Below are 56438 nucleotides of genomic sequence, written 5' to 3'. Positions count from 1 at the left end.
CGGTCCTTCGGACCACCTTCTCCCCGCTGGGGAGAAGAGGGAGCGCGCCGCTGCCTCGAGTACCTCTTCTCCCCAGCGGGGAGAAGGTGGCGCGAATGCGCCGGATGAGGGGGGCGCCACACGGCACAACAACTCCGTCAACATCTGCTGCGTCGGCGACGACGACCAGGCGATCTATGGCTGGCGCGGCGCCGATGTCGACAACATCCTCCGCTTCGAGAAGGACTTTCCCGGCGCCACCGTCATCCGCCTCGAGCGCAACTACCGCTCCACCGGCCATATCCTCGGCGCCTCCGGCCACCTGATCGCCCACAATGAAGGTCGGCTCGGCAAGACGCTCTACACCGACGACCACGATCCCGAGCATGAAAAGGTCATGGTGCACGCCGCCTGGGATTCTGAAGAGGAAGCCCGCGCGGTCGGCGAGACGATTGAGCAGCTGCAGCGCCAGAAGCACTTGCTCAACGATATCGCAATCCTCGTCCGCGCCTCCTTCCAGATGCGCGAATTCGAAGACCGCTTCGTCACGCTCGGCCTCAACTACCGCGTCATCGGCGGCCCGCGCTTCTACGAGCGGCTCGAAATCCGCGACGCCATGGCCTATTTCAGGCTCGTCTGCCAGCCGGCCGACGACCTCGCCTTCGAGCGCATCGTCAACACGCCGAAGCGCGGCCTGGGCGACACCACGATCCGCTTCCTGCACGACTATGCCCGCAAGCGCGACATCCCGATCCTGCAGGCCTCGTCCGAGATCGTTGAGACCGAGGAGCTCAAGCCGAAGCCGCGCAAGGCGCTGTTCGACGTGGTGCAAAACTTCAAGCGCTGGAGCCAATTGCTTGAATCGACTCCTCATACCGAGCTCGCTGAGACGATCCTTGAAGAATCCGGCTATACCGACATGTGGAAGGCCGACAAGACGGCCGAAGCGCCCGGCCGCCTCGAAAACCTCAAGGAACTGATCCGCTCGATGGACAGCTTCGAGTCGATGCGCGGCTTCCTCGAACATGTCTCTCTGGTCATGGATGCCGAGCAGAACGAGACGCTCGACGCCGTCTCGATCATGACGCTGCACTCCGCCAAGGGCCTCGAATTCGATACGGTCATCCTGCCCGGCTGGGAGGAAGGCCTGTTTCCGCATCAGCGCTCGCTCGACGAAGGCGGCCGATCAGGCCTGGAGGAAGAACGCCGCCTCGCCTATGTCGGCATCACGCGGGCGAAAAAACGCCTCCACATCTGGTTCGTCTCCAACCGGCGCATCCACGGCCTCTGGCAATCGACCATCCCGTCACGCTTCCTCGACGAACTGCCCGAAGCCCATGTCGAGGTCGCCGAGACCGAGCAGAACTACGGCGGCTACGGCCGCAACCCCTACGGCCAATCCCGCTTCGACCGCCAGGAACCCTTCTCCTCCGGCTACACCTCCCCGGGCTGGCAGCGCGCCCAGGCCAACAAGACCGACGCCACCCGCAACAACTGGGGAAACCGCTCCGGCTACCAGGTCGAACGCATCGGCTATGGCGAGGCGGGGCCGCAGGGCAAGGTGATCGCGGGGGAACTGGTGGCCAAGTCGAAGGTGGACACGCCGAGCGCGTTTTCGGTGGGCGACCGGGTGTTCCACATCAAGTTCGGGAATGGCAATGTGGCGGGCATCGAGGGGAATAAGCTGACGATCGATTTTGATCGGGCGGGGCAGAAGCGGGTGTTGGATGGGTTTGTGGAAAGGGTGAGCTAATCAAACGGAAAAGCTGTTCGATTAACTCATTTTCGTAAGTTTGATCAGTGCGTCTTAACGCGCTAAATACAGTTCAAATATTACGATTATTTTTCTTAACGGTGACGCCGCGCAGATCGTGATCATCGATTACGTACGGACCTCTGCGATTATCATCGCGCTCTAGCACATGCTCGACGGCATCTTCCATAATCGCCGTCAGCTGCATCTGTCGTGAATAGCTCGCAAGCTCAACTCGCTTTACAGTTTGCGTTTGCATAACCCTTCCCTCCAAGGATGTTTCCGACTCGCAAGATACCGCCAATTTCTGCTATCGAATAATAATCATTTGTGAAGCTTACTGTTCCCTTAAAGGCGGCATCAAATTGGCGAAATCGACCACCGTTGATAATCCCGAATTGGTCATTGGTCTGGTAGGTCCTATTGGAGTGAACCTTGACGCAGTCATTACCGATTTGCAAAGCGCGCTTGAGGATGTCCACTACGATTATCGCGTAATACATCTGACCACGATAATGCGGGATCTCATTCCATCTCTTCATGTAGATGAGACCACGTATGAAAGTCGATACCGATCACTCATTGCCAATGCGGACACCGTCCGAAGAGAAGCGCAAAATGGAGCAGCGCTTGCGTGCATCGCAATCAGCGAAATACGGCGATTAAGGCAGGTGCATCACAAAAAGTTTACACCCAAGAAGGCTCGAGACAATCCGATCCTGCAAACAGCCTACATCATTCGGCAGTTTAAGCGCGAAGAAGAGATCCAACTTCTACGCGAAGTTTATGGACGAAAATTCATTCAAATTTCTGTCTATTCGGACAAGGACGAACGTCGTCGACAATTGATCAACAAAATCAAGAATTATGGCCCTGCTATCGTTGAGGACGACGAAGCGGAAAAGCAAGCAATCGATTTGATTTCAATCGATAATAATGAGGTCGAAGATGATTTCGGCCAGCGAGTATCCGATGTCTTTCACTTGGGCGATGTTTTCGTGCCTGGAGATGGAAGCAGGCATGCTGCGGAGACGGTAGTACGTTTCATCAAGGCACTCTTCGGACACAATGGAATGTCGCCTACGAAGGCCGAATACGGTATGTATGCTGCGGCTGGAGCTTCGCTTCGATCGCTTGATCTTTCGCGGCAAGTAGGTGCGGCAATTTTCTCAAAACGCGGAGAGATTATTTCGTTGGGATGCAACGAGGTGCCTAAAGCTTTCGGAGGAACTTATTGGTGTGATGAAGGCGATCAATTCCGAGATTTCGAACTTGGAATCGATGGAAATCACAGCAGAAAGCTTCGGATGGTTCACGACTTAATCGAGCGGATGGGAACGCTTGGCTATCTTTCAGACAAACTAGTGGAAGCTGGGTCATCTGTTGAACAGATGCGTCATTTAATGTCCGAGAAGCTCATCGCAGAATCTCGCGTTATGGATATCATTGAGTTTGGCAGGATTATTCACGCTGAGATGTCGGCGATAACGGATGCTGCTCGCCTCGGCAGGCCCCTTATGGATTCGGTGCTCTATTGCACAACATTTCCCTGCCACATGTGCGCAAAACACATCGTCTCCTCAGGCGTTCGCAAGGTAATCTTCCTTGAACCTTATCCTAAGAGCCATGCGAAAGATCTTCATGGCGACTCGATCACCTATTCGCCTGCAGAAGAGGAAGGGAAGGTTCTTTTTGAACCATTCATAGGGATATCGCCTCGGAGATACCGTGATATTTTCGAAAAGAAGAAACGGAAAGACGCAGAGGGAAAAGCAAAAGATTGGTATCGCAATAAGCCGGTGCCAAGCATCGAGGATCGCGGAAGCTCGTATATCGAAAACGAGGAGCCAGCGATCGCCCTCATCACAGCTCGCATAATTGCTTTTGCCAAATCGTCGGCAGAAGCAGGCCCAACCAAGTCACGACTCAAGAGACCGCCCCGAAAGAAGAGGCCGGACATCCAGATCCAATAAGCTCAGGTTATCTGGGCGTTTACTCCGCTACGCATTCGCCCCGAGCGCCGCCTCCAGATCCGCAATCAAATCCGAGGGCGTCTCGATCCCCACCGACAACCTGAGCAAGTCTGTGGGACACGGCGTCCCCGGCCCCTCGATCGACGCCCGGTGCTCGATCAGCGACTCCACCCCACCCAGCGACGTCGCCCGCTTCCAGAGCTTCACATTCGCCGCCGTCCGGATCGCCGCCTCTTCACCCGCCCGCACCCGGATCGACAGCATGCCGCCGAAGCCGCCGGTCATCTGCCTGGCCGCGACCGCATGGCCGGCATTGCTGGGCAGGCCGGGATAGAGCACCTCCAGCACCCGCGGGTCAGCCGCGAAATGCTCGGCCACCGTCATCGCCGCGGCACTCATCGCCCGGACGCGGAGGTCGAGCGTGCGCAACCCGCGCAGCAGCAGGAAGGCCTCGAACGGCCCGAGGATCTGGCCGAGCATGGCGCGCACGCGCTTGATCCGCGCCCAGAATTCATCCTCGCGCGCCGTGCAGAGCGCGCCGGCCAGCACATCGGAATGGCCGTTGAGATATTTCGTCGCCGAATGCATCACGATATCGGCGCCGAGCGCCAGCGGCTGAGTAAGGATCGGCGTCGGCACGGTGGAATCGACAGCTAGCCGGGCGCCCGCCGCATGGGCGATCTCGGCCACACCAGCAATGTCGGTCACCGACCACATCGGATTGGCCGGCGTCTCGATCCAGACGAGCTTGGTCGCGCCCTTCTTCACCGCACCCCGCACCGCGTCGAGATCGGTCGTGTCGACGAAATCGACGCTCAGCCCCCATTCGGTGGCGTCATTCTTCAGCCAGTTGCGCAGTGCCCAATACATCACCGTGGGCGCCACGACATGGTCGCCCGGCTTGAGCGCCAGGAACACCGCCGTCGCGGCCGACATGCCCGAGCCGAGCACGATCGAAGCCGCCGCGCCTTCGAGCATGGTCAGCACGCTCTCGACCTCGCGCACCGTCTCATTGTCCGGCCGGCCGTAGATATTGCCGGAGCGATACTGGTTGTCGGGATCGCGGATGAAGGTCGAGCTGACATGGATCGGCGGCGTCACCGCGCGGCTCGCCTCGTCGATCTTGCCCATCGCCTGTGCCAGCAGGCTCGCCTTCGACCACTCCATCCCGTCTCTCCTTTTGGACGGGATCTCAGTAGAGTAGCGGCGCTAAGGTGTCAAAGCGTGGAGCGGGCGGTGCCATCGTTCCCGCTTCTCCCCTTGGGGAGAAGATGCCCGAAGGGCAGATGAGGGGTTTTCAGCAGCGTACTCGGCGTAGATGGGAACCCCTCATCCGGCCCTGCGGGCCACCTTCTCCCCAAGGGGAGAAGCGGGGGTGCCAAACCTAAGCCAGCCAAACATCCGCCCCCTCGTTCCGTCCCCGGAGCATCAGCCCCTGGTGAAACCGCATCTTGCGCCGAAAGCTCTCGCGGAGCGAAATATCGGCCACCGCCTCCACCGCCGGCTGGCTGACGATGGTGACGCAGTCGAGGATGCGCGTCGCCGCCTCCAGCCGCGAGGCGACGTTGACGGTATCGCCGAGCATCGCGAATTCCATCCGCCGCGCATTGCCGATATCGCCCATGATGACAGGCCCGTAATGCACGCCGACGGAGAGCCGGATCGTCTCCAGTCCCTTCTCCGCCCGGTCGGCATTCAGCCGGCCGATGCTCGCCTGCATCTCGAAGGCCGCCGCGATCGCGTTCGCGGCATCATGAGCCGAAGCACTCGGTGTGCCGAAACTCGCCATCAGCCCGTCACCCATATATTTGTCGAGCGTGCCGCCATGTGAGAACACCACCTCCTCGAGCGCCGCATGAAAGCTGCGCAGCAAGGCAATGACCTCATCAGGCGTGTGGCTCTCGGCATAGCGGGTGAAGCCGACAATATCGGCAAACAGCACCGCCACCTCTTGCGAGCGCACGCCGCCCATCGGCTCGTTGCGATGCGCGAGCTCATCCACCATCGAGGGCGGCAGATAGCGCGAGAGATTGGCGCGTTCGGCCGCGATCTCCGCCTGGCGCATCAGCAACTGGCTCGCCCGCCGCGACTTCACCCCGAGTATCACGGCGACGATGATGAAAACCGTGACTTCCTGCACCCGGTTGGTGAATTGGATGCTGTTGGGGTCCAGCATCTCGAAGACGCGCTCATAGCCGACCAGCGCCTCGCGCATCTTCACGGAAAGCTCCGGATAGGTGGTGCCGAGCAGATAGACCCCGCCGACGCCGAGCAGCCACACGACAGCAACCCAGACGCCGATGCCCTGCACGGTCCGCCAGCTATAGGCGAGTGTCGCCGCCGCGAGGAAAATGAAGAAATACTGGAAGCCTCCGAACCGGAGCTGGATGGCGGTCGGCCAGGGGTCCGTCGCCAGCGGATTGGGTACGGTCAGCGTCAGGGTCAGCAGCACGAGATCGGCGAATATCAGCAGCAGTTCGAGATAGGATTGCCCGACCCGCGCCGCTCGCAATTGCGCTATGCCGATGATGACGAACAGCAGGAGCAGCGCCTGATAATAGATCATCTCCCAGCGCGGGTTGAGGTAGATCAGCAGGATGCCCACAACAGCCATGGCGGCGGCGCGGCTCCAGGTCGCGATCCGCTGGCCTTCCATCTTCTCGACTTCCAGCGCGCGGGCCAGATGCGGGTTGCGCTGTGCCAGACGCTCCTCCGCAAGCCGGGTTGACCATGGTGGATCGCCCAGCCCGAACAGCCAGCGCGTTCCCGTCCTGCGCCCTTCGCCCGGTCCTTGTTCAGCAACATCCAGTCCCACGACCCGATCCTCCATTGTGAGACCGGTTCTAGCATCCGCGCCGGGTCGCGTCACCGTGCGGCAGCCTGATTGGCCGTCGGCCGACTGCCCCGACAAGAAATCTCACCGGATCAGAAATGGGCACGCACCGGCGACAAGGGAAGGCCTGCATTCACGACCGCGTGAATAAATATGTTCTTGCGTCTTAAGGTTAAAACCGGGCTCTGTTTGACAATACATATATGCCTCGTAGTAGCATTCGGCTTACACAACCGCATCGGGGCGACTATGGCGGACAATTTCAATATTGCAGCGGGATTTATCCGTTCCACGACCAAGCATGCCGACCAGTTGTTCTACTCGGACGCCGGTCGTGACGCGACTTATCGCGAGATGGGCAATACGGTTGGACGTTTGGCCGCTCTCCTGTCCCGCCATGGCCGGCCGCGCCGCGTCGGCATTCTGGCAACGCGCAGTTACGAGGCCTATGCCGGCATGCTCGCCTCCGGTCTCGCCGGCGCCGCCTATGTCCCGATCAGCCTCAAGTCGCCCGAGAGCCGCATTCTGGCTCTCCTCGAATTCCTCGAACTGGATGCGCTTGTCGTCGATGCCAATGGCGCCCGCCTGCTGACGCCGGCCGTGTTGAACGCCGCGCCGGAGCTGATCGTCCTGTCGGACGAAGCCGATCCGGTCGATGCGCCGGCGAAGCCGAAGATCATACGTCTCGGCGACATCGAAGACGCGCCCCTCGCCGTTCCGGCCCCGGTTACGGCGGAGGATCTCGCTTATATCGTCTTCACGTCGGGCACGACGGGCATGCCGAAGGGCGTGATGATTTCCGCCGGGTCGCTCAGAAACTATCTCGAAGAGACGCGGCCCTGGACGAATCTGACGCCGCAAGACCGGGTCGCGGAGACCCACGACATCACCTTCGATCTGTCGGTGCACAATCTCTTCCTGACTGCGGAAGCCGGTGCCTCGCTGCACGTCCTCTCGGCCCTGGAGATGATGGCGCCGGGCCGCTTCGTCCGCGCCAGAGAAATCACGGCCTGGATGTCGGTCCCCACCCTCGCGGCCATGATGCGCCGGACCGGCGCGCTGAAGCCGGGCGTGTTTCCAAGCCTCCGACTGTCGATTTTCTGTGGCGAGCCGCTGCCGGTCGCCGCAGCCCAGGCGTGGGCGGCAGCAGCGCCCAACAGCGTGGTCGAGAACGCCTACGGCCCGGCCGAGGCGACCGTGATCTGCCTGCGCCAGACATTGACCGATCCGCCGCGCGTGACGGCGGACCGCGGCATCGTCGCGATCGGCAAGCCCTATGACACCATGCAAGTGGCGATCCTCGACGCCGACCGCCGTCCCGTTGCAGACGGCAAGCCCGGGGAAATCGCACTTGCCGGGCCGCAGCTGGCCGTCAACTATTTCAAGGCAACTGACGACCAGGCCCGGCGCTTCCGCGAGATCGACGGCCGGCGCTGGTACATGACGGGCGACCTCGGCATGCGGGATGCCGATGGCGTCTTCCACCATCTCGGCCGCACCGACAATCAGGTCAAGGTCAAGGGCAACCGTATCGAACTCGAGGAAATCGAGGCCCACCTGCGCCACGCCGCGGCGAGCGAAGCCGTAGCCGTTGTGGCCTGGCCGGTTCTGGATGGTTCCGCCCAGGGCCTCGTCGGCTTTTGCTCCAGCCCCCTCTCGGCCGACGTGATCACGACCGCGATGCTCGAGACGCTGCCGCGCTACATGGTGCCGAGCGCGATCCACATCCTGGACAGCCTGCCGGTCAATACCAGCGGCAAGATCGACCGGGCTGCGCTTCTTGCCCGTCTCGAAGCGGCGGCTCACGCCAGAGCCGTGCAGGCTGCGCCACCTGAAGAAATTCTAGCGAACAGGACAAAACGTCATGCATGATTTCGCAAGCGCGCGGATCCGGAAGGCCATTCTCGCCAATCTCGCCGAACGCGGCCTGGCCGCAGTCGGCGACCATGAAAGCCTGTTCTCATCCGGGCTGCTCGATTCCCTCGGCGCGACCGAGGTCCTGATCACGCTCGAAACCGCCTATGGCATCGACCTTGCCGACGAGGATTTCGATATTCTTGAAATCGATACGCTTGCCGGCATCGAGCGGCTGGTCCTTGCGCGTAGGCCTGTCGCGATGACCGCCGCACCGCAGTCGTGACGGAACATCCTACCCTGCACAATCGCGGCAGTATTTGAGAGAGCGAGCCTGAACCGATGAAACTCCGTCCGATCATGAGAACCGACCTGCATGTGGCGGTGTCCCTACTCAGTGAGGGTTTTCGGCTCCATTCGAGGGAATTCTGGAACGCCAGCGTCGTAGAATTGCTGTCCTATACGGAGAAGCGCTGGGACGGCATCATCGGACACATTGCGTCCGCGAACGGACAGGAAATTGGCATTTGCCTGTCAATTCCCGGCATGCGCACGGCCTACGAGGCTGTTCCGCACAAGGTCATCAATCTCGCCGCACTCTATATGCGCCCCGGCAACGAATGGTTGACCACGCTCTTCATGCGCCGGCTGATGAAAGATCCGGACGTGGAATATCTCGACGTCACGGCTTCCGAAACCATGCGCAACGTCTTGAGACAGCTCGGCTTCGCCGATCGCGCGACGGGCATGGTCATCGTCCCGACGGCTGTCGCGGCAATGCACCCGGGAAGGACGACCCGCATACTGCCAAGGGCACACCTAACCCCGGACATGATGTCGCCCGGCCATCTTGACCTGCTCGACCAGCATGCTCGCCGTCAGGCCATATCGCTCGGCGTCGACGTCGACGGCAAGGTCCATCCGCTCATCCTTGTCCCAACGTCCCGAAAGCGGCTTGCAGGCGGCCGCATCATTCTGGCGCGCGATCGCGAACTGATCCGCTCGTCCAGTGGCGCCCTCGCCCGCCATCTCCTGAAGCTCGGCCTATTCTTTTTCGAGTTCGACAGCCCGTCGCCAGTCCCGATCCTTGGTTCGCGCTTCGTAAGAAAGGGCGCACCGGTACAGACGACATGGCCGATCGAGGTCTCCTCTATCGACCACACATATTCCGAGCTGCTGTTCATTCCGGCATTGCAGCGTCAACCTCTGTTCGCGTTGCGGCGGCAGGGTGGGAATCCCAAAGTGCCGCTCATTCCGGGTCTGCTGGATGCCAGCATCACAGCAGCACCCTCGACAACTCTCGCTCTCAGCCTCGTCGAGATGTTGCCGGTTTAGCCGCCGAAGGGCGCGGGATCCTCGCGCCCTCAATCCAGGTCACGCTGCCTGCCGCGCAGCAAGCACTCCAGCCAGCACACCGTCCTGCTTGGCCACGAAGGCGAGCAGCCGGTCGGCATAGTCAGCCACGACCGCCGCCTTCACGCTGTCACGCCCGGCCAGCGCCTTGCGCCACGCGACCAGTTTCGGCTTGCCCGCAAACGTGCCGAGATCGACCCGTTGCTCGAACACCTCGAAATAGCGGAACACCGGCGCGAAGACCGCGTCAACCAGGCTGAACCGGGCGCCGGCGAAGAACGGCCCCTCGCCGAGCTGATCCTCGATGCGGGCGAACTTCTCGGACACTGCCGTTACCGCGTGATCGAAAGCCGAACGGTCCTCGGCCGTCTCGATCGTCCAGATATTCGCAAGGATCGATGAGCCGAACTCCATCCAGGCGCGATGACGCGCGCGGGTGAGCGCATCGCTCGGATGCAGCTTCGGCTCGACCGTCTCGTCGAGATATTCGACGATGACGGCGCTCTCGAACAACACCTCTTCGCCAACCATTAGAAGCGGTACCTTGCCCAACGGCGAGATCTTGCGGAACCAGTCCGGCTTGTCGGCGAGATCGACATTGATCCGCTCGAAGGGGACATTCTTCTCGGCAAGCGCGATCGAGGCGCGTTGCACATAGGGGCAAAGATCGAAGGATATGAGTTTCAGGGTCTTTGACATTGCATGCTCCATATTAATGCATTTGCATCTATATGAATGCATACGCATCTTTTGTCAAGCTTGATGCATCTGCATGAATATGGATAATGGAGCCATGACCGCAAAGAAAATGCCCTCCGACGCCACCACTGATGCCTGGATCGCCCTCGTACGTGCCCATCAGAGGGCGATGACCTCGATTGAGGCCGACCTCAAAGCCGCGGGCTTCCCGCCGCTCGCTTGGTACGACGTGCTGCTGGAACTCCGCCGCGCCGCGCCCGACGGGCTCCGCCCCATGGAGTTCGAGGATCGCCTGCTGCTCGCCCAGCACAATGTCTCACGCCTGCTCGACCGTCTGGAAAAGGCGGGACATGTCAGCCGCGAGGCCCACGAGAGCGACGGCCGCGGCCAGCGCATTCACGCCACCGAATCTGGCCTCGATCTCCAGAAACGCATGTGGCCGGTCTATGGCGCCGCGATCGAGCGGCATCTCGGCACAAAACTCGCCGGTGACCACGAGACGGAAAGATTGGCGCAATTGTTGCGGAAGGTGGCCCAACGCTGATCGGCGGCCAGTCACAGTCCCCGGCCCGCGACTGCTTCCTCCAAACGATACCGGAACGAGGCACTTCGCAGGTCTCGTTCGGCAGTCGCATCAAGTCGACCAGACCGCCAACATCGTGCTTGGGCGCGCTTGGGGGGGTATGAAGGCTACAAAAAATTCTGCGCATTATTCAATTATCCCAATAAATTACCACCATTTTTCTCCGCCCCCTCCAGCCATGCGATAATCACTCCCGTCCCGCATCGGCTACCACGCATGGCGATGCGTCGAGGCGGGACCGGTGCCTGGTGTGGGGAGACGACGCAAAGCTCCATGCCAGGGCCCGTGCAGAAAATGGTCCTCCTCAGGCCTGAAAAAGGGCCTGGCGTGCCTGTGAGGCATAGGAGGCATTCGAATGCCAGCCGGGGGTGATGGACCGGCACTTCCGGACTGCCAGCGATGGAGGACGGAGGAACATCGTGGGCGTGGAGGCCAAGGCTAACTCGGCTTCCGCCACCCCGGGGCATTCGATGACGCAGAGGGACCGGAGTTGCGCGGGAAAAACCACCGAACGGGGCACGGAAACGGGCCTTATCGACTGCCGCGAGGCAGTCATACCTAACGTGGCACGGTTTCGTGCCCCGGCCGACATCCTATGCGAAAGCGGGGAATCGGGAGACGTGCATGGTCAAACCACGGGGCGGAACCGCCCGCGTGAACGAGGAGGTGTGACCACTTGTCGAGGACTGACGAATGAAGCGACTGGGCAGCCGGCTCCGCGGCATCCTTGAGCAGGACGAACGCGAACCCGGGTTTCCTGAGCGCGACACTACCCTCGGCGACACCCTGGCCCGCGGCATAGCCGGGCTGATTGATGTGGGCGAAGGTCACGTCGCCGTCCCGCGCGCCGGCAACGCGCCGTTCGGTCGTCCGCCTGCTGATTGCATGGCCGCGACACACTTTACCACTGGTTAATCATGTTCATTCACTAATGTCTGATCAAGCATTTCCGGAAATAGCTATGCTCCACGCCGTTGAGACAGCAGTGCCCGCCGACGCCACGCTCCAACCCACCTCGGGGCCGGATTTGAGCGTGATCATCCGCACGCTCGCGCATGAAGCGGCCTCGCTCGGTGTCGATCTTGTTGATATTTCGGGCGCGATCTCCGATGTCGCCGCCGTCTCCAGCCGTCACGAGACCGTCTTCGCTGACATCGTCAAGAGCGCCAGCGCGATCGCATCCGGCACCGGCGACGTTGCCGGGACGCTTGGCCGCACGGATGCCAGCGCCGTCGAGGCACGGGCCGTGCTCAGCCGTTCCTCGACCGAACTCTCGCAATCGATCGCCGACATCAAGCTGCTGGCCCAGACCAGCGGCACTATGTCCAGCGAGATCGAAACGTTTTCGGGCGCGCTCTCCGATGTCGACAAGCTCGCCGCCGAGATTGCCCAGATCGCCCGACAGACCAACCTTCTCGCACTCAACGCCGCGATCGAAGCTGCCCGCGCCGGCGAGGCCGGCAAGGGTTTTGCCGTCGTCGCCAGCGAAATCCGCGCCCTCTCGCTCCAGACGTCCCAGACGACGGCGAGCATCCAGGGCGTGCTGAATGGCCTGAAGGCGAAGATCCTCTCGCTCAACGAAGCCGGCGCCCGCGCGATGAAATCCGCGGCAAGCGTCGAACGCTCGTCGGGTTCCGTGAACGAGAGTTTTGGTGCCCTCGAAGGCGCCATGCATGGCATTCTCGATTCCTCGCATTCGGTCGCCGAGATCGCGAGCCGCATCGACAAGCAGTGCGAAACCTTCGTCGCAACCCTGTCCGAAGTGTCCAGCGACATCGTCAAGTCAGGTGCTGTTCTGCAGGGTGCCGCGGGCCGCACGGGCAAGGTCGTCTCCCTTTCGGAGCGCCTCATCCAGTTGACGGCGAGCGCCGGCGTCGAAACCGAAGACACGCCCTGGATTGTCGAGGCCCAGAGCGTGGCAAACGCCATTTCGGATGCCTTCGAACACGCTGTTTCGGGCGGCCGCATCCGCCTCGACGACCTCTTCGATCGAAAATACAAGCCGATCCCCGGCACCGATCCCGTCCAGCACATGGCGCGCTTCACCGAACTCACGGACGCGATCCTGCCCGGCCTCCAGGAGCCCGCTCTCAAACTCTCCGACCGGGTCGCCTTCTGCGTCGCCATTGACGACCAGGGCTATCTGCCGACCCACAATGCAAAATTCGCCCAGCCGCAGCGTCCCGCAGACAATGTCTGGAACACCGCGAACTGCCGCAACCGCCGCATTTTCAACGATCGTGTCGGGCTCGCCGCCGGCCGTTCCACCGAGCCATTCCTCGTCCAGACCTACCGCCGCGATATGGGCGGCGGCAATTTCGTGATGATGAAGGACATTTCTGCGCCGATCACCGTCCGCGGTCGCCACTGGGGCGGATTACGGCTGGCGATCAAGATCTGACCCGCATCACGCCGTCCGGGCTTGGCGGCGTCGCCGAAGCACACTACATCTCGGGTCGCAAATGATCCGGAGTTCGCCGCCTTGCCCTTTTCCAATTCCCTGCCGACCCCTCCCCGCGCCGCCCAGAAGCCAGTTTCAGACACTCGTCACGGCATCACGCGGACGGACGAATATGCCTGGCTGAGGGCCGACAACTGGCAGGCGATGTTCAAGGACCCGTCGATCCTCGATCCCGAGATCCGCGCCCATCTCGAAGCCGAGAACGCCTATGAGAAGGCGGCAATGGCCGATACCGAGGACCTGCAGAAGGAACTCTTCAAGGAAATGCGGGCCCGCATCAAGGAAGACGATTCCTCCGTGCCGATGAAGGACGGCCCTTATGCCTATGGCACGCTTTACGTCACCGGCGGCGAGCAGGCGCACTATTTTCGCACCCCGCGCGAAAGCGACGGCCTCAAGGAAGTGCTGCTCAACGGCGACCGCGAAGCCGAAGGCAAGGACTATTGCCGCATTTCCGGCCTCGACCATGCCCCGCAGCATGACAAGGGCCTCTGGGGCTACGACGACAAGGGTTCCGAATATTTCACGCTCAAGATCCGTGATTTCGCGACGGGCCGCGATCTCGATGATGTTGTCGAGAACACCGGCGGTGGCGGCGTCTGGGCACCCGACGGCAAGAGCTTCTTCTATTCGATGCTCGACGAGAACCACCGCCCGTCAAAAATCTTCCATCATATACTCGGCACGCCGCAATCGGCCGACCGTTTGGTCTTCGAGGAAGAAGATGCCGGCTTTTTCATGGGCGTCGGCGGCTCGCTGCTCGATGATTACATCTTCATCGACATCCATGACCACGAAACGTCGGAAAACTGGATCATTCCGGCCAATGACCCGGCGGCCGAGCCGAAACTGGTTGCCGAACGAAAGGAAGGCATCGAATACGAGCTGACCTCGGGCGGCGACGTCTTCTACATCCTCACCAATGACGGCGACGCCAAGGATTTCAAGATCATGCAGGCGCCGGTTTCCGCGCCGGGCAAGGAGAACTGGACCGAGGTCGTGCCGCATCGTCCGGGCACTCTCATCCTGTCGCATGGCGCTTTCAAGGGCCATCTCATCTGGATGGAACGGCACGAGGGCCTGCCGCGGATCATGATCCGTGACCGGATCAGCGGCGAGGACCACGCCATCGCCTTCGACGAGGAAGCCTATTCGCTCGGCCTCGGCGGTTCGCTCGAATATGATACCGACTGGATCCGCTTCACCTATTCGTCGATGACCACGCCGTCGCAGCTCTACGACTACAACATGCGGACGCGTGAGCGCGTACTGCTCAAGACGCAGGAAGTTCCCTCCGGCCATACGATCGAGGATTATGTCACCCGCCGCATCTTCGCCCCCGCACCAGATGGCGAACTGGTGCCGGTCACCCTGCTCTATCGCACGAATACCGCGCTCGACGGCTCCGCGCCCTGCCTGCTTTATGGCTATGGCGCCTATGGCATCTCGATCCCGGCCTCGTTCTCGACCAATGCGCTGTCGCTGGTCAATCGCGGCTTCGTCTACGCCGTCGCCCATATCCGCGGCGGCAAGGACAAGGGCTTCGCCTGGTACGAGAACGGCAAGATGAAGCAAAAGACCAACACCTTCAGAGACTTCATCGCCGCGGCCGACCATCTGGTGAAGGAGAACTTCACTTCTTACGACCGCATCGTCGCCGAAGGCGGTTCGGCCGGCGGCATGCTGATGGGCGCGATCGCCAATATGGCGCCGGAAAAATTCGGCGGCGTGATTGCCGCGGTGCCCTTCGTCGACGTGCTCAATACGATGCTGGATGATACGCTGCCGCTCACCCCGCCCGAATGGCCCGAATGGGGCAATCCGATCGAATCCCAGGAGGCCTACCGCAACATCGCTTCCTATTCGCCCTACGACAATGTCGGCGCCAAGCCCTATCCGCCGATCCTGGTGCTCTCGGGCCTCACCGATCCGCGCGTCACCTATTGGGAACCGACGAAATGGGTTGCACGGCTTCGCGACCATTCGACGAGCGACAATCCGATCCTGCTCAAGACCAATATGGGCGCCGGCCACGGCGGTGCGTCGGGCCGTTTTCAGCGACTCGAGGAGATTGCTCACGAATATGCTTTCGCGCTGAAAGTAACGGGACGAACACAATGAGACATGTGCGTCCCAAATGGAAGCAAGGCGACTGTTCTCGCCTGTATTATAATATTACTTTTTGAGAATTGTCAGTTTCCGATAAGCTGTCATTAACCTTCATACCTGTGAGGTTCGGCAAACCTGCACAAAAAACGGCCATTTCGTCGGCTTCGGCCGTTTGGTTTACTCCCCCTTAGCGTTTGCGGTGGTTAATTACCTCATCATAACGAGGAAGCCAGCCATGATCGCTAGCGCCGCCCGTCTTAGGACTAGACTAAAGAATACTTGCCGCCGGTTCATGACGGACCGCGCCGGCAATCTCGCCATGTCCTTCGCCATCATCAGCATACCCCTGCTGGGGGCGATGGGCGCCGGCGTAGACTATATCCGTGCGTTGAATCTCCATCGAGAAATCCAGAGCAGCCTCGACGCCGCGCTGGTTGCCGCGGTTAAGGACATGGGAACCAAGGACGACGACGCACTGAAGCAACAGTTGTCCAACTGGCTTGCGGCCGAGGCGACCATTTCTGGTGCTTATACGCTTGATACGAATAGCGTCGTTATCGACAAAACCGCCAATGGCATAACCGCTACGGTTCGGGCCAACCTCAATACGTCCTTTCTCAGAATTCTCGGCAAGGACACAGTCGCGGTGGCAGTCAACGCCAGCGTGATCGAAGGCACCAGTGTGGAGACGAAGAACCCATTCTCGATGTATCTCGTCCTGGACCGCTCGGGATCGATGGCTTGGGATACCGATACGACCTATACGGCGACCTGCTATACCAACAATTGGAATAAGACGGGCGCGTATCCGTGCACCAAGAAATACACCAAAATCGAATCGCTGAAGCTGGCAACGGACATGATGGTGGATCAATTCAACACGATCGATCCCGAACAAAAGTACATTCGGCTGGGCGCCATATCCTATAGCAGCGAGTCTCACACCCCCGAACCGCTCGATTGGGGCTCGGCGGCCGTCCAAGCCTATGTGAAGGATCTTGAAGCCGATGGCGGCACCAATTCGACTAACGCCTTCAAGACAGCCTACAACAGCATTAAGCCACAAAGCGAAAACAACGCACATAAGAAGATGAACGGCGAGGAAGACCCAGGAAAATACATCGTCTTCATGACGGACGGCGACAACAACGACCCCAGCGACGACACCCAGACAAAGAAATGGTGCGACAAGGCGCGCGGCGACAATGTCCGCGTGTTTAGCATCGCATTCATGGCTCCGGACAAGGGCCAGGCTTTGCTGAAATATTGCGCGACGGGCACCGAGGACTACTTCGAAGCTGACGACACGGCGGCGCTTGTCGCGGCTTTTGAAGCGATCGGACAAGCGTCGTCCAAGACGCCCGTCCGTATCACGAATTAAGCGAGTGATCGCTTATGGCGTGACCTGGGCACTCTTGTGCCCGGGGATCGCCTTGAGATAGGCCGCGATTGCTTCGCGATCTTCGGCCGGCAGCTTTGCCATGTTCTTCTGCACCTCGGCCATCGAGCCGCCGACGAAATCGAAGTCCGGCGTATTGCCGTCCTTGAGATACGTCACAATGTCGGCTTCGCTCCAAGAAGCAATCGAGCCCTCCGGCGTGATGTTGGGAATCTTGCCCTTGCCCTCCGGATTGGGCGCACCCGCCAGCCACATGTCGGCGAGAAAGCCGCCCATGGCGTCGCGCGGCGTATGGCATTCGCCGCAATGGCCCGGTCCCTCGACGATATATTGACCACGCTTCAGCTTCGCGTCGGCGGAGGTGAGCGTCACACGCGGCACCTCGTTGAGATAGAGAAACTTCCATCCCCCGAGCGCCAGCCTGATGTTGAACGGAAAACCCAATTCATGTGGCGGCGCGACATTGTCGCTCTTCGGCAATGTCTTGATATAGGCGAAGAGGTCGCTCACGTCCTTGGCGGTCATCCGCGCATAGGAGCCGTAGGGCAGCGACGGATAGAGATGTTCCCCGTTCGGCCCGACCCCGCGGGTCAGCGCATCACCGAATTGCGCAAGCGTCCACGCACCGATGCCGGCCTTCTCATCGGGCGAGATGTTCGGCACATAGAATTTGCCGAAAGGGCTGCCGAGACCAAGGCCGCCGGCCAGCACGAGCTCCGCCTCACCGGTCGCGTTCGGCGCCTTGTGACAGCTGACGCAGCCGCCCATGGCAAAGACAAGCTCGCCATTCTTGGCATCGGGCGTGCCGGCACTTTCCCAGAAGGAGGCGGGATGCGGCTGGGGCCGGGTAATATAGAGAAAGGCCCCTGCTCCGATCGCGCCGAGCGCGACGAGGGTTCCGAAAATCTTGACGATCTTTCCGGCCACGGCCGTCCCTCCAGTTGGCTGATCGAATAGTGCCAGTGAATGGTGTTTTGCACCAGCCCATCGATGGCACAGTCGCCGGGCGCTCGCGCCCGACGACCGATCCGTTTTGGAGGGAGCTATTCCTTGAGGCGGTAGGCCTGGTGGCAGGCACCGCAATTCTGGCCGAGCGTGCCCATGGCGGCACCCACGGCTGCCGCGTCGGCTGGGAGCTGTGCCAGCAGCGCGTCGGCATCGCTGGCGAGCTTGGCTGCCTTGGCTTCGAAGTCCGCCTTGTTTTCCCAGATCGTCGGGCTGGCAACCTTGTCGTCATTCTCCGAGCCGGGCGGGAAATAGGTCGGGAAGACCGTGATGGTCTCCTTGATCGTCGTCAGCGATGCCTTGACGACCTCAGCATCATAATCCTTTTCGCCCTTGGCGATGGCGACCAGTCCGCCCACGGCGCCGCCGATCTTCTTCATCGCAGCTTTGCGGTTCTCATGCTGGTTTTCGGCGGAGACGACCGCGGTCGCCCCGATAAGACAGAGTACGGCCGCGGCCAGTATGCGCTTGATCATCGTCCTGGTTCTCCCCTGTGACGGCCCTTGCAAAATCGGGCTCCAATTCACGACGCGGCCACCATCCCATAGAGTCGATCGATTGAAAATAACATTTGAGTGATGACGAGCATTTGAAAGCTGTCAATCGCTCAGATTATTCAAGAGCTTAAGACAGAACCTTTCGAGACTGCCGTTAAATAGAACATTTAAGGCCCGCGGGGTCTGTTGTTCAATATTCGGTAACAGATCGTCTTCTAAAGTCGTAACGATACGGTCGACGATAGATGATCATGCGCTTCGACACCCCTGTCCGATCCTTTCTGCTCTCAGGGCTGCTTGTCGCGGGCTTCTCGATCATCATCGCTATCCTGCTCAGCTGGCAGGACCACCGGGTGGCGGATCTTCCATTCCAAGTCAAAAACAAGGACTTCGCCAACTACTGGATGGCGGGAAAGCTCGCAATCGAGGGCAATGCGATGCGACTTTTCGGTCCGCCTGCAGCCTATTTCGATGAGATGAAGGCCATATTTGGCGCCGACTATCCCTGGCACAACTGGAGCTATCCCCCGCACGCGGCGCTTCCGCTGGTACCGCTGGGTCTGATGCAGTTCCTTCCTGCGATGGCGCTGTTTCTCGGACTGACGCTTTCTCTCTATCTCCTTTCCCTGGCAACCATTGAGGCCAAGTGGTCGCTGATGGCCGTGCTGCTGTTGTCACCCTTTATCGTTGCCAATCTGGTCTCGACGCAGAACGGCTTCCTCACGGCGGCTCTGATGGTTGCCGGGCTGGCACTCCGCGCTCGCAACCCGCTGCTGGCCGGCATTCTGCTCGGTGTGCTCACATGCAAACCGCAGCTTGGCTTTCTGCTGCCGATCCTGCTCATCGCGGAAGGACGCTGGCGGGTCATCCTTGCCGCGACAGTGACGACGGCGGCGCTGCTTTCGATGTCCGTGCTTGCCTTCGGCACGGAAAGCTGGATCGGCTACGTCTCCCTTGTCGCGCCCTACCAGACCGAAATCATGAATACGCTGGGCGGCGACTTCCCGTTCATGATGGGCTCGGCCTTCGGCTCGGCCCGGAGCTTTGGAGTGACGGCCGACACAGCCCTCCTGCTCCACCTGCCCTTCGCCGCTGCCGGTGTCGCACTGTTCGCCCTCAGTCTCTGGAAAGTCACGGACTTCCATGCACGCGCCTTCGCGACACTTCTGGCTACCTTCCTCATAACCCCCTATTCCGTCGCCTATGATTTCGGCGCCGTGGCGGCGTTCGCCGCGTTGTGGCCCATGGCTGCCGGGGACAGAAATCCGCCGTTCCATCTCCGTGTCCTGATGCTGCTGATCGCGGTACTTCCGATCGCCATGCTGCCACTGGGCAAGGCGGGACTGCCGCTGACGCCTGTCATTCTGCTGGCCGCACTCGGCGCGTTGCTCGCAAGTGAAGGCGCGTTCACGCGGACAACTCGATCCAGCCCCGCCACGCCGTAAACAGCGCGGCCAACACGATCAGGGCGCCGGCAGCCCGGCCGACCATGACCGTTGCGGTGGCGTTGCCGGTAAGAAGAACCCGCACCCGGCTCGCGCCCAACGCAATCGCTCCATAAATCAGGAACTGCACCACGATCGTCATCAGGCCCATGACGACTGCCTGCTGCGCAATCGGGCCATATTGCGGCTTCATGAACTGCGGATAGACGGCTAGGATGAAGAGCCAGGCCTTGGGGTTGAGCATGCAGGTCAGAAAACCGCGCCAGAACGTCGTGAACTGTGAGGGTGCGGTCGCCCCCTCCACCCTGTCGACGATGATCGAGCTGCGCATCAGCCCGATTCCGACCCAGGTCATGTAGGCAGCGCCGAGCAGCAGCATCGGCAGGAAGAGTTGCGGGATCAGGACAGTCAGCACCGTTACGCCCAGCGTGCCGATGATCGTATGCACGATGCCGCCACCCATGATGCCGAGGATTGCGGCCAGTCCCGCGCGTGCACCGCCCGCGAGCGCATTGCCGAGTACGAAGATCATGTCCATGCCGGGGACGACGATGATACCAAAGAGGAGCGTAGCGAAAATCCAGAGGTTTTGCGAGTATTCCATGTCAGTTGCCGGTTCCTGAAAGAGCTGCGCCAAGCGTAGGTATTCTTTTTTTTCAGTGTGTTGCGAGGCGATATAGCGGATGGCAACTGACAGCATTGTGTCAGTTGTGATGCGATTACCGAGTAAATGGAACGAACGGAGCAGCCGGTGCGCAAGGCCTCACGCCTCTTTGAAATCATCCAGATTCTGCGACTGGCTGACCGCCCGATAACCGCCGCACAGATCGCCGAGCGGCTCGAGGTCACACCGCGCTCGATCTATCGGGATATCGTGGCGCTGCAGGCGATGCGGGTACCGATCGAGGGCGGACGCGGCATCGGCTATATCCTGCGGCCTGGCTTCCACCTGCCGCCGCTGATGTTTTCGATCGAGGAAACCGAAGCGATCGTGCTCGCGTTGGCGTTGCTCCAGCGCACCGGCGATCTGGCGCTGCGCAAGGCGGCAAAATCGGTGAACGATAAGATCGCCGGCGCCATGCCGCTACCGCTCCGGCAGTCGCTGACCTCGGAGGCCATCCATGCCTGGGGCACCGTGATGCCAGAACCCGATGGCATCGATCTGGCCCTCGTTCGATCAGCCATCCGGGACGAGCGGAAGCTGCATATCGCCTATCAGGACGAACAGGGCCGGACGACCGAACGAACGGTGCGGCCGATCGCGCTCATCTACTACTCCGCCCACTCGGTGATGGTCGCCTGGTGCGAATTGAGGAACGGGCTGCGCAACTTCCGGGCCGACCGCATCACGGAGGGCGCGGCACTTCCGGATCGCTTCACCGGCGAAGGCGACAGGCTGCGCAAGCTCTGGATGGACGGCTGGGAGACCAATTCCACCAAGCCATAAAAAACTCCGCAAGACCAAGGACTTGCGGAGTTGACAAGAATCAATTTCTGAAGCGCTTACTTGGAAGCGGCTTCATACATTTCAAGGACATAGTCCCAGTTGATCAGGTTGTCGACGAAGGCTTCGAGATATTTCGGACGCAGGTTGCGATAGTCGATGTAATAGGAATGTTCCCAGACATCGACGCCGAGGATCGGCTTCGCGCCATGGACGAGCGGGTTTTCGCCATTCGGGGTCTTGGAGATTTCGAGCTTGCCGTTCTTGACCGACAGCCACGCCCAACCGGAGCCGAACTGGGTCGTGCCGGCGGCAACGAAATCCGCCTTGAACTTGTCGTAGCCGCCGAGGTCGGAATCGACCGCCTTCTGCAGCGCGCCCGGCAGGCTCTTGCCGCCGCCGCCCTTCTTCATCCACTTCCAGAAGTGGATGTGGTTGTAATGCTGACCGGCATTGTTGAACAGGCCGGCATTCTTGCCGAACGACTGCACAACGACCTCTTCGAGCGAGAGGTTGGCCATGCCGGCTTCTTCGGCAAGCTTGTTGCCGTTGGTCACATAGGCCTGATGATGCTTGTCGTGGTGATATTCGAGGGTCTCTTTCGACATGTAGGGCGCGAGCGCTTCATAGTCGTATGGGAGCGGTGGCAATTCGAAAGCCATGGCGGTGTCTCCTTCATTTGATTATCATCAGGTGGGGTGGGTTGGAACATAGGTTTGCCCCGCCTACATAGCAACGGGTTTCCACGAATAAATTCCGTCACATCGACCGTCTAGAAACGATATTGCCGGCGCGGACGGACATAGGGAAAACGCAGCTATCAACCGGAGGTTCGACGATGAAATCAGTTATTCTGCCCGTTGCGACGATCGCGGCGGTCCTATCCGCTGGTACCGGGGCCCACGCCTCCAGCCCGGACGCCTGGAAGCAGTTCAACGCCGAGGTCGAGCAGAAATGCGCCGATGCCGCACGGGACATGTTCCGCAAGCCGCAGGTGGCGGTCGACCCCATCGGCAGCGAGAATTTTGGCCTCGCCATCGTCTATGGTCGGTCGAAGGAAGTTAAGGGCCGCGCCGCCGTGGTCTGCGTGGTCAACAAGAAGAATGGCGCTGTCGAACTCGGCACCGAGATGAGCAACGACCTGATCCGCGTCCGCAAACCCAAAGATGACGACAAGGACGACGCCGACGACGGCCAAAGCGGGGCCGAATAACTCGAGCAAACGAATTCCGAAAGGCGCCGCGATCAGCTCGCGGCGCCTTCGTTATCCCTTGACCGTCAGCATCGGCCGGATGCGGACGGCGCGGCGGACCATGCCGGCGTCGCACATGGCGTCGACGACATCGTCGATCGGCCGGTAGGCCGACGGCGCCTCCTCCATCAGCCTTGCCTTTGCCTCGGACGCGACATCCGGGCGCGCGCGGATCGCCGGGCTGTTGAGGTCGACGGGACCGACAATACGCAGTTTCGAAAGCGTATCCGGCGCGTGGCGTGCCTCCTGTCGCGACAGGCGGCGGCCGGCGCCGTGGGCGGAGGATTGCAGCGTGTCGGCGGAGCCGGTTCCCGAAAGCAGCCACGAACCATCGCCCATCGAGCCCGGCAGGATGACGGGCTCGCCGAACCATTGCAGTCGTGCCTCGGTTAGCGATCCGACGCCCCGCGCCGGGCAGGCGCCCTTGCGGTGGAGCGCGCGTTCCTTGCCGATCCAGATCGCGTTGTGGGGCGCGTCATAGATCGTTCGGAACGAAAGGTCGCGGCCAAGGGCCCGCGACAGCGCCTCAGCCGCTTCGACAGCGATGAAGAAGCGGTTGGCGAAGGCCGCATTGACGGCGTTGGCTTGGCCCACCACGAAACGCCGATAGAGCTCGGGATCGGCCTGCCGCGACAACAGGCGGTGATCCAGCCGCTTGCATTTCAGCGCCTGCAGTTTCTCGCGCGTTGCCGAGCCGATCCGCTGACCGAAATCCAGCGAACCCGAATGGACGACGACGACAAGCGCGTCGGCGCTGATGCCGAGCGCCGCGGCAAAGGCGGCATCGGCAATGCGATCGACGCGGCCGATCTCGACGAAATGATTGCCGCCGCCGATCGAGCCGAGCATGGCATCGTGGCGGAAGCCATCATCGAGCGCGGCGTAGTGGTCGAAGTCCGGATCGACATCGGACGCCTCGAAGACACCGGCATCGGCGCAGCGGTCGAGGTCGGCCCAGCTGGCCGCGAGGTCGAGCTTGGCGAGCAAACCCTTCCGGCCGGCAGCAAAACTCTCGAACAGGCCGGGAAGGCCGTCACGCAGCAGCGCATGGCGGTTGCGTCCGGACAGCGCGAGATCACGGCCGCCCTGGAAGTAGATGTGCCTGAGATGACCGTCGAGCGTGTCCGGCAGGTCGCACGCGCCCTGCCCCTCGATCACGATCATCCGCATGCCGCAGCCGATATCGTTGCCGATCATGTGCGGCAGCACCGCGCCTTCGATATCGGCAACCACGCCAACGGGCACCGGCTTTCCGGGATGGAAGTCCGGCGTCGTGGCGATGTCATGGATGGTCGCGCCGATTTCCGCACAAGCGGCCTTTGACGGCAGCGCGTCGGCGAGATCGGCATAGGCGCGCCGCTTCTGACCCTCAGGTTCACCGACGGCGGTGACCGAATGGACGAGATGATCCGCCACGCGCACCTGCGCGATACCGGACCGTTCCAGTTGATTGAGCATGATAATTCTCCGTTTGCCCAGGGTTCAGCAGCCGCGGCAATACGGAATGACGTTTCAGATACAGGAAAACCGGCCACGGGTAAATTCCCGGGCCGGTCGAATCCTTGCCAGAAATGAGACGTCTACGCGGCTAGACGAACTGGCCGAGGCCGGGGATCGAGGCCACGACTTCGTCGACCACCTGATCGCCTGCATATTGCCGGGCGAGCCCGATCGTCTGCTTGGCGAGTGCCGTGATCTCGCCCATGCCGAGGCCCTGGCCCATCAGCTGCTGACCGAGGCCCATGATGCCGCCGCCGGCGAGGCCCGACAGGAAGCCACCGGAGCCGTCGCCGCCATATTGCGAGATGAGGTCCTTGGCACCCGGAATTGCCGCGAGCATCTTCTGCACTGGGCCGTCCTCGCCTTCCTTTTCCAGGAAGCCAAGCATCAGACCCAAAGCCTTCTCGGCAACATTGGGTTGGATACCGGTCGCTTCCGAGATCTGACGGATAATGTCGTTCATGGCTTCCTCCATATACTGCTCCAAACCTGCCTATTCAAACGTTTCGACATTGGCAATTGGGAGACGCCAAGCCGCTGAAAAAATTGCGCGGACCGCGACTCCGACAACGGTTGTCGGGTCCTTGCGCACACCCTATAACAGCCTGACAGGAATTCAACGAGGCCGCCCGGCGGACAAGGCGGCGTGGGAGAAAAGAATGCTGGAACAAGGCAAGATCTATCTCGGGACCAGCCGCAAGCCGGATGATTCGATCAACAAGCCGGAATATCTCGACCTCAAATACGGCAACCGCCATGGCCTCGTCACAGGCGCAACAGGCACGGGCAAGACGGTCTCGTTGCAGATCATGGCCGAAGGATTCTCCAATGCCGGCGTACCGGTCTTCTGCGCAGACGTGAAGGGCGACCTTTCGGGCATCGCCGCCATGGGCGAGTTCAAGGACTTCCTCGACAAGCGCGCCAAGGATATCGGCTTCTCCGACTACGACTTTCAGGAATTCCCGGTCATCTTCTGGGACCTCTATGGCGAGAAGGGCCACCGCGTCCGCACGACACTGACCGAAATGGGACCGCTCCTGCTGTCGCGCCTCATCAACGCTTCGGACGCGCAGGAAGGCGTGATCAACATCGCGTTCAAAATTGCCGACGAAGGCGGGTTGCCGCTGCTCGATCTCAAGGATTTCCAGGCACTGCTCAACTATATGGGCGAGAACGCATCGGAATTCTCCAACAAGTTCGGCTTCATCTCCAAGGCCTCGGTCGGCTCGATCCAGCGCGAACTGCTGATTCTCGAACAGCAGGGGGCGGCGAAATTCTTCTCGGAACCGGCACTCAAGATTTCAGACATCATGCGCACGACCAATGACGGCCGAGGCGCGATCTCGGTGCTGGCCGCCGACAAGCTGATGATGAATCCGCGGCTCTATGCGACCTTCCTGCTCTGGCTGCTGTCGGAGCTGTTTGAGGAGCTTCCAGAGGTAGGCGATCCCGAAAAGCCGAAGCTGGTCTTCTTCTTCGACGAGGCGCATCTTCTGTTCAACGACGCACCGCGCGTGCTCGTCGAACGGGTCGAGCAGGTGGTTCGGCTCATCCGATCCAAGGGTATCGGCGTCTATTTCGTCACACAGAACCCGATGGATGTCCCGCCTACGGTGCTCGCCCAGCTCGGCAACCGTGTGCAGCATGCGTTGCGCGCCTATACGCCGCTGGAACAGAAGGCAGTGAAGACGGCGGCCGACACGTTCCGCCCCAATCCCGATTTCGACTGCGCCACCGTCATCACCACGCTCGGCACCGGCGAAGCGCTGGTCTCCACCATCGAGACCAAGGGCGCGCCCTCGGTTGTCGAGCGCACATTGATCCGCCCGCCCTCCTCGCGTCTCGGTCCGATCACCGATGCCGAACGCAAGCAGGTCATGGACGTGAGCCCGGTGAAAGGGCTCTATGACGAGGATTTCGACCGCGAATCCGCCTTCGAGATTCTGACCAAGAAGGCCGAGCAAGCCGTTCAGCAACAACAACAGCCCGACCAGCAAGAGCAGCAGCAGGAACAACCCAAGACCACCGGCACGATCGGCGGCTGGACGCTGCCCGGCTTTGGCACAAACGACGATGCTCAGCCCGAAGTCAGGCAGCAGAAGAAGTCGGGCTACCAGCGCGAAACCGTGGTGGAAGCGGCGATGAAGTCTGCCGCGCGCGCTGCAGCGACGGCGATCGGTGGCGCGATCGTCCGCGGCATTCTCGGCAGTTTGACAGGGCGCCGACGCTGAACCCGAGATCGGCGCTTCGCGACGCCGTTCTGAAACGAAGCAATATTGCCGGGGCGGCATAGCCGTGATATTTCCCACTTTACGAAAGGAGAGCCACGCATGACCTTTATCCGGCACCATCGCCAGCGTGGCCCCGTCCAGGCCCTGCAAATGCGTTTGCAGGGCTGACCAGAACAAGACTTCCTGGTCTGCCCATCGTGGCGACGGCTTATCGAGCCGTTATATCTTCCCAAGTGCAATGCCGTGACCGCGCCCGAAATGCGCCCGATTGCATGCCAGACCAGAGACTCTCCATGTCCATCATCAGTATCCGCAATCTTGGCGTCACGCTCGGTGCGCCGCTCTTCGTTAACCTCAATCTCACGCTCAATGCCGGCGACCGGCTCGGCATCGTCGCCGCCAATGGGCGGGGCAAGTCGACGCTGCTGCGCGCGATTGCCGGCCACGTCGAACCCACCACAGGCGAAATCACCCGCTCGCGCGGCGTCACACTCGGCTTCGTCGAACAGAGTATGCCGGAGAGGCTGCTGGCCGAGCCCTTCTATCGCGCCGTCCAATTGGCACTGCCGGATGACCAGGCCGAGAATGAAAGCTGGCGAGTCGATATCGTACTCGACTCGCTCGGCGTCAGTGAGGAACTCCGAAATCGTCCACTCGGGCAACTTAGTGGTGGCTGGCAGCGCATTGCGCTCATCGCCCGCGTCGCGGTGACCGAACCCGATGTCCTGCTGCTGGACGAGCCGACCAACCATCTCGACCTCGCCAAGATCGCCCAGGTCGAGGACTGGCTGGCCACTCTGCCGCGCGACATGCCGGTGATCATGGCAAGCCATGACCGCGCCTTCCTCGATGCCGTAACCAACCGCACACTTTTCCTGCGCGGCGAGAAATCGCCGGTCTTTGCGCTCCCCTATTCCCGGGCGCGCGCGGCGCTCGACGAGGCCGATACCGCCGACGCGCGCCAATTCGAAAGGGAGATGAAGACGGCCGATCAGTTGCGGCGGCAGGCGGCGAAGCTCAACAATATCGGCATCAATTCCGGCAGCGACCTGCTGGTGGTGAAGACCAAGCAGCTCAGGGAGCGAGCGGCGAAGATAGAAGCCCAGGCACGACCATCACACAAGGAGCGCTCGGCCGGTGCGATCCGCCTCTCCAACCGTGGCACCCATGCCAAGGTGCTGGTCTCGATCGACGATGTCACGGTCTCGACGCCTGATGGAACCGCCCTCTTCCGCACCGGCAAGCAAGTGATCTGTCAGGGAGACCGGATTGTGCTGCTTGGCCCGAACGGCGCCGGCAAGACACGGCTGGTGGCCCAGTTGAAGGCAGCGATCGCCAGTCTCGAAACCGGCGCGTCCGGAATTAGGGTCACGCCGACGGTCGTGCTCGGCTACGGAGACCAGGCGCTTGTCGATCTCGCCGATGCCGATACGCCATTCCATGTGCTCAACGCTCGCTTTGAACTCGGCGATCCTCGTATCCGATCATTGCTCGCGGGTGCCGGTATCGGGCTTGACCTGCAGGTCAAGGCGATCCGCAACCTGTCAGGCGGCCAGAAGGCGCGGCTCGGCATGCTGGTGCTCAGGTTGACCAACCCGAATTTCTATCTGCTCGACGAGCCGACCAACCATCTCGATATCGAGGGACAGGAGGCCTTGGAAGACGAACTGCTCGAAAACGAGGCGAGTTGCCTGCTCGTCTCACACGATCGCAGCTTCATCCGAAATGTCGGAAACCGCTTCTGGCAAATCGAGAAGAAGAAGCTGATCGAGGTCGACGACCCCGAGGCCTTCTTCGCCTCACAGGCGGCAAACCGCTGAGGACGGCCGGCGGCGCGTCACCGACGCACCGCCGGTCATGCCACTCATCACAACACGAAATCCGCCACAACCATCGTCGGTCCGCCGCTGGTGAACCCGGGCGGCGATGACCTCCGTATAGGCTTCGGCACTGAACAGCAGCCGACGCACAAAGCAAATGAACCCGGCGGCTCGCATCTGCGAAGCCGCCGGATACCCCCGCCGCATCTCCATCGAATCACGATGATATTTGGTCGCCTGCTGTTTCGCTTCCCCCAAATGGGTTAGGCGGCTGCAGCCGTCTGTGCGAGCGAGACCTGGACCTCCGTCGCAGTGCGCATGGCGTGGCTGTAGGGGCAGACGATATGGGCCTTGGCCACCAGATCCTGCGCGACAGCGGGGTCGACGCCCGGGATATCGGCAACCAGGTTCACCTCGATGCCGAAGCCGCCGCCGTCTTCGCGCGGGCCGATGCCGACATGGGCGGTGACCGTGGTTTCAGGCGAGAGCTTCACCTTGGCCTGGCCGGCAACAAATTTCAGAGCGCCGAGGAAGCAGGCGGAATAGCCGGCCGCGAAAAGCTGTTCGGGATTGGTGCCGGTGGCGCCGTCGCCGCCGAGTTCCGTCGGGGTTGTGAGCGTGACGGCGAGATTGCCGTCAGACGACTTGGACGAGCCGGAACGGCCGCCGGTGGAGGTAGCGCTGGTGCGATAGAGGATGGGCATGACAGGGTCTCCTTTCGTGTGGTGATTTTTATATTGCACACAATAATATTTTGCACAATATAATTTTGAAAGTTTTTTCTCTGGCGCTATGATGGCGGCCAGGAAAAACAGAGTTTTTCCGGGAATACGGAGTCCGCCATGTCCAGGGATGCGCTCGCGCTCGAAAACCAGCTGTGCTTCGCGATCTATTCCGCGTCGCATGCCTTCACCAAGTTCTACAAGCCGCTGCTTGCGGAGCTAGACGTGACCTATCCGCAATATCTGGTGATGCTGTTCCTGTGGCAGTCGCCCGAGGCACGGGTGACGGATATCTGTGCCGCCATGGGTCTCGATACCGGCACACTGTCTCCCCTGCTCAAGCGGCTGGAGAAGACCGGGTATATCAGGCGTGAGCGTAGCGCCGAGGACGAGCGCCAGGTCGTGATCCGGCTCACGCCGCTGGGCCAGTCGAAGAAACCGGTGGCCGAGCGCATTCTCATGGAAATTTGCAAGGCGGTCGGCTGCAGCTTGGCGGAGATCGAGACGCTGCGCGACGCGCTCAAGTCCTTGAAGACGAACCTCGCAGCTGCCTGACCATCATTTGACGATGATCTCGGCGCCGTTCTCGACCCTGTTGTAGAGGTCGATGACATCCTGGTTGAACATGCGGATGCAGCCGGACGAAACCTGCTTGCCGACCGACTTCCAGTCCGGCGTGCCGTGGATGCGATAGAGCGTGTCTTTTCCACCTTGGAAGATGTAGAGCGCGCGGGCGCCGAGTGGGTTGTTGATGCCGCCGACCAGACCGCCATAGCTGGCTGAGAACAGCTTCATCTCCGGCTTGTCCGCCACATAGTTTTCCGACGGCGTCCAGCGCGGCCAGGTCTTCTTGAACTTGATCACGCCAGTGCCCTTCCAGCCATAACCCATCCGGCCGATGCCCACGCCGTAGCGGATCGCGCGATTGCCTTCGAGCACGAGGTAGAGATGACGCGCGCGCGTATCGACGACAATGGTGCCGGGCCGTTCGCCGCCGTCGTAGCGCACCTCACGGCGGAGATATTGGCCGGAAACCTTGTCGGTCGGGATGGCGGGGAGCCAATGGCCGGCATCGTCGAGCTGACCATAGCGGCTGCCGGGGCGCGGCACGGTGTTGGTCGTGAAGGGATCCGTCCGCGTCACGACATTGGTGGCCGGATATTCGACCTCTGTCGTCACATGCGTCGTTGCGACCGTCTCGACCTGGGCGGTTTCGAGATCGCCCTCATAAAGCGGCAGACGCTTCGACTTGACCGGCGGTCGATCCCAGACCGGCCGCGTCTGTTGCACGAAGCGATCGGGATTGACCGTGCTCGAATCGTAGACGTCGAAATCGTTGACACTGTTGATCACGCAGCCCGGAAGGATGAGGCTGGATGCAAGGAGAGCTGCAAGGCTGATCAAGCTGCGCGTCGTCATGGCGGCGAATCCCGGTTTCATACCAGCTTCGTCATCGCATGGTCGTCTGGCGTGTAGCTTGCGACTCTGGAAGCCCTGCACCGCCTGCAAAAATGCTCCATTCTGGCACGGATCCGCGTGGCACGCTCCTTGCTGATAACCCGGCATGACCCACACGATCACCCGTCGCAGTCTCCTTGCCGGCCTTGTCGCCCTGCCCGTTGCGGCGCAGGCGAAGAACCGGGATCCGCTTTTCGCCGCCGCCGACTTTCGTGGCGGACTCGACGCATCGCACTATGGCGTTGTACCCGATGCCTTGGGCGCGGATGCCAAGGCATTCAATCGGCTGCTGCGCGATGCATCAGCCCGGAACATGCCGGTCTTTCTGCCGCCCGGCATTTATCGGTTGAGCAATATCGACCTGCCGGCGAATATCCGGATTTCGGGCGTGCCCGGTGCGACGAAGCTCGCCTACTCCGGTGAGGGCCAGTTCATGCGGGCGATGGGCGGAAAGCGGGTGGCGCTGACCGATATCACCATCGACGGCGCCAATAGATGGCTGGCTGATGATCAGCCGGGGCTCATGACCTTCCAGCAGGTCGAGGATCTGACGCTCGAGCGCTGCGAAATCCTCGGCGCGCAGAAATTCGCGGTCTGGGCGGAGCGTTGCGGCGGGAGGATCGACGGCAATACGATCTCAGGCGCGGTGGCGAGCGCTGTCTATGCCGTGGAAAGCCGAGACTTTGCGATTCGTGACAATGTCGTCCGGGATTGCGGCGATGGTGGCATTCTCGTCCATCGCTGGACCAAGGGTCATGACGGCACGATCGTATCGGGCAACCGCATATCGCGCATCCTGGCGAAGTCGGGCGGCACCGGTGAATATGGCAATGGTATCAACGTCTTCCGCGCCGATGGCGTGCAGATCGCCAACAACTATGTCTCCGACTGCGCCTTCACGGCGATCCGTTCCAATGCAGGCTCCAATGTGCAGATCACGTCGAACCAGTGCCTTGGTTCCGGCGAGACAGCGATCTATTCCGAATTCGGCTTCGACGGCGCTGTCATCTCCAACAACATCATCGATGGTGCCGCCAACGGCATCCTATCCGTCAATTTCAACGAGGGCGGACGCCTGGCAGTGATCAGCGGCAACCTGATCCGCAATCTCAAACTGACTGCACCTTATGAACAAGAAGACGCCCTCTTCGGCATTGGCATCGAGGCCGAATCGGATGCATCCGTCATGGGAAATGTCATCGAGAATGCGCCACGCTGGGGCATGCTGATCGGCTGGGGGCCGTATCTCCGCGACGTCAACGTCACGGGGAATGTGATCCGCAATGCGCAGGTCGGCATTGCCGCCACCATCGTCGAAGGCGCGGGGCAGGCCTCAATACGGCAAAACATCTTCTCCGGCATCAAGGAAGCGGCCGTCGCCGGCTACCGCTGGATCGAGAAGGTGACGGGCGACCTGACAGTATCAGGCGCCGAAACCTTCACGCATCTCGACATCGCCGATAACAGGATTTCCTGAGCAGCCGTTGAAACCACATGCCGCACTATCCAATTGTCCTTGCGAGACAAAGGAGTGTCGCCATGAGATCGTCTATTGCTTCCGCCGTAATCGCCCTTGTGTGCCTGGCCGCACCGGCCAACGCCGCAGACCGGGTCGGTGAGGTCGGTGTCGACTGGACCGGCAATGACATCGTCATCGATGCGGTGCCTGATCCGAAGGTTCAGGGCGTGACCTGCCATGTCACCTATTTCGAGCGTGGCGTGATCGACCGCCTTCGCAATGGCAACTGGTTCGAAGACCCGTCCAACTCGTCGATCGCCTGCCGCCAGACCGGGCCCATCGTCATCGGCGACATCGATCTCGATGAAAACGGCGAGGAAGTGTTCAAGGCTGGCCTGTCGCTGATCTGGAAGAGCCTGGTCGTCAACCGCATCTACGACAAGAAGAATGATACGTTGATCTACCTGATCCATTCGCGCGAAGTCGTTGACGGATCAGCGAAAATGGCGATTTCGACAGTGCCGCTCTACAATCAGCAGGCCACTTGGACCGAGGGCAAACCCGAAGAATGAAGGCCTCTTGATCATTGTACCTATTTTGGTACAATGTCGCTATGCGCTCAACATCCTACAGTGACCTGAGAAAAAACCTTGCGGCCCGGCTCGACGAAGTCGCCGACGACCGGGCGCCGCTGCTCATCACCCGTGAAGGCGGCAAACCTGCCGCCGTTCTGATGTCGCTCGAGGATTTCGCATCCTATGAAGAAACCCAGCATCTGCTGAGGAGTCCTCGTAACGCCGAGCGCCTGCTGAAAGCGATAGGTGAGCTCGATGCCGGGACCAACGGCCAGGAGCGTGAGCTTCTGGAATGAAGCTCATCTTTCATGGCGACGCCTGGGAAGACTATCTCTACTGGCAGACGGCCGATCCAAAGATGCTTGCGCGTATCAATCTCCTCATCAAGGAGACTGGACGCACGCCGTTCCAGGGGATCGGCAAGCCGGAACCGTTGCGCGGCAAGCTTTCCGGTTGGTGGTCACGCCGGATCGACCAGGAACATCGCCTCGTCTATCGCCCGACCGAAGATGGGCTACTGATCGCCCAGTGTCGCAATCATTATTAGACACGCCAAACCCGGCCGCGAGATTGTCGCAGCCGGGCGCTCTGGGAAGAGGATCGGCCGGCCTTAGGCGGCCTGCTTGAGCTCGTCGGCGATGACCGTGTCGAGGTTGAGGAAGCAGACCATCGAACGCTCGAGCGCCACGATGCCGCGGCAGAAGGCGCGCTGCGCTTCAGGGATGATTTCGGGGGCCGGCTGCAGGTCTTCGTTCTTGATCGTCATCATGTCGGACACTTGCTCGACCAGAAGCCCGACCAGCTTGCCGCCGATATCGGTGACGATGATGGCGGAGCGCTCCGAGGGTTCCGTCATCTTCATGCCGAGGCGGCAGGCCATGTCGATGACCGGGATAACAGCGCCGCGCAGGTTGATGAGGCCGAGGACATATTGCGGCGTGTGCGGCATCGGCGTGACAGGTGCCCAACCGCGGATTTCGCGGATTGCCATGATGTCGATGCAGAACTCCTGATCGCCGAGATGGAAGGACACGATCTCGAGATGCGAGCCCGACTGCTTGATGTTCATCGTCATTAGAATTCTTCCCAGTTGCTATTGGTGGAGCCAACGGCTGTCGCTGCCGCCTGCGGAGAAGGCTTGTGGTGAAATGCGCCTGCGAGTTTGTTGACCAGATTGCGCGCCGGTGAAGAGGCAGGACGGGCGGCCGGGGTGGCCACCTGCGGCGCAAGCCGGACTGGCGAAGCGCCCTTGCTGAGCTGGAACTGGGCGATGAGGCCGGTGAGGTTCTTGGCATCCTGCGCGAGCGTGTGGCTCGCGGCACTCGTCTCTTCGACCATCGCCGCGTTTTGCTGCGTCATATGATCCATCTGCGAGATTGCCGTGTTGATTTCGCCGATACCGGTCGCCTGCTCGTTGGCCGCAGTGGAGATTGCCTGAACGACGTCGTTGATCCGCGCGACGTCGATGGCGATCTTGCCAAGCGCATCGCCGGTCGCGGTGACCAACTGTACACCAGTGCGGACTTCATCACTGGAGCGCGCGATCAGGGTCTTGATGTCCTTGGCCGCACCGGCAGCACGGCCTGCGAGTTCACGAACTTCCTGGGCGACGACCGCGAAGCCCTTGCCGGCCTCGCCGGCACGGGCGGCTTCGACGCCGGCATTGAGCGCAAGCAGATTGGTCTGGAAAGCGATTTCATCGATAACGTTGATGATCTTGCCGATTTCGCTCGAAGCGGTCTCGATGCGGCTCATGGCCTGCATGGCTTCGGTGACGATCTTGCTCGATTCCTCGGCACTCTTCTTGGTGCCACCGACCATGGTCATCGCTTCGCCGGCACGCTCGGACGAGCTCTTCACCGTTGCGGTGATCTCCTCGAGCGCGGCGGAGGTTTCCTCAAGGGAAGCAGCCTGCTGTTCGGTGCGCTTGGCGAGATCCTCGGCGGCATTGCGCATCTGGGTGCTGTTGGCGTCGATCGAGGAGGTATTCGAGGAAACGTCGCCAAGCACCTGCTGCAGCTTCTCGACCGCGCGGTTGAAGTCGCTGCGAACCTGTTCGAGGTCGGAGCGGAAAGGCTGGGCCAGTGTAATGGTGAGGTCGCCATTGGCGAGTTTGTTGAGGGCAGCGCCGAGCGAGTCGACAGCGAACCGGATCTGGGTTTCCTCTTCGAGCTTCGCCGCTTCGCGGGAGGCACGATCGGCGTCGTTCTTCTGACGCTCGATACGGGTCGTCTCGGTCATGTCGCGCTTTTCGATTGAAGACTGACGCAGGCTTTCGGCCGCGACGGCCATCTCGCCGAACTCGTCGCCGCGCTCCTTGCCGTCGACCGGCGTGTCGAAGTCCTCTTTCAAAATTCGATTGAGGCTGTCGCGAATGCCGAAGACGCCCTTGCGGATAGCCGAAACATGAAGCGGGAACAGGATAGCCATGACCAAAAGGCTAAGGAAGCCGAGGCCGATTTGCACATGAAGCGAATTGTCGCTGAGTGCATGAGCAGTCGCGACGCTCTCGGCGGAAATCCTGTCCCCATCGCTGGCCAGAACGGTGAAGACATTGGCTATGCGCGCGCCTGCGCCGTCGATCGTGTCGTCGATCTTGACGAATTCATCCTGCCCCGCCTTCTTCTCAACGAGCGCCGGAAGGTCCGTTAGCATCGCCTTTTCGACTTCCGCGAGGTCTGCGCCGTAAGATTGCACGAGTTCCTTCTTGGCAACCAAGCCGGCCAGCATCTCGATCGTGGCCTGATTTTCGCGGAGCGACGCGAGCGACCTTTTCATGATCTCGACGCGCTCAGGGACGACCTTGCCTTCGTCCTTGTCGACGATCGTATCCATGGCGGCGAGGACCATGTCGAGGTTGGCGATGCGTAGCTCGTTTACCAGCGCAACATGTTTGCCGATATCCGCTTGCCGCTCCAAGGCGACGGAAATGCGGGCATTCTCGTACCATCCGACGCCGATCATTGCGCCAAAACCAAGGAGGGCCGCGCCGCCAATGGTCAGAAGGCGCTGGGACACCGAGAGTGATCGCTTTTTCTTGGTATCTGCCGACATGTTTCCTCGTGTCGGGGAGCGTTTGGGTTCATCGCACGCGATGTGCCTGTGCTGACAGAGGAGTCGTCCCCATGACCCGCAGCTGTGCTTATCGGGGACTGTGCCAAACAGGGCTTAAGGATTCGCTAATCCTGTTTCCCAAGTCTTGTAGATGAGGTTCCATATCCGGACGAACGGCGGATCTCGCCGCGCTCTTTCAAACTTGGCGTGGGCACAGTATATCTACAATATGAGAACGCCCTTCGACGCCTCCCCTTCCTGGCCACTCGCCCGCATCGGCATTGCGGTCGCTATTGGTGTCGTGCTGGTCGCGGCACTGGCCGGCTGGTCGATGCATGGCACCACGATTCTCTTCACCTATGCGCAGGAAGGCCTCGCCTGGTGCTTCTAACGCGGCTGGCGGATTGTCGCAGCTGCCTCGCCACACGCCGATTTGATGCCGCCGGGATTTGCCCTTGCGGCGGGCTGGTTGTATGAGGCGGCATTCAAAGTAGGATCCCCCGAGAGATGAAGACGTTCCGCATCGTCATATCCGCCTTGGCGCTCGTCATGATCGCCCTGTTTGCCTGGCTCTGGTTCGCCGTCAACAATCAGAACAGCATCGTCGCGGAGAAGCCCTGGGGCGTGTCTTTCTCGCTCGTGGCGCAAGGCGGCCAGCCGATTACGGAAAAAGCGTTCCAGAGCGGCAAGCCGACGGCCCTCTTTTTCGGCTTCACGCATTGCCCCGAAATCTGCCCCACCACGGTCTATGAGCTGACGGGCTGGATGAAGACGGTCGATCCAGACAAGTCGAAGCTCCAGGCCTACTTTGTCACCATCGACCCGCGTCGTGACACGACGGAACTGCTCAACACTTACCTCTCCAACGCCTCCGACCGCATCATCGGCATTTCCGGCGATCCCGCCAAGGTCGAGGCCATGGCGCGCGGCTTCAAGGTGTTCTTCGAGAAGGTCCCGGCCGATGCGAAGAACCCCGATGGCCCGGACTACACGATGAACCATTCCGCTTCCGTGTTCCTGCTCGACGGCAATGGCCGTTTCGTCGGCACTATCGACTATGGCGAGAATCCTGATGTCGCAGTACAGAAGCTGAAAAACCTGATTGCGAGAGCTTCGTGAGCGAGATCCGTCTTTTCGTTTCCACCACCGAACCCGTTGCTGAACAGGTGCTCGAAGCGCTGTCGAACTTCTTCGGCGAAGAGGACTATGCGATCGCGACCCAGGAGATCGACGAAGCCAAGGGCATCTGGGAAGCCTCGATCTATGGCACCGAGCAACAGGAAGCCGAAATCGCCGAGCGCTTCTCCACGCTGATCAAGGAGAGCTTTCCGAAGTTGAAGCTCGAGCGCGAGACCCTGCCCGACATCGACTGGATCGCAAAATCGCTGGAAGGGCTGAAGCCCGTGCGTGCCGGCCGCTTCCTCGTCCATGGCAGCCATGACAGCGACAAGGTGAAGCCGGGCGATATCGGCATCCTCATCGATGCCGGCCAGGCATTCGGCACCGGCCATCACGGTACGACAGCCGGCTGTCTCAACATGATCGGCGACGTGCTGAAGTCACGCAGAGTCAGGAATGCACTTGACCTTGGGACAGGGTCGGGCGTTCTCGCCATCGCGACCCACCTCATGTCGCGCATTCCCGTTGTCGCAACCGACATCGATCCGGTCGCCACGCGCGTCGCCCGCGACAATGCAAGAATCAACGGTGTCGCTGGGAGCATCGCCTTCGCGACGGCACCGGGTTTCCACCACGGCATCTTCCGCGACAACGGTCCCTTCGATCTGATCATCGCCAACATCCTCGCCCGCCCCCTGATGAAGCTCGCGCCCTCGCTGGTGCGGCATCTGGCAGATGACGGCACGGTCATCCTCTCGGGCATCCTCGCCGAGCAGCGCTGGAAGGTGATATCGGCCTATAACGGCGCCGGCCTCAAGCACCGCCGCACGACCTGGATGAACGGCTGGGTGACGATCGAACTTGTTCGATAAGGCATTTCGAAAATCGGGAAATAAAAAAGGCGGCGCCGGGAGGAGGATGGCGCCGCCTTTGATCAGCTAAGCTGACCGGTCCGCGAAGAGCTGGGAGGAGGAGTGCTCTTCGTGGACGATATCATGTTCAGTTCCCGCCGACTGGGAGGAGGAGTGCCGGACAAGAACTACACGAACATGAAACTTTCATTCTCATGCTTGGCAACCGTCTCCGGCCGCCGTTGAGTGAATAGATAAGCCAATCGATCTGACTTAACCAGTACGGTCTCGGCATGGGTGCTATGCAGCATTTGCATAAATTTACCGGCCGGTAAAATTCCCGAGGTTTGGCGGGTTCACGGATCGCAGCGGGTCAATACACCGCCCAGCGCCATATTGTGATTTTGCGATGCACAATGTAAGAGTCCTTCATATCAAGGGTCCGGAGAGGCCTGAGGAGGAGGAAATGCACGTCATTTCAACGGTTTCGGGCCTGCGCGAAGCGCTTGTCCCGCTCCGCCGCGCCGGCAAGTCCGTCGGGCTGGTGCCGACGATGGGCTACCTCCACGACGGGCACATGCAGCTGGTCGCCCGCGCGCGCGCCGAAAACGACGTCGTCGTCACCTCCCTCTTCGTCAATCCCCTACAATTCGGTGCCAACGAAGATCTCGCGAAATATCCGCGCAACCTGGAACGCGACAGTGCAATGCTGCGCGAGGGTAAAGTCGACTTTCTCTTCGCCCCCGGCGTCGCGGACATGTATCCCCGAAAAATCGAGACCGTCGTCGACGTGCCGACGCTGGGTCGCCAGCTCGAAGGCGAGATCCGCCCTGGCCATTTCGCGGGTGTCGCGACCGTGGTCACCAAGCTCTTCAACATCGTCGGTGCGGACCGCGCCTATTTCGGCGAAAAGGACTATCAGCAGCTCCAGATCATCCGCCAGATGGTGGAGGATCTGAACGAGCCAGTCGAGGTGATCGGCGTGCCGACGGTGCGCGATCACGACGGCTTGGCGCTGTCTTCCCGCAACGTCTATCTCAGCCCCGAGGAACGGGCTGCGGCGGCCATCGTGCCCCGCGCTCTTGATGAAGCGCAACGCCTCCTCGATGGCGGGCTCCGTGACCCCGAAGCGCTGGAACGACAGATCACGGCGTTCATCGCAGCCGAGCCGCTTGCCAGCCCTGATGTCATCGCCATCCGCGACCCACGCACGCTGGTGAGAATGGCCACAATCGACAGGGCACCATTGCTCCTGCTCTTCGTCCGCTTCGGAACGACGCGGCTCCTTGATAATCGCGTCCTCACCTTCCACATGCCACACACGAACTAGCCGCCAGCCGTTCGGGAATGGAGACTGCCATGAGTGCCCAGACCAACATCAAGCGCCGCACCGCCGCTTCCATCCAGGCGCTCAAGGGCGAACGACCGGTGGTCTGCCTGACCGCCTATACGGCACCCGTGGCCAAGCTTCTCGACCCGCACTGCGACCTGCTTCTCGTCGGCGACAGCATGGGCGTGGTGATCTACGGCTTCGAGTCGAGCGTCTATGTGACGATGGAAATGATGATCGCCCATGGCCAGGCGGTGATGCGCGCGACGAAGGAAACCTGCGTCGTCGTCGATATGCCGTTCGGCTCCTACCAGGAATCGAAGGAACAGGCCTTCCGTTCCGCCGCACGTATCATGAAGGAGTCCGGCGCCGGCGCGATCAAGCTCGAAGGTGGCGAGGAGATGGCCGAGACCGTGCAGTTCCTCGCCCAGCGCGGCATTCCCGTCATGGGTCACGTCGGCCTGATGCCGCAGCAGGTCAACGCCACCGGCGGCTATCGCTCGCTCGGCCGCTCCGATGAAGAGGCCGCCAAGATCCGCCGTGACGCCAAGGCGATCGACGATGCCGGCGCCTTCGCCATCGTGATCGAAGGCACGATCGAACCCCTCGCCCGCGAGATATCGTTGGGCATCAAGGCCGTCACCATCGGCATCGGCGCGTCAGCAGCCTGCGACGGCCAGGTGCTGGTCACCGACGACATGCTCGGTCTCTTCACCGATTTCAAGCCACGCTTCGTCAAGCATTTCGCCAATCTCGCGCCGCAGATTTCCAAGGCGGCGGCGGAATACGCGGCCGAAGTGAAGGCCCGCAGCTTCCCTGACCTCGAACATACCTACCAGATGAAGCGCCAGAAGCTCTGATCCCCAGGGGCAGCACAGCGCTCCCTCGGAGGAGGCTTAACCGCTCCCCCCGTGGCAGCGCAGCTCCCCTATCCATCAGCAGAGTTGATCATGCGTTCAAGAAAACTCGGTTGTGCTGATCCCGATTTCGGCTAGTTTGGCCGCAAATCAGGATCCACTCATGAACCGAGACGAAATGCGCGCCGGCATCCGCGCGGCGCTGCCCACCCTTTTGGCCTCCCTGCCCTTCGGGATATTGCTTGGCGCGGTGTCGGCCAATATGGGCCTGTCGATCGGCGAAATCCTGCTGATGAACATGACCATTTATGCCGGCGCCAGCCAGCTGGTCGGCATCGAGCTGTTCAACCACAACATCGCGCCGTGGTTGGTCGTGCTGTCGATTTTCGCGGTGAACTTCCGCCACATCCTCTATTCGGCGGCGATCACCAAGCATATCGACCATTTCACATCAGGGCAGAAGTTCCTCGCCTTCTTCCTGCTGGTCGATCCGCAATTCGCCGAGAGCGTGAAGCGCAGCGAGAGCGGCAAGAAGGTTACCCTCACCTGGTATTTCTCCTTCGGACTCTTTTTCTATGGCGTCTGGCAGGTCACCGCATTGCTTGGCGCCCTCTTCGGCAAGATGGTCGGCGATCCCCGTGCACTGGGCCTCGACGTATTGCTGACGGTCTATTTCCTCGGTCTTGTGCTCGGCTTCCGCGCCAAGGACAAGTGGCTGCCGACCGTGATCGCCAGCGCCATAGCGTCGACCGCCGCCTGGCATTTCGTCGGCTCGCCCTGGCATGTCTCGATCGGCGCGCTTGCCGGCATCATTGTTGCCGCCGCGTTGCCCCTCGGCCCGGCGCCGGAACGACTGCCCGAGCCGGAGCCGGCTTGATGGACCTGACCTTCACGCTGACAATTCTCGCTGCGGCCCTCGCGACCTACGGCACCCGTACCGCCGGCTACGCGCTGATCAAGTCGATGGAGACCATCCCACCGCGAATGGAGTCCGCACTCAACGCCGTGCCGGCCGCCGTCCTCACGGCCCTGGTCGCGCCGTCCTTTCTCTATGGCGGCATCGACGTCACGCTGACGCTGATCCTCGCGCTGCTGATAGGCCTCCGAGCCAATTCGCTGGTGATGCTTGGCTGCGCCTGGGCCTTCGTCGTGGCGTTCAGGCACCTGGCGATGTGATCAGCTGAGCGGCGCAGTCGCGCGTTTAAGCCAGGTCGCGACCTCGCTGTCGACGATCAGTGGCAGCAGCTTCTCGCGCGTCTCCGCATGATAGTCATTGAGCCAGCGCAGTTCCTCATCCGTCAGCAGCGCCGTGACAACGAGACGCCGGTCGATCGGGCAGAAGGTCAGGGTCTCGAAGCCGAGCATCGGCCGGTCGCCACCTTCGATCATCTCGGCTTCCTCGACATAGACGAGGTTCTCGATGCGGATGCCGAAGGCGCCGGGGCGGTAGTAGCCGGGCTCGTTGGAGAGGATCATGCCCGGTAGCAGCTCCTGCATCGCCGCGCGTGAGATGCGCTGTGGCCCCTCGTGCACCGAGAGATAAGAGCCGACGCCATGGCCCGTGCCGTGGCCATAATCGGCACCGGCCTTCCAGAGCGCAATGCGGGCGAGCGGATCGAGGTCGACGCCGCGGGTGCCCTTCGGGAAACGCGCCGTGGAAATGCCAATCATGCCCTTGAGTACCAGCGTGAAAAATCGCTTCTGCTCGTCCGGCACGTCACCGATGGCGACAGTGCGGGTGATGTCGGTCGTGCCGTTGACATATTGTCCGCCGGAATCGACGAGGAACATCTCATTGGGTCTGAAGGCGCGGTTCGTTTCCGTCGTCACGCGATAATGGATGACGGCGGCATTCTCACCTGAGCCCGAAATCGTGTCGAAGGAAACGTCCTTGAGCGGATTCTGCATGCGTTCGCCGACGCGAATGCGGGCTGCTTCCAGCGCTTTCACCGCATCGATTTCGGTCAGCGTCACCGGATCCTGTTGATCGAGCCAATGGAGATATTCGACCATCGCAGCGCCGTCCTGCAGATGCGCCTTGGTGGTGCCTTCGAGCTCAGCCTTGTTCTTGGTAGCGCGCGGGATGCGGACTGGATCGTCGCCTTCGATCACCTTGCCGCCCGCTTCCTCGACGACACCCGTCAGCACATAGGGCGCAAGCTCGGGATCGAGCATCACGGTGCCGCCATCGGCAGCCGCAGCCTTCAGCCGGTCGATGAAGGCCGGCGGCGGCACCTGCTCGCAGATCTGGCCGAGATAGGCGCGCTGCTCGATGCCGGTCTTCTTCTCATCCAGAAAGAGCTCGGCCCGGCCGTCGGCATGAACGATAGCGCGCGCCAGCGGATGCGGAGTGTGCGGCACATCGGAGCCGCGGATGTTGAAGGCCCAGGCGACCGAAGACGGATCGGTGAGCACAACGCAGGTGGCACCTGTCGCCGGAAGGGCTTCCGCCATCCGCCGCAGCTTGTCGGTCGCGAGTTCGCCCGCCTGTTCGACATATTGGATCGCGACCTTGCCCATGGGCTCGGCCGGGCGATTGTCCCAGATTTGGTCGAGCGGATTGGAAAGCAGAAACGTCACGCTGCCATTCTTGGCCGCAAGAGCCTGCTGGAGCTTGGTGACTTCGGACTTGGTGTGCAGCCAGGGATCGACACCGAGCCGGAAGCGAAGGCTGGCATGGGCGGCAAGCCATTTGTGCGGCGGCTCGCCGACGAGGTCGCCGCCGATGAAGACATTGCCGTCGACCTGTTCCTTGAGCTGGGTCGTATATCGCCCGTCGACAAAAACGATCGCCTGATCCGCCATGACCAGCACGACGCCAGCCGAGCCGGTAAAGCCTGTGAGCCACGCCAGACGCTCCGCGGACGCCGGCACATATTCGCCCTGATATTCGTCGGCGCGCGGCACGAGAAAGCCGTCGATCCCGTGCGCCACCATCTTCTCGCGCAACCGCGCGACCCGCTCGGCACCGAATTGCGGCTCAGCGGTGGATTCGAAGGACTGGAACATGGGGCACTCCGGCATTGATGAATCGGGCCGCACCTTAGCGGACGAGAGGCGACCTCGAAAGTGTCATCCCCCGATCAGCGCGAGCCACCCATCCTCATCCATTACAGTCACGCCGAGCTCTTGCGCTTTGGCAAGCTTTGAACCTGCATCGGCGCCGGCGACAACATAGTCAGTCTTCTTGGACACCGACCCGGCCACCTTGGCGCCGAGACTTTCAGCGCGCGCCTTGGCTTCATCGCGGGTGAATTTTTCCAGGGAGCCGGTGAAAACCACGGTCTTGCCGGCGACGGGGCTGCCGGACGTGGTCGGAGCCGCCATTTCCTGTGGTCGTACTTCCTTGAGCAGGCTTGAAATGACGCCAATGTTGCGCGGCTCCTTGAAGAACTCGACGAGCGCCCGGGCGACGACCTCTCCGATGCCTTCGATGTTGTTCAGCTCGTTCCAGCCATCTCCGGACAGCGCTGCCGCCTCCTTCATCGCCGCCTCGAAGGCCTCGTAGGTGCCATAGGCGCGGGCGAGCAGCTTGGCATTGGTCTCGCCGATATGGCGGATGCCGAGCGCATAGATGAAGCGATTGAGCGCGATCTCGCGCCGGTCGTTAATCGCCGCGTAGAGCTTGCCGACACTGACCTTGCCGAAGCCGTCGATATTTTCGAGCTTGGCCAGCGAATTGCGCTGCCGCTCCTCGAGCGTGAAGATTTCAGGCGCAGTGCGAATCTGCAGCGCCGGATCTTCGCTAGCGAAGAAGAAGTCGATCTGCTTGGAGCCAAGGCCTTCAATATCATAGGCGTCGCGGCTGACGAAATGCTTGAGATGCTCGACCGCCTGAGCCTGGCAGACGAAGCCGCCGGTGCAGCGGCGTACAGCGTCGATCTTGCCGGTCTTCTCATTGACCTCGCGCACCGCATGGCTGCCGCAGACCGGGCAGGTCTTGGGGAATTCATAAGCCACGGCATCGTCGGGGCGTTGGTCGAGCACGACATCGACAATCTGCGGGATCACGTCCCCTGCCCGCTGCACGATCACGGTATCGCCGATGCGGATGTCACGTCCCTCGCGGATCGGCTCGCCTGTATTGCCGATGCCCTTGATGTAGTCCTCATTGTGCAATGTCGCATTGGTGACGACGACGCCGCCGACGGTGATCGGCACCAGCCGCGCGACGGGCGTCAGGGCGCCGGTGCGGCCGACCTGGATGTCGATCGCGGTCAGTTTGGTCAGCGCCTGCTCGGCCGGGAACTTGTGCGCGGTGGCCCAGCGCGGGCTGCGCGAGCGGAAGCCGAGGCGGCTCTGCAGATCGAGCCGGTCGACCTTGTAGACGACGCCATCGATGTCATAGTCCAGCGAGGCACGCTCGAGGCCAATCGCGTTGTAATGCGTGATGATTTCCTCGACCGAGTTCAGCCGTTTCATCAGCGGATTGACCGGGAAACCCCAGTCGCGGAACTTCTCGACCATGCCCATCTGCGTATCCGCTGGCATGTCGGAAATCTCGCCCCAGGCATAGGCGAAGAACCGCAACTTGCGGGCCGCAGTCATCTTCGGGTCGAGCTGGCGGAGCGACCCGGCCGCAGTGTTGCGCGGATTGACATAGGTCTGCTTGCCCTCTTCCGCCATCTTGGCATTGAGTGCGGCAAAATCCGTCTTGCCCATATAGACCTCGCCGCGCACCTCGACGACATCGGGCACGCCAGCCGGAAGCTGCGATGGGATTTCCTTGATTGTCAGGATGTTGGCGGTGACATTCTCGCCCACCGTGCCATCGCCGCGGGTCGCAGCCGTGACCAGCTTGCCGCGCTCATAGCGTAGCGACATCGAGAGACCATCGATCTTAGGCTCGGCGGTGAAGGCGATGGAATTGTCCGGGATCATGCCGAGGAAGCGATAGACCGAGGCAACAAAATCGCGGACGTCCTCGTCTGAAAAGGTGTTGTCGAGGGACAGCATCGGCCGCGCATGAGTGACCAGCTTGAAACCCGAGGCCGGCGCCGAGCCGACGCGCTTGGACGGACTGTCCCCGCGCACCAGATCCGGGAAGGCCGCCTCGATCTCCTCGTTGCGGCGCTTGAGCGTGTCGTAATCAGCGTCCGAAATCTCCGGCGCATCCTTGCCATGATAAAGGGCATCGTGCCGGCCAAGCTCCTTGGCAAGAAAGTCTAGTTCGATCCCGGCTTCCTCGATGCTGAGGGCGGCAACTGGCTTGGCTTCGGTCGGCATGGCTCTCCCCGGTATTCGAACAAGGCTTCTCGGCTGGTCCCGTGCCGAACCTCTTGTCCATCTTTTCGAGATTTACGAAGTTTGGTGCGCGAGGCCAAGATGCAACATCATAGCTGCATCCAGTGCCTCCATTTCGGCAGCAGCAACGACACCGAGCCTGCTCTTCAGCCGCGATTTGTCCGCCGCCATGATCTGGTCGGCCATTGCCTTGCTCTGTTTTTCAGAAAGCGTAACCAGCGCCTCGCCCGGATAGAGCCTGGAAACACTGCCCGTGAGCGGAACGACGACGACCCGCGCCAGATGGGTATTGGCGACATCGTTGCTGACAATGACCGCCGGTCGCGTTTTGCGGATTTCACTGCCGATCGAAGGGTCGAATTCCACCCACCAGATCTCACCGCGCTTCATCACGCATGTCTCCGGCCAGCGCGTTGCACCACTCCTGTGCTTCTGCTTCGCGGTCGGCGTCGGCAGCCATCGCCTGATAACCTTCTTGCAGCGCAGCCTCGGTGACATGCGGCCTAAGAATGTCCTCAATATATTGGCTCATGCGCCGGCGCCCCACCATTCGGTAGAGTCCGTCATAAACCTCCTCATCGAGTGTGATTGTCATCCGCTTGTGCATAAAAGGCTCCCTTTATGCACACAAGATAAGCCAGCGAGACCGGCAAGGCAAGAATCACCCCTCGCCCGCAAGCAGCTTTCCTGCCGCAGCCCGGGCTTCTTCGGTAATCGATGCCCCCGCGAGCATACGGGCGATTTCCTCGCGGCGCTCGCTGTCGCCCATGGTTGCGACGCGGGTGGCAACCCGACTCTTGTCGTCGCCGGAGGGTCCCTTGGAGATCAGGAGATGGGTATCGGCCCGGGCCGCGACCTGCGGCGCATGCGTCACGGACAGAACCTGGACGCGGGACGACAGCCGCTTGAGGCGCTGGCCGATCGCGTCGGCCACCGCGCCGCCAACGCCAGTGTCAATTTCGTCGAACACCAATGTCGGCGCGGAGCCGCGGTCGGCGAGCGCGACCTTCAGCGCCAGCAGAAAGCGGGAGAGTTCGCCACCTGAGGCAACCTTGGTGATCGGGCCTGGGCGCGTGCCGGGATTGGTCTGGACGTGGAACTCTATACGGTCGATGCCGCTGGATGCAGCATTGGATTCCCCCGTCTCGATCTCGACCATGAAGCGGGCGCGATCGAGCTTGAGGGCGGGCAGTTCGGCCATCACGGCTTCGGCCAAAGCCTTGCCGGCATTGTGGCGCTTGGCGGAAAGATTGCGCGCGGCAGCGAAATAGGCAGCCTCCGCTTCCTTCTCGCGCGCATCGAGCTGGCGGAGGCGTTCCTCGCCATGATCGAGGTCGGCGAGATCGGCGACCATTTTCGCCGCCAGCGCCGGCAGGTCCACCACGGGCACGGCATATTTGCGCGAGGCGGCGCGGAGCGCGAAGAGGCGCTCCTCGACGCGCTCCAGTTGCTTGGGGTCGAATTCGGTGCGACGGAGCGCAGCCTCGATCTGGTTCTGCGCCTCGGAGAGATAATTGATGGCCTCGTCGAGCGCCTGCACGGTCTCTTCGAGCAGGCCGGGCGCCTCAGCTGCCTTGCGCTCCAACCGGCGGACCAGCGAGGCGATATGCGGAACTGGAGAACCCTGGCCGTTGAGGTATTCGGACGCTTCCGAAATGTCACCGGCGATCCGCTCCGATTTCATCATCCGCGCGCGATTTTCGGCGAGTTCGTCTTCCTCACCGTCGACCGGCGACAGCTTTTCCAATTCCTCCACCGAGGAGCGGATATAGTCTGCTTCGCGCTGTGCCGCCTCGACCTTGGCGCGATGGGTCCTCGCCTCGCGGCCCGCATCCTTCCAGCCGCGATAGAGGCCGGCGACCTCGTCCGCCTCGTCGCTGAGGCCGGCGAAGGCATCGAGCAGATTGCGATGCGCCTCGGTATCGACCAGTGCACGGTCGTCGTGCTGGCCGTGGATCTCGACGAGCAACCCGCCTGCCTGCCGCAGGAGTTGCGCGCTCACAGGCTGGTCGTTGACATAGGCGCGGGTGCGACCGTCAGCGGACTGAACGCGACGAAAGATGATGCTTTCGCCGTCCTCGTCAATGGAGTTATCGCGGAGAAGCTCGCGGAGTGGATGAGCGCCTTCGACATCGAACACGGCGGTGACCTGCCCCTTGTCCTCGCCGTGGCGCACCAAGCCGCCGTCGCCGCGGCCGCCAAGTGCCAGCGACAGCGAATCAAGCAGGATGGATTTGCCGGCACCAGTTTCGCCCGTCAGCACGGACAAGCCCGGCTCGAAGGCAAGGTCAAGCCGATCGATCAGGACGATATCGCGGATCGACAGCTGAACGAGCATGCTGGCCCCGATCAGGACTCGCCGAGCAGGAGCTTCTTGCCGGCGCGGGAGATCCAGGAACCGGAATTTTCGCGAGGCTCGAGGCCCTTCGACTGCAACAGTTCAAAGCTCGCCTTGTACCACTCGCTTTCCGGATAGTTATGGCCGAGAACGGCGGCAGCGGTCTGCGCTTCCTCGACAAGGCCGAGCGAGTAATAGGATTCTACGAGACGCGCGAGCGCTTCCTCGACCTGGTTCGTGTTGCCGAATTGCTCGACGACAGTCCGGTAGCGCGTAACCGCGGCGAGATACTCCTTGCGCTCCTGATAGTAGCGACCGATCTGCATTTCCTTGCCGGCGAGATTGTCGCGGGCAAAGCGAATCTTGGTCTGTGCGTCGTCGACATATTCGGATGTCGGATAGTCGGTGACGACCTTCATCATTGCTTCGATCGTCTTGGCAGACGCGCGCTGATCCTGCGTTACGACGGGGATCTGTTTGGCATAGGCGAGACCGATCAGATACTGGACGTAAGGAGCATCCTTGGTCTGCGGATAAAGCTTCATGTAGCGTTCGCCGGCAACGATAGCGCCGTCATTATCGCCGGAGCGATATTTGAGATAGGTGCTCATCACCAGCGAACGGCGGGAATATTCCGAGAAAGGATGCTGGCGGTCGACAGCTTCGAATTTCTTCTGCGCTTCGTTCACCTTGCCGGCATTGAGGTTGGCAAGACCCTGCGTATAGAGCACGTCGGCGGGATCGGTCTGGACCGAGAGCTTGGTAATATCGAGATCGGGATCGCTCGAGCAACTCGCGACAACCAGGCCACTCGTGCCAAGCACGAGCGACAGAAGCACGGTGCGCGCGGATAGTTTCATCATCGATAAGTCCTGCGTTTCCCCATACGGCCACGGCGTGGCCGCCATTCTCGGCCAGCCGATCAGCGGCTACTAGCCACAAATCACCCCGAACCGCAACGTCATGGCCTGCAATTCATGCAAATTTGTGGCAATGCCGATGCATCGAAGACACGGCGGAAAGCCGGCCCGCCAAGCATCTGGCGGGCCTCGCAATGCTCCTCAGGCACGCCAGGGCGCATATTCCTGATGCGGTGCCGCAACCAGTTCCGGAACCGCGACGCGATGGCGCGCACCAGCCGATTCGACGATCTCATAGGCCGAACGATCCGACAGCAGCGCCTTGAGCGCCATGGCATTGACCTTGTGGCCACCACGATAGGAACGGTAGCAGCCGAGGAACGGCGCGCCGGCGAGAGCCAGATCGCCGACGGCATCGAGCGCCTTGTGGCGAACGAACTCGTCCGGCCAGCGCAGGCCTTCCATGTTGATAACGCGGTTGTCGTCACCGATGACGACCGAGTTCTCAAGCGACGACCCGAGCGCGAGGCCCATGGCCCAGAGACGCTCGACGTCGCGCATGAAGCCGAAGGTGCGGGCACGCGAAAGCTCACTCTTGAAGGACACTGCGTTGAGATCGCCCTTCCAGGACTGGCGGCCGATGACCGGCGTGTCGAAATCGATCTCGACCTCGAAATGGGTTCCGTCATAGGGCAGGAACTCCGCCCACGAAGCGCCATGGTCGACGCGCACCGGCTTGGTGACGCGGATATAGCGGCGCTTGACGCCGAGCGGCTTGATGCCCGCCTGCTCCATTGCCTCGATGAAGACTGCCGAGCTGCCGTCCATGACGGGCATCTCGCTGCCATCGATCTCGACGATCGCGTTGTCGATGCCGAGTGCATAAAAGGCGGCCATGACATGCTCGACCGTGGCGACCGAGCGCGCCGGCGAGAAGCCGAGCACCGTGCACAGATCGGTGGAACCGACCGAGGCGGACACCGCCTTGAGTTCGGTCACGTCGTCATCGTCGCCGATGCGCTGGAAAATAATGCCGGTGCCGGCTTCGGCTGGATTGAAAGTTGCTGTGACTTCTGCCCCGGAATGGACACCGATACCCCGAATCGTAAACGGGTTCTCAAACGTCGTCTCGAAACCCAAAAGACCTAAAGTCATCTTACCCCGCTATTCCGAATGACCGTCTAGGCCACCCGCCCGGCCACGCCGGACACATTTCAGGCACTGCAAAGCAGCAAGTTCACACGGGTAACCCAACCCCCAAAGGACCCATGGTCAAAATATCGTCGGGATTTCGCCAAACCAAATCAATGTTTCTTTCGGATTGTAACGAACGCATTGGGCTCTCGACGAACTGCCTTCCCGGCCCCCGCACCAACGCGAAAAAGGGTCCGAACCGCAGGCTCGGACCCCCGTGTTTTCATCCCTTTCGGGTCAGTTCGACTGGCGACGCAGGAACGCCGGAATGTCGAATTCCTCTTCCTGGGAGCGTGGCTGGGCCGGCACCTGACGACCCTGGTCGTCGAGATTGCCACGGCGCGGCGCGTAAAGGCTCGCTTCCGGTGACAGAGGACGGCGCTGCTGCGAGGCCGCAGCCGGCGCGCCGGCGGTCATGTCCGACGGAGCATGCTCCTCTTCCTTGCGGCCGAGCGACGAGGTCAGGCGCTTGAGCAGGCCCATCGGGCCACGCTCTTCGGCGTGCGCCGGAGGGGTGACGCCAGCGCGGTGCTCGATCTCGGCCTTCAAGACGGGCGGAAAGTCCTCGACCTTTGGCATGCGGAGCTGCTCGGCTTCCATCCGGACCGAGGCCATCAGCGACGGCTCGTTGCGGGCCTCATGATGAATCGGAGGCTGCTCGACGAACGAAGCGGCGGGCTGCTGCATCTGCGGCTCGGGCTGCGGCATGACGCGGTTGAAGGCCGGTGCCGGAGCGGCAACCGGGGCTTCTTCCTGCGGCATGTTGAAGAGCCGGCTCGCAGGACGGAAGTCGTCCTGGATCATCGGAGCGAGCTCGCTCATCAGCGGGTCGGAGACTGCGATCTCAAGTTCGCGTTCCATATCGCGTTCAGCGGCACGAATCGTCTCGGCGACCGGGTCGGCAGCAATGGACTGCGTCTGCGGCTGCTGAGCCAGAACGGGCTGGGACTGCATGACCGAAGCCGGCGCGGCGACGGGCTGGGTGAAGGACGCCTGCGGGCGCGTTACCGACCGCACAGCAGCCGGCCGGACCTCAAAAGGGCGCGCATCACCCGCTCCCATTGCGCGATCGATACCCGTCGCGACAACAGAGACGCGGATAATGCCTTCCAATGCTTCGTCGAATGTGGCGCCGAGGATGATATTGGCGTCCGGGTCGACTTCTTCGCGGATGCGGGTCGCTGCCTCGTCGACTTCGAACAGCGTCATGTCGCGGCCGCCGGTGATCGAGATCAGCAGGCCCTGAGCGCCCTTCATCGAGGTTTCGTCGAGCAGCGGGTTGGCGATCGCAGCTTCGGCAGCAGCCAGAGCGCGGCCTTCGCCGGACGATTCGCCTGTACCCATCATCGCACGGCCCATCTCGCGCATGATCGAGCGGACGTCGGCGAAGTCGAGGTTGATGAGGCCTTCCTTGACCATCAGGTCGGTGATGCAGGCAACACCGGAATAGAGCACCTGGTCGGCCATGGCAAAGGCGTCGGCAAAGGTGGTCTTGTCGTTGGCGATGCGGAAGAGGTTCTGGTTCGGGATCACGATCAGCGTGTCAACGGACTTCTGCAACTCGTTGATGCCGTCGTCGGCGATGCGCATGCGGCGCTGGCCTTCGAACTGGAACGGCTTGGTGACGACGCCGACGGTCAGGATGCCCTTGGAGCGGGCGGCCTGTGCGACGATCGGAGCAGCACCGGTGCCGGTGCCGCCGCCCATGCCGGCGGTGACGAAGCACATATGCGTGCCGTTCAAGTGATCGATGATCTCATCGAGGCACTCCTCGGCGGCCGCGCGGCCGACTTCGGGCTGCGAGCCGGCGCCGAGGCCTTCAGTGACCTGCACGCCCATCTGGATGACGCGATCGGCCTTGGTCATGGCCAGAGCCTGGGCGTCTGTGTTTGCGACAACGAAATCCACGCCCTGCAAGCCGGCGGTGATCATGTTGTTGACAGCGTTGCCGCCGCCGCCGCCCACGCCGAACACCGTGATGCGCGGCTTAAGCTCGGTAATGTCCGGCTTGTTCAGTTTAATGGTCATCTTGTCCGTCCTTCTTCTAATCGAGCCGGCTGCCATACCGGCCGTCATTCTTGAATCTCAAAAACTGCTCTTCAGCCACTGGCTGACGCGAGCGAACCTGCCATTGCCTCCGCCGAGAGCGGCAAACACGCCCCTCTCCTCGGCATGAATTTCGATATCGGCGAACTGCGGATAGATCAGCAATCCGACGGCGGTCGAGAAAGCCGGGCCCTTGGCTGCCGCCGGCAAGCCCTTGACGCCCATCGGGCGACCGACGCGAACGTTGCGGGCAAGCACCTGGCGCGCCAATTCCGGCAGTCCGGTGAGCTGGCTTGCGCCACCTGTCAGCACGACCCGTTTGCCAACGATAGGCGAGAAGCCCGAACCGCGGATGCGGTCGCGAATCATTTCCAGCGTCTCCTCGACGCGAGCACGAACGATCTTGCCGATCAGGCCGCGCGGCACATGGGTCGGCGGATCGTGGTCTTCATCGTTGATTGGTGGGACCGAGACGATTTCGCGGTCATCCATGGAATTGGCGAGCGCCGAACCATGCATGACCTTGATGCGTTCCGCTTCCTCGATTCGGGTCGAAAGACCGCGTGCGAGGTCGGTGGTCACATGATGGCCGCCGAGGCCGATCGCATCGGCATGAACCAGCTTGCCCTCGGCGAAGACAGAGATGGTGGTCGTGCCACCGCCCATGTCGATGGCCGCGCAGCCGAGTTCGAGTTCGTCATCGACCAGCGCCGCGAGGCCAGAGGCGTAGGGCGTAGCGACCATGCCTTCGACCGAGAGATGGGCGCGGTTGACGCAGAGCTCGATATTCTTGATCGCGCTGCGTTCGGCCGTCAGCACATGCATGTCGACGCCCAGAGAGTCGCCAAACATTCCGATCGGGTCACCGATTCCCTTCTCGCCATCGAGCGAGAAGCCCGTCGGCAGCGAATGCAGGATGGCGCGTTCGGAATTGAGCGACTGCCGGCAAGCGGCGACGAGGACCTTGCGAACGTCATCCTGATCGACTTCCTGTCCGCCGAGATCAATTGAGGCGGTGTAGACGTCGCTTTGCAGGCGGCCGGCCGAGACGTTGACGATCAGGCTATCGACCGTGAGGTCAGCCTGGCGCTCGGCGGTATCCACCGCGTGGCGGATCACGCCTTCAAGCGCATCGAGGTCAGAAATCACGCCCGACTTGATGCCGCGCGAGCGCTGATGGCCGATGCCGATGATCTCCACCTTGTGGGTGCGACCGGGCAGGATTTCAGTGGATTCGCGCGGCGTGAGCCGGGCGATCATGCAGACAACTTTCGTCGATCCGATGTCGAGCACCGAAACGACATGAGACCGCTTCGAGGGAAGCGGCTTGAGCCGGGGTGCGGATCCATCGGAGGAGCCGAAGATACTCATATCGCCTCCTTGAGCTTCTTGAGTTCCTTTGCGCGCGCTTCAACCGCCTTCTTGCGCCGTTCGGCGGCGTCGGCAGTGAGCTGCACGGTCGTTCTGTCTGTTAGCCTCAGGTCGATCGCGAGAATGTCGCGCTCCAGAACCTGGTGGGTATTATCGAATTCGCCGAGTTCGGCCATGGCGCGATCCATGTCACGCTCGGGCAGCTTGATGACCACGCCATTGTCGAGCTTGAGATCCCAGCGACGGCCGGCAACCCGCATCAACGCCTTGACGCGTCCCTTGATGGCCGGCCAGCGTGCGAGGTCGTCCATGATCTCGTCGGCGCCGGTGCCGGCATCCATGCCGACGAAGAGCGGCAGATGGGCAAACTTGTTGTCGCGCAGCTTGGCGATCGGCTTGCCATCGCGTTCGATCAGATGCAGCTCGTTGCCGTGCTGCCAGATGCCGAAGGCGACCTTTTCCTTGAGCTTGATCTCGATCGTATCCGGATAGATCTTGCGGACCTCGGCATCGAGTATCCATGGCAGCGTCTTGAGCGCTTCACGCGTGGCAGCGACATCGAGCGACATCAGCGAGGTCGTGCCGTCGAGGCCGATCTTTTCCAGAATGTCGATCTCGGAGGTCTCGGCATTGCCGGAGACCTTCACATTGTTAATGGCGAAGCCCACCGCGGAGGTCATGGCCTGCGTCACCTGCAGCGGCTCGCCGACCAGCGCGAAGACGTAGACGGCGGTGGCGGCATAAAATGCGACGACAGAGGCGCTGCCGACATGGCGCGGAATGTTGACGCGGCCTGAGGCGAGGCTGCCGAGGAAGCGCACAGCGCGGCGCAGCGGCCGCGGCAAGACCATCTTGTCACCGGCGGCTGCCGGATCCTGTTCGGGGTAATCGATCGGTGCCCGCCGGGATCTCAACGCAAACACGACGCGTCCTCCACCATCCAACGCAAAAACTCACCAAAGGAATGGCCCGCATGGAGGGCCATTTCCGGCACGAGCGAGGTTGGAGTCATGCCGGGCTGGGTGTTTACCTCCAGCCAGATAAGCTCACCTTCCTCGGAAAAGCGGTCGTCGTAGCGGAAGTCGGACCGCGAAACTCCGCGGCAGCCCATCGCCTTGTGCGCCTTCAGTGCGAGTGTTTGTACTTTTTGGTAAATTTTCGGTGAAATTTGTGCAGGAATGACGTGTTTTGAGCCACCAGCCACATATTTCGAATCATAGTCGTAGAAGGAGTGCCCCTGGGGCACGATTTCGGTGACGCCGAGCGCGACATCGCCCATCACGCCGCAGGTGAGTTCGCGGCCATAGATATAGCGCTCGACCATTACGGTCTCGCCGTAGCGCCATTCGGATGACGTGATGATCTGCGGCGGATGCGACTGGTCTTCCTTGACGATGACGACGCCGAAGCTGGAGCCTTCGCGGACCGGCTTGACGACGTAGGGCGGCTTCATCGGGTGCGAGGAGGTGAAATCACTGCGCACCATGACCTTGGCTTCCGCCACGGGAATGCCCTGGCTCTTCGCCACGCGCTTGGCCTGTTCCTTGTCCATGGCAAGCGCCGAGGCGAGCACGCCGGAATGGGTATAGGGAAGTTCGAGATATTCGAGAATGCCCTGGATCGTGCCATCCTCGCCGAACGGACCATGCAGCGCGTTGAAGGCAACATCCGGCTTGAGTTCCGCGAGCACGGTCGCGACGTCATGATCGACGTCGATCCGGGTAACGCGATAGCCCTCGCCCTCCAACGCATCGGCGCAGGCGTTCCCCGACGACAGGCTCACCGGTCGCTCGGAAGAAAATCCACCCATCAATACCGCTACGTGCTTCGCGCTCATTCACAAGGACCCCATACTCGAATCCGCAGACTATCCGTCTGCCCTTGCTTGGAACTTTCGCTGGACGCGTGGCCAAACATCGGCAGTCGGAAATCACTAAAACCGATTAAGGTTAATGAAGCGTTTACCAGTGTTAATTTTTGGGCCGGCTTCGAAGGAGATGGCGCATCGCTGCAACAGGCTCATGTGATACGTGCGTGTGCGAACTTGAATCACAGCGGGAAAAGGATGGCCGATGATCCTGAAATCAATGGGAAAGATGCTTCTCATCGCCGCGCTGGCGACCGCGGCTTCAAACGCAGCGGCGCAGGACTACGTGGCGGACGGAATGGGATATGAGATTTCCTGCAATGCTGACGGTTATGTGCTGACGTCGAAATATCCGGTGACCCGTATGATCAGCACACCCGTCGACGCCGAGCCCGTGTCCGGCATCGAAAAGATCTATTTCGGCAAAAGCTGCGATACCTATCACAAGCTCTTCGGCCCGGGGAAATGGTGCTGGGCCAATGGCGGCTTCCTCGCCGAATTTCCGCATCACAGCTTCGGATTCGGCCGGCAGGAACTGAATTGCCAGGGCGCCGAGGCCTATCAGGGCCATTGCGGCTGCCAGTGAGGCAGGCCGCATCCAGCGTAAAACGATCAGAACGTGAAGTCGTCCGCGTGCATATCCGCCTTGTGCTGATCCTGGATAACCAGCATGTCCTTGCCGGCAATGATCCAGAGATCGTCGCCATGATCCTCGGCGCGCTTCAAGAAATCGCTGAAACTGTCGACCTTCCGCCAGGCGCCGAGGTCGATCGTATCTTCACCATGGGTGAAATCGGTGATCGTGTCCATGTCGTGGCGCGAGCCGAAGACGAATGTGTCGAGGCCAGCGCCGCCCGTCAGCACATCGTTGCCCCGGCCGCCATCAAGGATATCGTCGCCACCGAGCCCGGAGAGCCGGTTGTTCACCGAGTTACCGATCAGAGAGTTGGCACTGTCGTTGCCCGTGCCGTCGATGTCGGCCTGGCCAAAAAGGACCAGTTTCTCGACATTGGCAGCGAGCGCGTAGCTGACATTGGTCTTCACCGTGTCATAGCCTTGGTCCGCAGCCTCGTTGAACTGATAGTCGGAGCGGCTGGTGATCAACAGATCGTCGCCTGCGCCGCCGTCGATCCGGGCCACGGTGAGCGAGCCCCAGCGGGTGTCGAGCACGTCATTGCCGGCGCCGAGCGAAACGAAACCCTGCACTTGCCCCGTATTGTGGATGATGTCGTTGCTGTCGCCGCCGATGATCGCGTTCGTCGGGGCGGCGAGCTTGCCATAATTGTTGAACCAAAGGGTCTCGCCGGCCGCGCCGCCCATGACCACGCTGCCGCGGATCTCGGCGACATCGTGGTTGGTCAGCGCCGACTGGTCCCCGCCCATGTAGACGCCGATATTGCCGCCGCTGATGTAACCCATATTGGAAAGATAGAAACGGCCGCCAGTGGCATAGACGCCGTGGAGATCGCCTTCGATCCGGCCGCGATTATCGATTTCGGTGACTTCGCCATGAACGGCGATGCCCGTATGGCCGGCCTCGATCGTGCCGGTCTCGGTGACGACGATCATGGCGTGTTCGCCAAGCGCATCGATGGCGCCGAACGCGTCGTCGGATGTGGTTTCGACATGGCCCTCGAGAATGATCTCGACATCGGTCTGGTCGTAGGAGTTGATCGCAGCGCCGCTTGCAGACGTGAAGCTATGACCGTCCTCGAACAGCCACCGCTCGCCACTCTTGTCGATGACAAAGGTCGTGTTCGAATCCTGATCGACGAAATTGGTCTTCACGGCTCTTACTCCACTAATCGCCCTTGTTGCCGCGGACTATTGAGTCGAAACCGAGCTCCCGTCGAGCCAAAGCTTTATACTTGCTTAAGCCGAATGGTTAACGTTCAGTTATGAA

The 56438-nt window shown here is 61.3% G+C and carries 55 protein-coding genes (2 of these 55 cut by a window edge); 28 read left to right on the top strand and 27 right to left on the bottom strand.

Translation table 11 applies throughout. The features are described from left to right. Nucleotides 1-1732, top strand: partial view of an ATP-dependent helicase gene (locus tag AC2YI2_RS06935; RefSeq protein WP_487385704.1) — the 3' portion only. It extends 890 nt beyond the left edge of the window; the window shows 1732 of its 2622 coding nt (coding positions 891-2622); its start codon lies beyond the left edge, outside the window; its stop codon occupies nt 1730-1732. A gap of 73 nt (nt 1733-1805) precedes the next feature. Here AC2YI2_RS06935 and AC2YI2_RS06930 read toward each other — a convergent pair whose 3' ends face one another. Then, complete coding sequence (locus tag AC2YI2_RS06930; RefSeq protein WP_487385703.1) at nt 1806-1991, bottom strand: hypothetical protein; 186 nt, start codon at nt 1989-1991, stop codon at nt 1806-1808. Nucleotides 1992-2097: 106 nt separating this feature from the next. Here AC2YI2_RS06930 and AC2YI2_RS06925 point away from each other — a divergent pair, with 106 nt between their 5' ends. Further along, nucleotides 2098-3705 (top strand): anti-phage dCTP deaminase, encoded by a 1608-nt coding sequence (locus AC2YI2_RS06925; protein ID WP_487385702.1) that lies wholly within the window; start codon nt 2098-2100, stop codon nt 3703-3705. 27 nt (nt 3706-3732) lie between these two features. On the opposite strand, the gene AC2YI2_RS06920 is transcribed toward AC2YI2_RS06925, so the two are convergent. Both AC2YI2_RS06920 and AC2YI2_RS06915 read right to left on the bottom strand, forming a co-directional pair. After that, a complete protein-coding gene (locus AC2YI2_RS06920) occupies nt 3733-4872 on the bottom strand; it encodes a trans-sulfuration enzyme family protein (RefSeq protein WP_487385701.1) in 1140 nt (379 codons plus the stop codon). Between the two features lie 217 nt (nt 4873-5089). After that, nucleotides 5090-6520, bottom strand: coding sequence for an adenylate/guanylate cyclase domain-containing protein (locus AC2YI2_RS06915; protein ID WP_487385700.1), 1431 nt, complete (start codon nt 6518-6520; stop codon nt 5090-5092). 267 nt (nt 6521-6787) lie between these two features. On the opposite strand from AC2YI2_RS06915, the gene AC2YI2_RS06910 reads away from it, so the two are divergent. The 3 genes from AC2YI2_RS06910 to AC2YI2_RS06900 are packed head-to-tail and all read left to right on the top strand — an operon-like array spanning nt 6788 to nt 9727. Further along, the gene (locus AC2YI2_RS06910) at nt 6788-8410 is read left to right on the top strand and encodes an AMP-binding protein (RefSeq protein ID WP_487385699.1); all 1623 of its coding nucleotides are present in this window, start codon (nt 6788-6790) and stop codon (nt 8408-8410) included. Next, nucleotides 8403-8678, top strand: a complete 276-nt coding sequence (locus tag AC2YI2_RS06905; protein ID WP_487385698.1) for an acyl carrier protein — start codon at nt 8403-8405, stop codon at nt 8676-8678. Before AC2YI2_RS06910 ends, AC2YI2_RS06905 begins: the two co-directional genes overlap by 8 nt. Nucleotides 8679-8734: 56 nt before the next feature. After that, entirely contained in the window at nt 8735-9727 is a 993-nt protein-coding gene (locus tag AC2YI2_RS06900; protein ID WP_487385697.1) for a hypothetical protein, read from the top strand. 39 nt (nt 9728-9766) lie between these two features. Here the strand turns inward: AC2YI2_RS06900 and AC2YI2_RS06895 are convergent, their stop codons facing one another. Then, the gene (locus AC2YI2_RS06895; protein WP_487385696.1) at nt 9767-10444 is read right to left on the bottom strand and encodes a glutathione S-transferase family protein; all 678 of its coding nucleotides are present in this window, start codon (nt 10442-10444) and stop codon (nt 9767-9769) included. 94 nt (nt 10445-10538) lie between these two features. Here AC2YI2_RS06895 and AC2YI2_RS06890 point away from each other — a divergent pair, with 94 nt between their 5' ends. The 5 genes from AC2YI2_RS06890 to AC2YI2_RS06870 all read left to right on the top strand — a co-directional run bounded on the left by AC2YI2_RS06890 (nt 10539) and on the right by AC2YI2_RS06870 (nt 16978). After that, a complete protein-coding gene (locus AC2YI2_RS06890) occupies nt 10539-10988 on the top strand; it encodes a MarR family winged helix-turn-helix transcriptional regulator (RefSeq protein WP_487385695.1) in 450 nt (149 codons plus the stop codon). Nucleotides 10989-11720: 732 nt separating this feature from the next. Beyond that, the gene (locus AC2YI2_RS06885) at nt 11721-11942 is read left to right on the top strand and encodes a hypothetical protein (protein WP_487385694.1); all 222 of its coding nucleotides are present in this window, start codon (nt 11721-11723) and stop codon (nt 11940-11942) included. A gap of 46 nt (nt 11943-11988) precedes the next feature. Further along, nucleotides 11989-13428 (top strand): methyl-accepting chemotaxis protein, encoded by a 1440-nt coding sequence (locus AC2YI2_RS06880; RefSeq protein ID WP_487385693.1) that lies wholly within the window; start codon nt 11989-11991, stop codon nt 13426-13428. Between the two features lie 81 nt (nt 13429-13509). Then, entirely contained in the window at nt 13510-15609 is a 2100-nt protein-coding gene (locus tag AC2YI2_RS06875) for a S9 family peptidase (RefSeq protein ID WP_487385692.1), read from the top strand. A gap of 280 nt (nt 15610-15889) precedes the next feature. Next, nucleotides 15890-16978 carry a vWA domain-containing protein gene (locus tag AC2YI2_RS06870; protein WP_487385691.1) on the top strand — a complete coding sequence of 363 codons (1089 nt, stop codon included), beginning with the start codon at nt 15890-15892 and terminating at the stop codon, nt 16976-16978. A 12-nt stretch (nt 16979-16990) separates the two neighbouring features. Here the strand turns inward: AC2YI2_RS06870 and AC2YI2_RS06865 are convergent, their stop codons facing one another. Both AC2YI2_RS06865 and AC2YI2_RS06860 read right to left on the bottom strand, forming a co-directional pair. Continuing rightward, nucleotides 16991-17923: a c-type cytochrome gene (locus AC2YI2_RS06865; protein ID WP_487385690.1), complete on the bottom strand. Its 933-nt coding sequence runs from the start codon at nt 17921-17923 to the stop codon at nt 16991-16993. A gap of 116 nt (nt 17924-18039) precedes the next feature. After that, the gene (locus AC2YI2_RS06860; RefSeq protein ID WP_487385689.1) at nt 18040-18477 is read right to left on the bottom strand and encodes a c-type cytochrome; all 438 of its coding nucleotides are present in this window, start codon (nt 18475-18477) and stop codon (nt 18040-18042) included. A 272-nt stretch (nt 18478-18749) separates the two neighbouring features. Between AC2YI2_RS06860 and AC2YI2_RS06855 the strand changes: the two genes are divergently transcribed. After that, nucleotides 18750-19943: a glycosyltransferase family 87 protein gene (locus tag AC2YI2_RS06855; protein WP_487385688.1), complete on the top strand. Its 1194-nt coding sequence runs from the start codon at nt 18750-18752 to the stop codon at nt 19941-19943. Here the strand turns inward: AC2YI2_RS06855 and AC2YI2_RS06850 are convergent. Then, nucleotides 19906-20547 (bottom strand): LysE family translocator, encoded by a 642-nt coding sequence (locus tag AC2YI2_RS06850; RefSeq protein ID WP_487385687.1) that lies wholly within the window; start codon nt 20545-20547, stop codon nt 19906-19908. The genes AC2YI2_RS06855 and AC2YI2_RS06850 overlap by 38 nt on opposite strands. Before the next feature lie 147 nt (nt 20548-20694). Between AC2YI2_RS06850 and AC2YI2_RS06845 the strand changes: the two genes are divergently transcribed. Next, on the top strand, nt 20695-21390 hold the full coding sequence (locus AC2YI2_RS06845) for a helix-turn-helix transcriptional regulator (RefSeq protein ID WP_487385686.1): 696 nt from the start codon (nt 20695-20697) through the stop codon (nt 21388-21390). A gap of 56 nt (nt 21391-21446) precedes the next feature. Here AC2YI2_RS06845 and AC2YI2_RS06840 read toward each other — a convergent pair whose 3' ends face one another. Beyond that, on the bottom strand, nt 21447-22049 hold the full coding sequence (locus tag AC2YI2_RS06840; RefSeq protein WP_487385685.1) for a superoxide dismutase: 603 nt from the start codon (nt 22047-22049) through the stop codon (nt 21447-21449). A 176-nt stretch (nt 22050-22225) separates the two neighbouring features. Between AC2YI2_RS06840 and AC2YI2_RS06835 the strand changes: the two genes are divergently transcribed. Then, entirely contained in the window at nt 22226-22600 is a 375-nt protein-coding gene (locus tag AC2YI2_RS06835; RefSeq protein ID WP_487385684.1) for a hypothetical protein, read from the top strand. A gap of 51 nt (nt 22601-22651) precedes the next feature. Here AC2YI2_RS06835 and AC2YI2_RS06830 read toward each other — a convergent pair whose 3' ends face one another. Further along, on the bottom strand, nt 22652-24097 hold the full coding sequence (locus AC2YI2_RS06830) for an RtcB family protein (RefSeq protein WP_487385683.1): 1446 nt from the start codon (nt 24095-24097) through the stop codon (nt 22652-22654). Nucleotides 24098-24227: 130 nt separating this feature from the next. Next, on the bottom strand, nt 24228-24602 hold the full coding sequence (locus AC2YI2_RS06825) for a hypothetical protein (protein WP_487385682.1): 375 nt from the start codon (nt 24600-24602) through the stop codon (nt 24228-24230). A gap of 196 nt (nt 24603-24798) precedes the next feature. Between AC2YI2_RS06825 and AC2YI2_RS06820 the strand changes: the two genes are divergently transcribed. Together AC2YI2_RS06820 and AC2YI2_RS06815 are read left to right on the top strand one after the other, a co-directional pair. Then, complete coding sequence (locus tag AC2YI2_RS06820) at nt 24799-26370, top strand: helicase HerA-like C-terminal domain-containing protein (RefSeq protein ID WP_487385681.1); 1572 nt, start codon at nt 24799-24801, stop codon at nt 26368-26370. Between the two features lie 293 nt (nt 26371-26663). Further along, on the top strand, nt 26664-28190 hold the full coding sequence (locus AC2YI2_RS06815) for an ABC-F family ATP-binding cassette domain-containing protein (protein ID WP_487385680.1): 1527 nt from the start codon (nt 26664-26666) through the stop codon (nt 28188-28190). A gap of 263 nt (nt 28191-28453) precedes the next feature. Here the strand turns inward: AC2YI2_RS06815 and AC2YI2_RS06810 are convergent, their stop codons facing one another. Continuing rightward, nucleotides 28454-28894: an organic hydroperoxide resistance protein gene (locus tag AC2YI2_RS06810; RefSeq protein ID WP_487385679.1), complete on the bottom strand. Its 441-nt coding sequence runs from the start codon at nt 28892-28894 to the stop codon at nt 28454-28456. A gap of 138 nt (nt 28895-29032) precedes the next feature. Between AC2YI2_RS06810 and AC2YI2_RS06805 the strand changes: the two genes are divergently transcribed. Continuing rightward, on the top strand, nt 29033-29467 hold the full coding sequence (locus AC2YI2_RS06805; RefSeq protein WP_487385678.1) for a MarR family winged helix-turn-helix transcriptional regulator: 435 nt from the start codon (nt 29033-29035) through the stop codon (nt 29465-29467). A 3-nt stretch (nt 29468-29470) separates the two neighbouring features. Here AC2YI2_RS06805 and AC2YI2_RS06800 read toward each other — a convergent pair whose 3' ends face one another. Further along, nucleotides 29471-30331: a L,D-transpeptidase gene (locus AC2YI2_RS06800; RefSeq protein WP_487385677.1), complete on the bottom strand. Its 861-nt coding sequence runs from the start codon at nt 30329-30331 to the stop codon at nt 29471-29473. Between the two features lie 145 nt (nt 30332-30476). Here AC2YI2_RS06800 and AC2YI2_RS06795 point away from each other — a divergent pair, with 145 nt between their 5' ends. The 4 genes from AC2YI2_RS06795 to AC2YI2_RS06780 all read left to right on the top strand — a co-directional run bounded on the left by AC2YI2_RS06795 (nt 30477) and on the right by AC2YI2_RS06780 (nt 32951). Beyond that, a complete protein-coding gene (locus AC2YI2_RS06795; protein WP_487385676.1) occupies nt 30477-31847 on the top strand; it encodes a TIGR03808 family TAT-translocated repetitive protein in 1371 nt (456 codons plus the stop codon). 62 nt (nt 31848-31909) lie between these two features. Then, nucleotides 31910-32401, top strand: a complete 492-nt coding sequence (locus AC2YI2_RS06790) for a CreA family protein (protein ID WP_487385675.1) — start codon at nt 31910-31912, stop codon at nt 32399-32401. A gap of 41 nt (nt 32402-32442) precedes the next feature. After that, nucleotides 32443-32700 (top strand): type II toxin-antitoxin system Phd/YefM family antitoxin, encoded by a 258-nt coding sequence (locus AC2YI2_RS06785; RefSeq protein WP_487385674.1) that lies wholly within the window; start codon nt 32443-32445, stop codon nt 32698-32700. Then, on the top strand, nt 32697-32951 hold the full coding sequence (locus AC2YI2_RS06780; RefSeq protein WP_487385673.1) for a Txe/YoeB family addiction module toxin: 255 nt from the start codon (nt 32697-32699) through the stop codon (nt 32949-32951). Before AC2YI2_RS06785 ends, AC2YI2_RS06780 begins: the two co-directional genes overlap by 4 nt. 63 nt (nt 32952-33014) lie before the next feature. On the opposite strand, the gene AC2YI2_RS06775 is transcribed toward AC2YI2_RS06780, so the two are convergent. Beyond that, nucleotides 33015-33479 (bottom strand): chemotaxis protein CheW, encoded by a 465-nt coding sequence (locus AC2YI2_RS06775; RefSeq protein ID WP_487385672.1) that lies wholly within the window; start codon nt 33477-33479, stop codon nt 33015-33017. After that, a complete protein-coding gene (locus AC2YI2_RS06770; RefSeq protein ID WP_487385671.1) occupies nt 33479-35458 on the bottom strand; it encodes a methyl-accepting chemotaxis protein in 1980 nt (659 codons plus the stop codon). Before AC2YI2_RS06770 ends, AC2YI2_RS06775 begins: the two co-directional genes overlap by 1 nt. Nucleotides 35459-35687: 229 nt before the next feature. Here AC2YI2_RS06770 and AC2YI2_RS06765 point away from each other — a divergent pair, with 229 nt between their 5' ends. The 7 genes from AC2YI2_RS06765 to AC2YI2_RS06735 all read left to right on the top strand — a co-directional run bounded on the left by AC2YI2_RS06765 (nt 35688) and on the right by AC2YI2_RS06735 (nt 40791). After that, nucleotides 35688-35849 carry a hypothetical protein gene (locus AC2YI2_RS06765; protein ID WP_487385670.1) on the top strand — a complete coding sequence of 54 codons (162 nt, stop codon included), beginning with the start codon at nt 35688-35690 and terminating at the stop codon, nt 35847-35849. A 116-nt stretch (nt 35850-35965) separates the two neighbouring features. Continuing rightward, nucleotides 35966-36577: an SCO family protein gene (locus AC2YI2_RS06760; protein WP_487385669.1), complete on the top strand. Its 612-nt coding sequence runs from the start codon at nt 35966-35968 to the stop codon at nt 36575-36577. Continuing rightward, on the top strand, nt 36574-37449 hold the full coding sequence (locus tag AC2YI2_RS06755) for a 50S ribosomal protein L11 methyltransferase (protein ID WP_487385668.1): 876 nt from the start codon (nt 36574-36576) through the stop codon (nt 37447-37449). The genes AC2YI2_RS06760 and AC2YI2_RS06755 overlap by 4 nt, the downstream gene beginning before the upstream one ends. Before the next feature lie 445 nt (nt 37450-37894). Then, entirely contained in the window at nt 37895-38758 is an 864-nt protein-coding gene (gene panC, locus AC2YI2_RS06750) for a pantoate--beta-alanine ligase (RefSeq protein ID WP_487385667.1), read from the top strand. A 29-nt stretch (nt 38759-38787) separates the two neighbouring features. Beyond that, the gene (gene panB, locus AC2YI2_RS06745) at nt 38788-39618 is read left to right on the top strand and encodes a 3-methyl-2-oxobutanoate hydroxymethyltransferase (protein ID WP_487385666.1); all 831 of its coding nucleotides are present in this window, start codon (nt 38788-38790) and stop codon (nt 39616-39618) included. A gap of 160 nt (nt 39619-39778) precedes the next feature. Continuing rightward, the gene (locus AC2YI2_RS06740) at nt 39779-40492 is read left to right on the top strand and encodes an AzlC family ABC transporter permease (RefSeq protein ID WP_487385665.1); all 714 of its coding nucleotides are present in this window, start codon (nt 39779-39781) and stop codon (nt 40490-40492) included. Next, nucleotides 40492-40791 carry an AzlD family protein gene (locus AC2YI2_RS06735; RefSeq protein ID WP_487385664.1) on the top strand — a complete coding sequence of 100 codons (300 nt, stop codon included), beginning with the start codon at nt 40492-40494 and terminating at the stop codon, nt 40789-40791. The genes AC2YI2_RS06740 and AC2YI2_RS06735 overlap by 1 nt, the downstream gene beginning before the upstream one ends. On the opposite strand, the gene AC2YI2_RS06730 is transcribed toward AC2YI2_RS06735, so the two are convergent. The 11 genes from AC2YI2_RS06730 to AC2YI2_RS06680 all read right to left on the bottom strand — a co-directional run bounded on the left by AC2YI2_RS06730 (nt 40792) and on the right by AC2YI2_RS06680 (nt 54505). Continuing rightward, on the bottom strand, nt 40792-42624 hold the full coding sequence (locus AC2YI2_RS06730) for an aminopeptidase P family protein (RefSeq protein ID WP_487385663.1): 1833 nt from the start codon (nt 42622-42624) through the stop codon (nt 40792-40794). Nucleotides 42625-42687: 63 nt separating this feature from the next. Next, nucleotides 42688-44841 carry an NAD-dependent DNA ligase LigA gene (gene ligA / locus AC2YI2_RS06725; protein WP_487385662.1) on the bottom strand — a complete coding sequence of 718 codons (2154 nt, stop codon included), beginning with the start codon at nt 44839-44841 and terminating at the stop codon, nt 42688-42690. A 72-nt stretch (nt 44842-44913) separates the two neighbouring features. Further along, entirely contained in the window at nt 44914-45249 is a 336-nt protein-coding gene (locus AC2YI2_RS06720) for a type II toxin-antitoxin system PemK/MazF family toxin (RefSeq protein WP_487385869.1), read from the bottom strand. Further along, nucleotides 45236-45466: a hypothetical protein gene (locus tag AC2YI2_RS06715; protein ID WP_487385661.1), complete on the bottom strand. Its 231-nt coding sequence runs from the start codon at nt 45464-45466 to the stop codon at nt 45236-45238. The genes AC2YI2_RS06720 and AC2YI2_RS06715 overlap by 14 nt, the downstream gene beginning before the upstream one ends. A gap of 54 nt (nt 45467-45520) precedes the next feature. Next, nucleotides 45521-47197 carry a DNA repair protein RecN gene (recN, locus tag AC2YI2_RS06710; RefSeq protein ID WP_487385660.1) on the bottom strand — a complete coding sequence of 559 codons (1677 nt, stop codon included), beginning with the start codon at nt 47195-47197 and terminating at the stop codon, nt 45521-45523. 11 nt (nt 47198-47208) lie between these two features. Further along, nucleotides 47209-48057 carry an outer membrane protein assembly factor BamD gene (locus AC2YI2_RS06705; RefSeq protein ID WP_487385868.1) on the bottom strand — a complete coding sequence of 283 codons (849 nt, stop codon included), beginning with the start codon at nt 48055-48057 and terminating at the stop codon, nt 47209-47211. A 201-nt stretch (nt 48058-48258) separates the two neighbouring features. Next, complete coding sequence (lpxC, locus tag AC2YI2_RS06700) at nt 48259-49212, bottom strand: UDP-3-O-acyl-N-acetylglucosamine deacetylase (protein ID WP_487385659.1); 954 nt, start codon at nt 49210-49212, stop codon at nt 48259-48261. A 276-nt stretch (nt 49213-49488) separates the two neighbouring features. Next, entirely contained in the window at nt 49489-51279 is a 1791-nt protein-coding gene (ftsZ, locus tag AC2YI2_RS06695; RefSeq protein WP_487385658.1) for a cell division protein FtsZ, read from the bottom strand. Nucleotides 51280-51336: 57 nt separating this feature from the next. Beyond that, nucleotides 51337-52668, bottom strand: coding sequence for a cell division protein FtsA (ftsA, locus tag AC2YI2_RS06690; protein WP_487385657.1), 1332 nt, complete (start codon nt 52666-52668; stop codon nt 51337-51339). Continuing rightward, entirely contained in the window at nt 52665-53591 is a 927-nt protein-coding gene (locus tag AC2YI2_RS06685; RefSeq protein WP_487385656.1) for a cell division protein FtsQ/DivIB, read from the bottom strand. Before AC2YI2_RS06685 ends, ftsA begins: the two co-directional genes overlap by 4 nt. Then, a complete protein-coding gene (locus tag AC2YI2_RS06680) occupies nt 53579-54505 on the bottom strand; it encodes a D-alanine--D-alanine ligase (protein ID WP_487385655.1) in 927 nt (308 codons plus the stop codon). Before AC2YI2_RS06680 ends, AC2YI2_RS06685 begins: the two co-directional genes overlap by 13 nt. Nucleotides 54506-54740: 235 nt before the next feature. On the opposite strand from AC2YI2_RS06680, the gene AC2YI2_RS06675 reads away from it, so the two are divergent. Continuing rightward, nucleotides 54741-55121: a hypothetical protein gene (locus tag AC2YI2_RS06675; RefSeq protein ID WP_487385654.1), complete on the top strand. Its 381-nt coding sequence runs from the start codon at nt 54741-54743 to the stop codon at nt 55119-55121. Between the two features lie 26 nt (nt 55122-55147). Here the strand turns inward: AC2YI2_RS06675 and AC2YI2_RS06670 are convergent, their stop codons facing one another. Next, nucleotides 55148-56323, bottom strand: coding sequence for a calcium-binding protein (locus tag AC2YI2_RS06670; RefSeq protein ID WP_487385653.1), 1176 nt, complete (start codon nt 56321-56323; stop codon nt 55148-55150). Between the two features lie 104 nt (nt 56324-56427). Continuing rightward, a protein-coding gene (locus AC2YI2_RS06665; RefSeq protein ID WP_487385652.1) for a LysR substrate-binding domain-containing protein crosses the window boundary here: on the bottom strand, nt 56428-56438 show its 3' end. 895 nt of this gene lie beyond the right edge of the window; only the last 11 of its 906 coding nucleotides appear in the window; the start codon falls outside the window, past its right edge — the gene reads right to left on this strand; it ends in the stop codon at nt 56428-56430.

The sequence above is a fragment of the Rhizobium sp. SRI_017 genome (assembly GCF_057586295.1).
This window is presented reverse-complemented; position numbering and strand designations above follow the sequence as displayed.

Bases quoted from the DNA above. Each gene is read 5' to 3' on its own strand.
- AC2YI2_RS06805 (WP_487385678.1), top strand. From the start codon at position 29,033: ATGTCCAGGGATGCGCTCGCGCTCGAAAACCAGCTGTGCTTCGCGATC.
- AC2YI2_RS06735 (WP_487385664.1), top strand. From the start codon at position 40,492: ATGGACCTGACCTTCACGCTGACAATTCTCGCTGCGGCCCTCGCGACC.
- AC2YI2_RS06825 (WP_487385682.1), bottom strand. From the start codon at position 24,602: ATGAACGACATTATCCGTCAGATCTCGGAAGCGACCGGTATCCAACCC.
- AC2YI2_RS06900 (WP_487385697.1), top strand. From the start codon at position 8,735: ATGAAACTCCGTCCGATCATGAGAACCGACCTGCATGTGGCGGTGTCC.
- panC (WP_487385667.1), top strand. From the start codon at position 37,895: ATGCACGTCATTTCAACGGTTTCGGGCCTGCGCGAAGCGCTTGTCCCG.
- ftsZ (WP_487385658.1), bottom strand. From the start codon at position 51,279: ATGACCATTAAACTGAACAAGCCGGACATTACCGAGCTTAAGCCGCGC.
- AC2YI2_RS06775 (WP_487385672.1), bottom strand. From the start codon at position 33,479: ATGACGATGAACATCAAGCAGTCGGGCTCGCATCTCGAGATCGTGTCC.
- AC2YI2_RS06795 (WP_487385676.1), top strand. From the start codon at position 30,477: ATGACCCACACGATCACCCGTCGCAGTCTCCTTGCCGGCCTTGTCGCC.
- AC2YI2_RS06910 (WP_487385699.1), top strand. From the start codon at position 6,788: ATGGCGGACAATTTCAATATTGCAGCGGGATTTATCCGTTCCACGACC.
- AC2YI2_RS06810 (WP_487385679.1), bottom strand. From the start codon at position 28,894: ATGCCCATCCTCTATCGCACCAGCGCTACCTCCACCGGCGGCCGTTCC.
- AC2YI2_RS06840 (WP_487385685.1), bottom strand. From the start codon at position 22,049: ATGGCTTTCGAATTGCCACCGCTCCCATACGACTATGAAGCGCTCGCG.
- ftsA (WP_487385657.1), bottom strand. From the start codon at position 52,668: ATGAGTATCTTCGGCTCCTCCGATGGATCCGCACCCCGGCTCAAGCCG.
- AC2YI2_RS06870 (WP_487385691.1), top strand. From the start codon at position 15,890: ATGACGGACCGCGCCGGCAATCTCGCCATGTCCTTCGCCATCATCAGC.
- AC2YI2_RS06850 (WP_487385687.1), bottom strand. From the start codon at position 20,547: ATGGAATACTCGCAAAACCTCTGGATTTTCGCTACGCTCCTCTTTGGT.
- AC2YI2_RS06905 (WP_487385698.1), top strand. From the start codon at position 8,403: ATGCATGATTTCGCAAGCGCGCGGATCCGGAAGGCCATTCTCGCCAAT.
- AC2YI2_RS06885 (WP_487385694.1), top strand. From the start codon at position 11,721: ATGAAGCGACTGGGCAGCCGGCTCCGCGGCATCCTTGAGCAGGACGAA.
- panB (WP_487385666.1), top strand. From the start codon at position 38,788: ATGAGTGCCCAGACCAACATCAAGCGCCGCACCGCCGCTTCCATCCAG.
- AC2YI2_RS06790 (WP_487385675.1), top strand. From the start codon at position 31,910: ATGAGATCGTCTATTGCTTCCGCCGTAATCGCCCTTGTGTGCCTGGCC.
- AC2YI2_RS06680 (WP_487385655.1), bottom strand. From the start codon at position 54,505: ATGAGCGCGAAGCACGTAGCGGTATTGATGGGTGGATTTTCTTCCGAG.
- lpxC (WP_487385659.1), bottom strand. From the start codon at position 49,212: ATGACTTTAGGTCTTTTGGGTTTCGAGACGACGTTTGAGAACCCGTTT.
- AC2YI2_RS06920 (WP_487385701.1), bottom strand. From the start codon at position 4,872: ATGGAGTGGTCGAAGGCGAGCCTGCTGGCACAGGCGATGGGCAAGATC.
- AC2YI2_RS06890 (WP_487385695.1), top strand. From the start codon at position 10,539: ATGACCGCAAAGAAAATGCCCTCCGACGCCACCACTGATGCCTGGATC.
- AC2YI2_RS06705 (WP_487385868.1), bottom strand. From the start codon at position 48,057: ATGAAACTATCCGCGCGCACCGTGCTTCTGTCGCTCGTGCTTGGCACG.
- AC2YI2_RS06785 (WP_487385674.1), top strand. From the start codon at position 32,443: ATGCGCTCAACATCCTACAGTGACCTGAGAAAAAACCTTGCGGCCCGG.
- AC2YI2_RS06780 (WP_487385673.1), top strand. From the start codon at position 32,697: ATGAAGCTCATCTTTCATGGCGACGCCTGGGAAGACTATCTCTACTGG.
- AC2YI2_RS06860 (WP_487385689.1), bottom strand. From the start codon at position 18,477: ATGATCAAGCGCATACTGGCCGCGGCCGTACTCTGTCTTATCGGGGCG.
- recN (WP_487385660.1), bottom strand. From the start codon at position 47,197: ATGCTCGTTCAGCTGTCGATCCGCGATATCGTCCTGATCGATCGGCTT.
- AC2YI2_RS06715 (WP_487385661.1), bottom strand. From the start codon at position 45,466: ATGCACAAGCGGATGACAATCACACTCGATGAGGAGGTTTATGACGGA.
- AC2YI2_RS06765 (WP_487385670.1), top strand. From the start codon at position 35,688: ATGAGAACGCCCTTCGACGCCTCCCCTTCCTGGCCACTCGCCCGCATC.
- AC2YI2_RS06830 (WP_487385683.1), bottom strand. From the start codon at position 24,097: ATGCTCAATCAACTGGAACGGTCCGGTATCGCGCAGGTGCGCGTGGCG.
- AC2YI2_RS06720 (WP_487385869.1), bottom strand. From the start codon at position 45,249: ATGAAGCGCGGTGAGATCTGGTGGGTGGAATTCGACCCTTCGATCGGC.
- ligA (WP_487385662.1), bottom strand. From the start codon at position 44,841: ATGCCGACCGAAGCCAAGCCAGTTGCCGCCCTCAGCATCGAGGAAGCC.
- AC2YI2_RS06815 (WP_487385680.1), top strand. From the start codon at position 26,664: ATGTCCATCATCAGTATCCGCAATCTTGGCGTCACGCTCGGTGCGCCG.
- AC2YI2_RS06760 (WP_487385669.1), top strand. From the start codon at position 35,966: ATGAAGACGTTCCGCATCGTCATATCCGCCTTGGCGCTCGTCATGATC.
- AC2YI2_RS06675 (WP_487385654.1), top strand. From the start codon at position 54,741: ATGATCCTGAAATCAATGGGAAAGATGCTTCTCATCGCCGCGCTGGCG.
- AC2YI2_RS06930 (WP_487385703.1), bottom strand. From the start codon at position 1,991: ATGCAAACGCAAACTGTAAAGCGAGTTGAGCTTGCGAGCTATTCACGA.
- AC2YI2_RS06835 (WP_487385684.1), top strand. From the start codon at position 22,226: ATGAAATCAGTTATTCTGCCCGTTGCGACGATCGCGGCGGTCCTATCC.
- AC2YI2_RS06740 (WP_487385665.1), top strand. From the start codon at position 39,779: ATGAACCGAGACGAAATGCGCGCCGGCATCCGCGCGGCGCTGCCCACC.
- AC2YI2_RS06855 (WP_487385688.1), top strand. From the start codon at position 18,750: ATGCGCTTCGACACCCCTGTCCGATCCTTTCTGCTCTCAGGGCTGCTT.
- AC2YI2_RS06880 (WP_487385693.1), top strand. From the start codon at position 11,989: ATGCTCCACGCCGTTGAGACAGCAGTGCCCGCCGACGCCACGCTCCAA.
- AC2YI2_RS06820 (WP_487385681.1), top strand. From the start codon at position 24,799: ATGCTGGAACAAGGCAAGATCTATCTCGGGACCAGCCGCAAGCCGGAT.
- AC2YI2_RS06770 (WP_487385671.1), bottom strand. From the start codon at position 35,458: ATGTCGGCAGATACCAAGAAAAAGCGATCACTCTCGGTGTCCCAGCGC.
- AC2YI2_RS06895 (WP_487385696.1), bottom strand. From the start codon at position 10,444: ATGTCAAAGACCCTGAAACTCATATCCTTCGATCTTTGCCCCTATGTG.
- AC2YI2_RS06730 (WP_487385663.1), bottom strand. From the start codon at position 42,624: ATGTTCCAGTCCTTCGAATCCACCGCTGAGCCGCAATTCGGTGCCGAG.
- AC2YI2_RS06800 (WP_487385677.1), bottom strand. From the start codon at position 30,331: ATGACGACGCGCAGCTTGATCAGCCTTGCAGCTCTCCTTGCATCCAGC.